Consider the following 57,671-nt stretch of genomic DNA (forward strand, 5'->3'; position numbering starts at 1 on the left):
GGATAATCTTTTTCAGATTCAATTAGTAATTGAACCGCTCTTTCTCTAATTTCGGGGGTATAGTTTGGTTTTTTCATCGGAATAGTCTCTCAGAATATTGACTCTCCGACAAACCCGGTACGGTTCAATTTGAGAAATCCTATTCGTAAGGAAAAAGAAGTAACTTTGAGTCTTTATCAACATGGTAATTTATCTATTTTCAGAGATGCAAAAAATACCGAAACTAAAGTTCAAAGAGGGGTTTTGAGGATTTGTTAGAAGTTATTACTTCACAATGGGAAGATAATAAAATTCCTTTATTTGTTGCCGAGGGTACGGGAACTAAAAAGCTTGAATCTATAAAAAGTAGTCCCTATTTGAGTACTATTTTCTATGAAGTTCTACCAGATTTAATAACTCAAAAAGCTAATTTAGTCATTTATGGCTGGAGCTTAGGCAAGCAGGAATCACATTTGGTAAAGCAGATATTTAAGAACAACCAATCAGGTAAGGTGGCTATTTCTATATTTCAAAATAATCAGGAAGAGTGCCATCGAATTTATAGGCTTATAAAAAATGAAAAAGTAGCTCCAAATATCGAAGTAGAATTTTTTGACAGCCAAAGTTCAGGTTGTTGGAATAATCCTTAAATAAAAAGCCCATCATCTGACGGGCTTTTCTTACTTATTTAGTTTCAGCAGCATCTGCTTTTTGAGTCCAGAACTCAGCCTGTTCTTCATCGCCATCTACGCCTAAACCATTGGCATAAATAAATGCAAGATCGCGCATTGCTTGAACTTCGCCAAGTTCCGCAGCCTGTTTGACCAAAGCAATCGATTTTTCCACGTCTTTTTCAATTACATCACCGCGACGGTAGAAACCGGCCAACTCTAAAGTCGCAGCAGGATGCTTCTCGATATTGGCCTTACTTAGCCAGTAATAGGCTAACTCAAAGTGAGCTTTAGATTCTTCTGGATCTTCTTCAGCCAGTTCTTTGGCATAAACGGTATAACCTTCACCTAACCAGTACATCGCATCAACCAGTCCGCCGTTGGCAGCTTTCAATGCCCATTCTTCAGCCAGAATAATGTCATCATCATGCTCGCTTTGCATATACAGTTCAGCCAATTCAAATTGCGCTTCAGCATTGCCTGCTAAGGCAAGATTGGTCAGGGCAGCAGAGGGAGAAACACGCTGGGTCATATCAACATCTCAAAAATATTATGCGTAGACTAAAGGTTTAAATTAAAAAAGCCAATCCGAAGATCAGCTTTTCAAGTATGAGGGGGTAAATTAGAATTTTAGACCAAGCAAATGATTGCTGAAATCACGGCGATTACCACACAGATTGAGGCGATTACTTTAATTTTACTTTCCAGATAGCTCAGGCTTAAACCAACGACCAATGCTGCAAAAGTTAAACTGCCCAGCCAATAACTGATCATGTTACTGATTGTACCTGCGAACAGGCACAGGATGAGCGCAATCGTTAATATCACCCAGCCAAGAATGCTGGCCATTCTGGTTTTGGAAGCATCTAGCTCTTTAGCAAAGATCTGTTTCTGATGTTTGGACATCGACGCGGCAAGTGCAAATAAACCGAGAGAAGTCAAAGCCCAAATCAATAAGAAGAACATCATGCCTGATTCTCCTTGAGCATCACTTTGGATTTTTTAGGCGGCAAGCCTTTATGGTTTTTTACTTTCTTGAATGTAAACCAGAACAGGATTGCAAGCGCCCACATCGCCAGATCAAAAGAAGCAATCATCCACTGACCATGCATGATGCTGTTCCAGATTGCCTGACCGCCGGTCAGGAAGTTTACAATTGGGAGTAGGGCAAATGCTGCTGTTGCAAGCAGGAGCAGCTCTAGCCAGGCCTGACGATTGCTACGAATCATGGCATAAACTAAGGTCAGCAACCACGCGATAAAGAAGCTGCGAATTTCCCAGTTCAAACGCATGTCCATGTCTGCAGGAATAAAACGGTTGGCATAAAAGTAGGCAGCACAGGCAATCGGTAAACCGATAATTGCCGCGATATTAGTCACTTCCACAAGACGATAACCAAAAGATTTATAGCCTTGCTTTTGTTGTTGTGGTGCGCGTTTGACACACCACAGAATCAAACCAGTCGCAATCATGAATGTGCCGACCACACCAGACATGAACAATAACCAGCGTAGAGCCAAGTCCACGCCACGTGCTTCATGCAATGTGGTAAATACGTTATAAATACCGTTTGCAACTGAAGGTGTTTTCAGTGTGGTTTGATCCGGCTTTAATTCACCCGTCACGCCATTGAAAGCCAGACTCGGATAAACATTGCGATAGGCTACGCTGACCCCATTTAAGGCACGAAGTTCAATTTCAGCTTTGGCGGTATTTGGCTGGATGATGTTAATTGTAGCAACCGGATTGTTTTTCCATTGCTTTTCTGCTGCTGCAAGAATGGGCGCTAAGTCTGCCAATGGCGCAGGGCGTGCAGGTGGTGCATCACCACGCGAACGGCGAGCTTCACTCCGTGCAGACATATCACCACGTTCACTACGACTCTCTCCCTCGCCACGCAGTCGACGCTGGTCACTATCACCGGATTCAGCCTGAACGCTATTGTCCTGAATCAAGCTCTTACGTTGATCTTGCAGAAATGCGCCTCGATTTTCATAAATCTGGCTGACACCCCAAGGCATCAGGGTAAACAGCAGCAGTAACAAACCGCTAAAGGTAATCATGATATGAAACGGCAGGGCAAATACCGCCGTTGCATTATGGGCATCCAGCCAGGAGCGCTGACCTTTGCCAGGACGGAAAGTAAAGAAATCCTTAAAAATTTTCTTATGGGTAATCACACCGCTGATAATCGCCACCAGCATGAGCAAGGTTGCAATGCCGACAATCCAGCGCGCCCAGATTCGGGGCAGTCCGTACAGTTCAAAATGAAAACGGTATAAGAATGAACCACCGCGTGTTTCACGGGCTTGCAGCACTTCACCGGTTGCACTGTCAATGGTTAGGCGGGTACCGCCACGACGGGCACGCGGATCTTCACCGGCACCGCGAATATTCAGTATGGTGGTATTCTGGCGTGAGTTAGGCAGCTGAATCGCCCAGCTGCCGGCATCCGGATGATGCTGTTGCAGATAAGCCAATGCGACACGGGTCTGTTCGATTTGGGACTTTTGTGGGACTGACTGATGAAATTCCGGTTTCATCCAGATGCTGATTTCATTCTGGAAAAAACTTAAAGTTCCAGTTAAAAAAATCGCATATAAAAGCCAGCCTAAAATCAGACTGGCCCAGGTATGCAACCATGACATCGACTGGCGTGGCCCTTCCTGTTTTGCATCTACTCTCATCTTAATTTCCTAGGAATTTATAGCTGATATAGAGCAAAACACTGGGAATTACGATTCCGAGCGTTGCCTTGATAGTTTTGTTGACCATAAATACCCAAATAAAGGCTGCGGTATTCAGGCTAAAACCAATCAGGGTGGCTGACATGGCAGCACTGCTTCCTGCATCCATAAACATCTGGGCAATCACGATGGCAGCCAGCGAGGCAAGCATATAACCGCCGACACCAGCCAAAAGAAAGCGATATAAAATCATCCCACGATAAACCAGCAGATTTGCTTTAACTTTATTTTTGCTCGATGGACTCGGTGCAGTAACTGTTTCAGTCGCTATTGCATGCATATTCGGACTACTCATCATCGAAAATTCTATCTATTAAACTTGTTAAGCTATTTCGATGCGAATGATAACAATTATTGTTTATATTTTAAATACGAAACATCAAACTATTTATATGAAAAATAAAAAGAACTATTGGACAGGCTAAAAGGGGGGTATTAAAAAATATAAGCTTTAAAAATAAAAACAGCGGCTCGAAAGCCGCTGTCTAAATATTATCTGTTCAGAATTAGTCTTGCTGAATACCTGCAACCACCCAGTCCTGATTTGAACCTGCTGGTTTAGTGAAATGCCAGATTTCTGCAAACGGTTGTGGCAAGCTGTTCAAGTCTTCGCTTACCGTACCGGTAAAGCGTACGCTGACAATATACTGACCATTGTCAGTCGATGAATCTACCACCATGGCATTCAGATTTGAAAACTCGGCAACATCCTGATCCTGATTGCTCATGATGTCATTACGCATTGACTGATAAAGATCAGGAGTTAGGTAACGCTGAATTTCCGAAATATTGCTTGCCGTATTCATAGACTGAATGTGGTTAAAACGCTGACGTGCGACACGCAAGAACGCGGCAGGTTCAGTACCATCCGGTAACTGGCTGCCGCTTTGGGTATAAGCCGTGCCGAAAGGCGCCGTATTTACCGGCGCAGAACCAAACGGTGCATTAGTGCTTGGCGTTTGACCGCCAACATTCTGACCAAAGATATTGCTATTGTCACCACCGCGAGGTGCAGTCGGTGCTTGACCAAAAGGTGCTGTATTACCTGCACCGCTATTTGGTGCAAATGGATTAGAAGCTACTTTTTTTTTTGCGCCCATCTTACGGAAAATGAAGAAGGCAACAGCAGCAGCAAGCAGGATCCAGATCCAGCCTGGAATACCACCTTTTTCCTCTTCTGCTGGAGCCGCCTGAGCTTCAGACGCTGCCACACTTTGATCATCGGCCAATGCATTGGCAGCTACGGCACCAATCGCAGCACCCGCTACACCGGCAGCAACCATACCACCCACACCTGGGCCAGATTTTTGCTGGGTTGCAGCACCGGCAGCTGGCGCTTGTTGAGCAGGCGCAGCTTGACGAGGTTGTTGATAAGATTGGGTAGGCTGTGCAGAACGTTGCATACCGTGACTTTTACCGCCACCGGCACGTTTTGCTTCAGCAGCAAAAGGCGCAACCAATAATACTGCTGTCAAGATACCTGTAATCAAACCGCGCTGTCGAACTTGCATTCATTTTTCCTATGAGAATAAAACCTATTTGTACAGTCTATTTATATAGGCTTTGTGTGGAATTTCAATCAAAAATCTGTATTTTTTTGCGCTTTACTGCAAATTCACTGCCTGATGCTTAATTTAGCTCATCACTTAAAGACATGGCTTCACTCAGGGCTTCATGCAAACGGGCAACAGCAATAATTTGCACGCCTGCAATGGTTTTTTGCGGTGCATTGCCACGCGGCACAATAATGTATTTAAAACCATGCTTGATCGCTTCTTTCAGACGTTCCTGTCCATTTGGCACGGGACGAATTTCACCAGACAGCCCGACTTCCCCAAAAACAGCCAGTTGTTGTGGTAAGGCCTTGCCACGAATACTGGAAGCGCAGGCGAGAAGTACCGCCAGATCCGAACCGGTTTCGGTGATTTTCAAACCACCGACGATATTGACATACACATCCTGGCCGGAGGTTTGCACACCACCATGCCGATGCATGACGGCCAAGAGCATATTCAGGCGGTTCTGATCCAGGCCAAGTGCTACACGTCTTGGTTGGCCATGCGCATCATCGACCAAAGCCTGTACTTCGACCAGGAGTGGACGCGTGCCTTCACGACTGATCATGACAATCGAGCCCGGAATCGCTTCATCATAACGGCTTAAAAATATTGCAGATGGATTGGACACTTCGCGCAGCCCTTTGTCGGTCATGCCAAACACCCCGAGTTCATTCACCGCGCCAAAACGGTTTTTGACGGCACGGATCATCCGGTAACGTGAATCGGACTGACCTTCAAAATACAGTACACAATCGACCATATGCTCAAGTACGCGTGGGCCTGCCAAGGCGCCTTCTTTGGTGACATGACCGACCAGAAATAAAGAGGTACCGCTGTTTTTGGCAAAACGGGTCAGCAGGGCAGCGGATTCACGAATCTGCGAGACTCCACCTGGAGCCGATTGTAAGGTCTCGGTATACAGGGTTTGAATTGAGTCCAAAATTGCGACGGCAGGACGTTGCTGGGTCAATACTTCACAAATGCGTTCGACACAGGTTTCTGCCATGACCTTGAGCTGATCGGTTGGCAGATCCAGACGCTGGGCACGTAATGCGACCTGAGACAGGGATTCTTCGCCGGTGACATATAAGGCCGGATTTTTGGCAGAGGCCATATGCGTGGCTGTTTGCAGCAAAATGGTTGATTTACCAATGCCGGGATCACCGCCGATCAGAACCACTGAACCCGTCACCAGTCCGCCACCCAGAACCCGGTCAAACTCACTGATACCGGTCGGTAAGCGTGTTTCATGAGAGACTGAGACCTGATTTAAGGTGGTGATTGTGGATGCCTGACCTGCATATCCACCCGCGATTTTTGGCTGAGCCCGATGTGTAACCGCAGGTGCAATGCTGACCTCAGTCAGGCTGTTCCATTCCCCACATTCCGAACATTGTCCCGACCATTTCGGATGATCTGCACCACATTGTTCACAACGATAGACACTTTTTGCTTTAGCCATATTTTAAGATGAGGCGATTGAAATTGACTGACAGCATAGCGGTGAATGTGATCTAAAACCAAGCCTTTCACCTGAGAAATCATGGTTTTTACGACAAGGCTTGTCGTTTTTATTTGTGCTTATTCGGATGTTGTGTATCAACGCCGTCTATAATGCCCGTCTTGTTATGCTGAAAATGGAACAGATCTTGTCACAATTGCTGAAACATATTGATGCGATCGCACGTGAAAAAAACCGTGATGTGCTGTTTGTGCATTTTGAACAGTATGTATACCCAGATCAGGACGCTCACTCGGTTCGGCAAATGTTTATCGGCTGGTTAGAGCAGCAGGGTATCCGTTATATACCGTGTTTGGGCATTGAGCCCACAGTCCGCAGTGACGTGTATTCGGGCAGTCTATATCTGGATGTACCTTTTGACCTGCAGCATAAAACCTATCAGAAACTGAGCGAGTATTTGGAAGATGATCAGGGCAATATGAAAATTGAAGGCATTCAGTTTTTTGTTTTATCTTTAGGGCTGGCACTTGAACTCGAATCTGACGGCAAATTACCAGAATGGGGCGGTTTATGCTCATAGAACATGAATATTGGATTTGAATTTCGAATAATTAATAATAAAAAGCCACAATTGATGTGGCTTTTTATTCTCTTGGTTCGGGATTTAGGCAATAAGGTGGTTAATAAAGTTCACCAGATTTACGCCTTGCGATGAAGTCTTTCGATTCCTTGGCAATCACGCCAGACAATAACAGCAATGCAATCAGGTTGGGAACCGCCATCAGACCATTAAAGGTATCGGCAAATAACCAGACCAGATCCAGTGTCGCGATACAGCCGACAAAAACCGATGCAATATAAATAATACGATAGGGTAGAACGAACTTTTCGCCGAGCAAGTAAGTGGCACATTTTTCGCCGTAGTAGCTCCAGCCTAAAATCGTGGAATAAGCAAAGAAAATAATTCCGAAGGTGACCACCCAGCCACCGACACCGGGCAGGAGTTTGTCGAACACGCCAATCGTCAGTACTGCACCGGTCTGATCACCAAATGAATTACCGGCCATGATGTAGCCCATCACCAGAACAATACCAGTAATTGAACAGACAATAATGGTATCAATAAAAGTACCGGTCATAGAGACCAGACCTTGACGGGCAGGATGGTCGGTTTTTGCTGCTGCGGCTGCAATCGGCGCAGAGCCCATGCCGGCTTCATTCGAGAATACCCCACGTGCTACACCATAACGAATCGCCGCACCAATCGCACCGCCTACTGCAGCTTCACCAGTAAAAGCATAGGTGAAGATCATTTTTAGTGCAGGTGCTACCAGTTCTAAATTGTTGAGAATAATGATCAGACCGCCAGCCACATAGCCTACCGCCATGATTGGAACAATCACCGAAGATGCCTTGGAAATCGATTTAATCCCGCCCAGAATCACCAGTGCTGAAAAGGCAGTAATGATAATACCGGTCATCCAGGTTTCGATCCCCAAACTGTTTTCAACTGCCAGTGCAACAGTATTGGACTGCACTGAACTGCCGATCCCAAAAGAGGCCAGTGTCCCGAACAAGGCAAAAATCAGCGCCAGCCATTTCCATTTCAGGCCACGTTCGATGTAGTACATCGGACCACCCGACATTTCACCTTTTTCATTTTTAATTCGGTATTTGACTGCAAGGACACCTTCGCCGTATTTAGTCGCCATACCAAACAGTGCAGTCATCCACATCCAGAACACCGCACCCGGACCACCCAGCACACAGGCGGTGGCTACGCCGGCAATATTACCGGTACCAATCGTGGCAGACAGTGCGGTCATCAGTGAAGCGAACTGGGAAATATCACCTGAGTGCTCGGGATGCTTGCCAAAAACCTGTTTGAAGGCCAGTGGCAGCATACGGAATTGCCAGAACAATAAGCGGAAAGTGAGGAATATCCCGGTGCCGACAATCAGTACCAGCATATAAGGGCCCCAGACCCAGCCGCTTAAAGTCTCCATTAAACTTTGTAAATTTTGCATAAAATTCTTCTTATTGATCCATGTCTATGTAATTCGAGATATTGATTAAAAAGCAATTATTGTGCCATCGGTATTCATCCTGAATACTTAAAATGGCGGAATTGTGTTCTAGTTTTTACATGGTTTTGCTGCTTTGACAAGAAGTTTCTTGAATCTCGGGCGTCGAAAAAATAAGCGTTAAGCTGGCGCGAGTGAGATATAAGAAAAATAAATGAACTTTACAGTTTAGGCAGAAAATACAAATGATGTGATTTTTCTTTTTGTATTCAGGCTTTTTTACGTTAATTTGTCGCGAGTAAAACTCGAAGTTGAAATCAATAATGTCAGAAAAATATAACAGTTCATCGGCAGAGCACGGTGAGTTACAGCGAAGTTTATCCAATCGGCATCTACAGCTTATTGCCATTGGTGGCGCCATCGGAACCGGCCTGTTTATGGGTTCGGGCAAGACCATCAGTCTCGCAGGTCCTTCTATTCTGGTGATCTATATGATCATCGGTTTTATGGTATTTCTGGTAATGCGTGCACTCGGTGAGTTGTTGCTCTCGAATTTGCAATATAAATCATTCATTGATTTTGCCACGGATCTGATCGGGCCTTGGGCCGGATACTTTGTTGGCTGGACCTACTGGCTGTGCTGGATCACTATCGGGATCGCAGATCTATCCGCGATTATTTATTACCTGCAATTCTTCAATAATGGCTTGCCCTTTAGTCCTGAAGAAGGAGTGATGATCAGCGTTGCCGCGATTGTGTTTATCATGGGTTTGAACCTGGTCACGGTCAAACTGTTTGGTGAAATGGAATTCTGGTTTGCTCTGGTCAAGATTATCGCGATTGTGGTGCTGATTGCCGTTGGCCTGTGGATGGTCTTTACCGGGTTTACCTCGGATGCCGGCACAGTTGCGTCATTTAGTCATATCTGGTCACATGGCGGTATCTTCCCGACTGGAGCGATGGGCTTCCTGGCCGGGTTCCAGATTGCGATTTTTGCCTTCGTGGGTGTAGAGCTGGTGGGTACGACCGCAGCTGAAACCAAAGATCCGGAAAAGAACCTGCCGAAAGCAGTGAACTCGATTCCGATCCGTATCATTATTTTCTATGTACTGGCACTTTTGATTGTGATGTCGGTAACGCCATGGAATCAGATTGATCCAAATATCTCGCCCTTTGTGAACCTGTTTAGTCAGGCTGGTATTGCCGCAGCTGCGATCATCATGAACCTGGTGGTGTTGTCCTCGGTGATGTCATCGATGAACAGTGGGGTATTCTCGACCAGTCGTATGCTGTTCGGTCTGTCGCGTGAAGAGCAGGCACCACTTGCCTTTGGTCGCTTAAACCGTCGTGCAGTTCCGGCAAATGCCTTGTATTTCTCTGCGGTGTGTTTGTTACTGGGTGCAGCACTACAGTATTTCGTTCCAGATACCGTCCGCGCTTTCACTTTAGCAACGACTTTATCCACGATTCTGTTTATCTGTGTCTGGATCATCATTATCTGGAGCTATATCGTGTACTACAAAACACGTCCAGAATTGCATGCCAAATCGACCTTTAAGTTGCCGGGCGGTCTGGTGACCTGCTGGATTGTGATCGTATTCTTCCTGAGCATGATCGTGGTGTTGGCGCTGGAAGACGATACCCGTCAAGCACTGATGGTCAGCCCGATCTGGTTTATCCTTCTGGTTATTGGCTATTTCGGTTTCTATAAACAGAAACATAAATAAACCTTATCAATAAAAACGTCAGCGATCTGCTGGCGTTTTTTTATCGCTAAAGATAATCTCTAGGCTTTAGCGCTTTGGTCATGGTGATCATCGCGTTATACTTCATCGAAACACTATTCAATTAGGTGGTCAGATGCATCAAGTCATTTGCTACATCAGTATCTTGGCGACAAGTCTTGTTCTTGCAGCTTGTGGGCAGTCAGGTGCGTTGCACTTGCCGAATGATCCAGATTACGACAAGCGTGCCAAGTATTTGTTATATAAAAATACCGAAGCTGAATCCAAAGCCTCCGATGAAGAACGAGATGCCCCTGTGCAACAACAGTTTGCTGCGCCTGAAGCATCAGATTCAACGACTACACCTTAACGCTTTCAAAGAAAGGATACCTTCATGAGTTTCACCCGCATTAATGGGGTATTGCACGCTGAGCAATGTTCATTACAACAGCTCGCAGAGCAATTTGGCACACCTCTCTATGTTTATTCCAAAGCCACCTTGGAAAAGCATTTTTTAGATATGGACCGTGCTTTTAACTTTATCGATCATCAAATCTGTTTCGCGGTAAAGTCCAACTCCAATCTTGCGGTATTGAATGTATTGGCCAAACAGGGGGCCGGTTTTGATATTGTGACCGGCGGTGAATTGGCACGTGTACTGAAAGCCGGTGGTGATGCCGCAAAAATTGTATTTTCGGGTCTGGGTAAAACTGAAGCAGATATTAAAAAAGCCTTAGAAGTGGGCATTGCCTGCTTTAATGTGGAATCTCATGCCGAGCTGGATCGTATTCAAAAGGTTGCGGCTGAATTGAATGTTAAAGCGCCGATTTCATTGCGCGTGAATCCGGACGTCGATGCCAAAACCCATCCTTATATTTCAACCGGTCTAAAAGAAAATAAATTCGGTATTCCATCTGATAGTGTATTTGCAACCTATCAATATGCGGCGTCACTGGCCAATCTGGATGTGGTCGGGATTGACTGTCATATCGGTTCACAGCTCACCGAAACCCAGCCTTTTGTTGATGCGCTGGATCGTGTCATTGTCATGATTGACCAGCTCAAAGAAATGGGTATCCACCTCAAACACATCGATATTGGTGGTGGTCTGGGGGTGACTTATAAAGATGAAACCCCGCCATCGGTTGAAGAATATGCCAATGCGCTACGTCCAGCATTAGAAAAATTGGGCCTGAAAGTGTATATGGAGCCGGGGCGTAGTATTTCTGCCAATGCGGGTGTATTGCTGACCAAAGTCGATCTGCTCAAACCGACCAATCATCGTAATTTTGCCATCATTGATGCGGCGATGAACGACCTGATTCGTCCGGCTTTATATGAAGCATGGATGGACATTCAGCCAGTGACGCCGCGTAATGATGCTGAAACTAAAGAATGGGATGTGGTAGGTGCGATCTGTGAAACCGGTGATTTCCTCGGTAAAGAGCGTGAATTGGCAATCAAAGAAAATGATGTACTGGCAGTCTTGGGCGCAGGTGCCTACGGTTTTGTGATGAGCTCAAACTACAACAGTCGCGGCCGAGCGGCTGAAGTGATGGTTGATGCAGATCAGGCACATCTGATTCGTGAACGTGAGACGATTGAATCACTCTGGGAACGTGAGCGTTTATTGCCTTAAGGACTAAATCGAGATGTTATTAGAATTTACCAAGATGCATGGTCTGGGCAATGACTTTATGGTGGTTGATCTGATCAGCCAGCGCGCTTATTTGGATCCGGTCACCATTCAGCGCTTGGCCAATCGTAACTTTGGTATTGGTTTTGATCAGCTGCTGGTGGTTGAACCACCAGACGTACCGAGTGCAGATTTTAAATATCGGATTTTTAATGCCGATGGTTCGGAAGTAGAACAATGTGGCAATGGCGTGCGCTGTTTTGCCAAGTTTGTACATGACCGTCAGCTGACCAGCAAAACCAAAATCAAGGTACAGACGAAGTCTGGTATTGTTGAACCGGAATTGGGTGCCAATGGCTGGGTGCGGGTCAATATGGGCTATCCGAAATTCCTGCCACAGGACATTCCATTTTTGGCCGATGCACCGGAAAGCCTGTATGACATTGAGCTTGCTAGCGGTGAAAAGCTGAGCATTGATGTGGTGAATATGGGTAATCCACATGCGGTGACGATTGTACCGGATGTGATTGCTGCCGATGTGGCACGTATTGGCCCACAAGTTGAAGCGCATGCGCGTTTCCCGGCACGGGTCAATGTTGGCTTTATGCAGATCATTGATGAAAAACATGCGCGTTTGCGTGTGTATGAACGTGGGGTCGGCGAGACTTTGGCCTGTGGTACAGGTGCCTGTGCCGCAGCCATTTCCGGTATGCGCCGTGGTCTGCTGTCGAGCAAGGTTGAAATCGAGCTGGCAGGTGGCAAGTTGCAGATCGAGTGGAAAGAAGGCGATGTGGTCTGGATGACCGGACCAACGGCGACCGTGTATGAAGGGCGTCTGGATTTGCGTTATTTTCAGGGTTAATCGGCATTAAGTTTTAAAAAAGCACCGTGCTCAGAACGGTGCTTTTTTTATGTTAGGATGAAACTGAAATTTAATATGCATGATTATGCCTTCATGAATCAGCTTGTATTTTTACCGGGTGCATCTGGCAGCCAAGGTTTTTGGCAGCCGTTAAGGGCAGCATTAACCGAATATCCAGATCAGCAGGTCATTGCCTATCCAGGATTTGATGGGGTGACGCCAAATGTAGCCATTCAAAACCTGTATGATTTGCAAGAACTAGTAAATAGGCAGATTCAGGATGACTCCATTCTGATTGCCCAGTCGATGGGCGGTGTACTGGCAGTTGGGTTAGCGCTTAAGCATCCGCAAAAAGTCAAAGGGCTGGTATTGTTGGCGACATCAGGCGGTTTAAATTTGAAGAGATTTCACTGTGCCGACTGGCGAACAGATTATCGTGAACAGTTTAAAGCAGTACCGAACTGGTTTGTACAAGATCACACTGAATTTAATCCTGATCAGCTCGCCGGTCTTGAAATTCCCATTTTGCTAATTTGGGCAGATCATGATCCTCTAAGCACCATTCAAGTAGGACAATACTTAGAAAAAATATTTAAACATGCAAAACTGCATATCATCCAAGGCGGAAATCATTTCTTTGCCAACACTCATGCAGAGCAGGTGGCAGCACTGATTCAAGATTATCTGGAGCAATTTTAAATGGAGCATGCAGTGACTGTGCCCCCTCAACTTTTGCTCAATATGTGGCTGAAAGAACGTGAAATCCAGAACCAGTCTAAACATACCTTGCAGGCCTATGCTCGTGATGTCTCGGATTTTTTAGAGTTTTGCCAGCGTGAGCAGCTCAATTTAAATGATGTAGAAGCCACAGACCTGCGCCAGTTTCTGGCTGAAAAAGTCGAACAGCATCAGCTGAGTCCCAGCAGTCTTCAGCGCATGCTGTCGTCCATTCGCCAGTTTATGAAATGGGCAGAGCAGGCCCAGCATCTCGCTTTTAATCCGGCTGATGATTTTCAGTTAAAGCGCCAATCGCGTCCTTTGCCGGGCATGGTAGACATTGAAACCGTGAATCAGATCATCGATCAGCCTGCGCCTGAAAATGAAATCCAGCAGCAAATGTGGCTCCGGGACAAAGCGATTCTGGAGTTGCTGTATTCCAGTGGGTTGCGTCTGGCCGAATTACAAAACATCAGAATCAAAGATATCGACTTTAACCGGCAGTTGTTACGTATTACTGGTAAAGGTAATAAAACCCGGATTGTGCCTTTCGGCTCCAAGGCCAAAGCAAGTGTCATGGCCTGGTTACAGCTTTATCCACGCTGGAATGGCGACTTTGTGCCAGAGGCGAATGTATTTATTACCCAGAAGGGCAATCCACTGGGTGCACGCCAAATTGAAAATCGGGTCAAGTTTCAGGCGCAGCGCGCAGGTGTCAATGTGGATTTACATCCGCATTTGTTACGTCACTGCTTTGCCAGTCATATGCTGTCGAATAGCCGCGACTTACGTGCGGTTCAGGAAATGCTGGGCCACAGTAATTTAAGCACCACCCAGATTTATACTCACGTCGATTTTGATCATCTGGCACAAATTTATGATCAGGCGCATCCGCGTGCACAGCATAAAAAGGATTGATCATGCGCCAAGTGGTAGAAAGTAAGAATCATGAATATATTTTTTTGGCATAAAACTTTCATATTTAAATTTTAAAATGGAATTGAACTGAAAGCTGGCGTTCTGTTGGGCATTTCACTATTGTCTTATTCGTTAAATGCGCCATTTCAGGTATAACAAGAACGAGTAATTAATATTTAAAATGAAGTATGACTGAGCAAAGTCTCAGCATTTGGCGGATGGGAATTGATATGGACACAATAGTGATTGCAGATATAGAACAAAAATATGCACAGTTAAGCGCAGCTCAAAAAGAAATGTTTGCAGGTTATGGTTTGCGACAAATCAAGCATTTTGTGGACATTAGCTTACCGAGTCTTGCAGCGACTTTACCTGAAGGTGCCATCATTCAAGGGATTAATGCCGATGGTAAAGTTCAGGCATTTAATGCAATGACAGGACAATACTATTTATGGATTTCTGATTTACAGTGGCAAGTGTCGAATCGTGCGACCCAAGCGGTCGATTTAAAAGAAGATGCGATTGCGATTTGGACAGTTTTTGAATTATCAGACTATGAATTGGTGGATTTAAGCCATATTCATCGTGATTTTTTAGCACAGGTAACTGCCTAAACTCCCTAGTATCTCGGCTTTACTCAAGAAAAAGGTTGTCTTTAAACAAGGCAACCTGATATTTTTCTTATCGTCAAACTTGCGATCTATCTATCTGCAACATAGCGGGTGCTTTAAGCTGGCTATGATTATTTAGCGCTGGAATTAAAAATACGCCGTCGCCATTCTTAATCCATTCGTTTATAAATCTTCTAAAGGCAATTGGAAACTCTGTTTAATAATCTGACTAGGTAAATCGGTTTTAACACTGGTAATACCATTTTTTTTAGTCAGATGGGTCGACTGGAATTTACGGTAACTTTCCAGATCAGGCACCACAACCTTCAGCATGGCATCACTCTCTCCCAAAATGATATAGCACTCCATCACCTGAGGCAGTTCTTTCATGGCCTCAATAAAGGTGTCAATGGTTTCAGCATCTTGACCGACCAGCCAAATCCGTGAAAACAAAATCAGCTGAAAGCCAATTTTCTGTTGATCGACAATGGTGGTGTAATTCTGAATCACACCCGCATCTTCCAGTAATTTGACCCGCCGCAAACAGGAGGAAGGTGAAAGTCCAATTTCCCGCGCCAGATCATTATTCTGAATACGGCCATTGGCTTGTAAGTGTCGAATGATATTTTTATCAATTCGATCAAGTTTTACTCGCACAGACTTGGTGGATATTTTCATAAATTAGAATAATATTCGAAAAATAAGACTTATTATAAAATAAATTGAAAGCCAATTTTGTAAAAAATCGCAGATACTTGTTTCACTTTCTGGAGTTTGAAAGGAAAAGGAAATGTCTGTATTTGTACTCTTTGCACTGACCGTGCTTCCCCTGATTTTTACGCCTGGACCCGATATGTTATTTATCCTGTCTCAAGTGATGGGTAAAGATGCAAAAGCAGGCATGATGGCGACTGTCGGTGTGTGTTGTGGTTATCTGGTGCATTCGATTCTGGTCGCACTCGGAATTGCCGCGATTATTGTGTCCTTTCCGGTGCTGTTTGAAACGATTCGCTGGCTCGGAATTACTTATCTGCTGTATCTGGCCTTTGGCCTGTTCAAGTCAGTATTCAGTAAAAATGTGCTGAACATTGAGAAAAAGACATCAGCCAATCCGATTCAAAAAGGTTTTTTTACTGCGTTATTAAACCCGAAAGGCATGCTGATTTATTTTGCGATTTTGCCGCAGTTTATTGATAAATCGGCCAATACTGTCAGTCAAGGTTTGATTCTGTCCTTTATTTTTATTGGTCTAATTTTTGTGGTGTATTGTGGCTTAAGTATTTTGTTCAGCAAAATCAGCCAGAAAACCCAGATTGATGAACGTAAACAAAAATGGGTAGACGGAACTTCTGGTGGTTTATTGGCGCTTGCAGCAAGCTGGCTCATCATCAATTAAGCCCGATTCAAAAAAGCATACTTTTCACAGTATGCTTTTTTTATAGTTAAAAGCACTTGAAAAAGAGATGACTTTTCCAGCATATCTATAAGTGAGCGGGTTGCTTATTCAGTCAATTGGTCTTTTTAGTGGGCCAAATCCGTTTCAAAGAAGATTTCTGTCTAAAATGACAAATATGATTGTGGGTTCATCCTGCCAGTTTTGCTGCCAACTACTTTCATTTTATTTTGCGTACAGCTTTTCAATCAGAACTATTGATGTGACTAATCAAATAAAAAAATAATATAAATCAATGCTTAAATTTTAAGTAAATGTTTATACATTTCATTGTAATAAATGGATAACAATTAATTGTGAACGCATCGTTCAGGTAAATTTACGCATTTTTACAGCTCTTTGTTGAATTGTGACTTGACCGAAATGCCGTACACATTGCAAGATAGGGCACCTAAAAAAATTTAAGTGAAGAGTTACACTAACTTTTCTCAACATTTACATTTGCTAAAACAGCCGAGGATTACATGAAGGCTCTTGTTGCTGTAAAACGTGTGGTTGATGCCAACGTTAAAGTTCGTGTTAAACCGGACAACAGTGGTGTTGACTTAACCAACGTTAAAATGTCAATTAACCCATTCTGTGAAATCGCAGTGGAAGAAGCGGTTCGTTTAAAAGAAAAAGGAACTGTTTCAGAAATCATTGTTGTTTCTATTGGTCCTAAAGAAGCGCAAGAACAGATCCGTTCTGCAATGGCGCTTGGTGCTGACCGCGGTATTCTGGTTGAAGCTGATGACAGCCAGCTCGGTGCGCTAGAAATTGCTAAAATCCTGAAAGGTGTTGTTGAAGCTGAACAACCACAATTAATCCTTCTAGGTAAGCAAGCCATTGATGACGACTCTAATCAGGTTGGTCAGATGCTTGGCGCTCTAATGGGTGCGGGCCAAGGTACATTTGCTTCTGAAGTGAAAGTAGATGGCGACAAAGTACAAGTAACACGTGAAGTAGACGGTGGTTTACAAACTGTTGAACTTGCACTTCCAGCCATTATTACCACTGACTTGCGTTTGAACGAGCCACGTTATGCAGCGCTTCCAAACATCATGAAAGCGCGTAAAAAACCGCTTGATAACAAGTCGCCTGCAGATTTTGGTGTAACGACCACAACTAAACTGAAAACAGTAAAAGTTGAATCACCTGCAGAGCGTAAAGCTGGCGTACAAGTGAAGTCTGTAGACGAGCTTGTAGAAAAATTGAAAAACGAAGCGAAAGTGATCTAATACAGAAGGATAAAAATCATGAGTATTTTAGTTATCGCTGAGCACGACAACAAAGCATTAAACGCTGCTACTTTAAACGTTGTTGCTGCGGCGCAAAAAATCGGTGGTGATATCACTGTATTGGTTGCTGGTTCTGGCGCTCAAGCAGTTGCTGATCAAGCAGCGAAAGTTGCGGGTGTAAGCAAAGTCGTACTTGCTGATGATGCTGCTTATGCAAACCAGCTGGCTGAAAACGTAGCGAAACTGGTTGCTGAATTAGGCAAAGGTTATAGCCATATTCTTGCTGCTTCGACTACCACTGGTAAAAACATTTTACCACGTGCAGCTGCGCTTCTTGATGTGAGCATGATTACCGACATCATCGCAGTCGATGGTCCTAAAACATTCAAGCGTCCGATCTATGCAGGCAACGCGATTGCAACTGTAGAGTCGGGCGAAAATGTCGTACTGGCAACTGTTCGTGGTACAGCATTTGATGCTGTTGCTGCTGAAGGCGGTTCTGCCTCTGTAGAAGCTGCGACTGTTGCTGGCGATGCAGGCATTTCCAAGTTTATCAACGAAGAAATCGTGAAGTCTGAGCGTCCTGAATTAACAGCTGCTCGCATTGTGGTGTCTGGTGGTCGTGGTGTGGGTTCAGGTGAGAACTATCACGCGATCCTTGATCCATTGGCGGACAAGCTTGGTGCTGCACAAGGTGCATCACGTGCTGCAGTAGATGCTGGCTTCGTTCCTAACGATATGCAGGTTGGTCAAACCGGTAAAATCGTTGCACCTGACCTGTACATCGCTGTCGGTATTTCTGGTGCAATTCAGCATTTGGCCGGTATGAAAGAATCTAAAGTGATCGTTGCGATCAACAAAGATGAAGAAGCGCCAATCAATGCAGTGGCTGACTACTGGTTAGTTGGTGACTTGAACACTGTTATTCCTGAATTGGTTTCTAAAATCTAATTCCTGAATACAGTTTAAAACGCCTCTTAGTCTCTGTACCAAGAGGCGTTTTTTATTGGAAAATTTTTAAAGATACTCGGCAGTCGAAACTAGAGTATGTGATTTGGATGAAAAGTGATAAAATCCTGCTTTGCTTTTTCTCCTGTTTTGATCATGTCCTTTTCCAGAACCGCTCATATCCTGTTTATTAGTTTCCTGCTGATTGCGCTCTATGTGAGTATTTGTGTGCATACTGCGTTGAATGCACCGCTGTCAGTAACCCAGTATTTATTCAGTGAGTCGGGCGCTTTTGAAGTGCTTAGTCCTTGGCTATGGTACTTGCTGGCCATGCTGTGTCTGCTAAATACTGAAATTAAACTGAATACCCGGATATTTACCGCTGCTGCTGCGATATTGTTGGGCTTCAGGGAAATGGACTTTCATAAGCGACTGTTTGACGACAGCTTTATTAAAACCAATTTCTATCGCAGTGCTGAAATTCCGCTCATGGACAAGCTGCTGGGCTTTATTTTATTGCTCGGCATTATTTTTGTCTTTCTGGTACTGGCAAAAAAATTGGTAAACACCATACGCAGCATGAAAGATTCTTTGAATATTGCGCATTTTTTTATCTTCCTGACCATTGCCTGTGGCGGACTGAGCAAGGTTCTGGATCGCACGACGTCAACCCTCAGGGAGGAATTCAATATTCAGCTCATACCACATACGCAGGTCATGATCATGACCATTGAGGAAGGGGTGGAGATGCTATTGCCGATTCTATTGATTGTGGCGGTGCTGACTTATCGCAAGGTACTGAATCAAGCGCATTAAAAGACAGATTAAATCTAAGGAAGATGCCTATTTGTGTGTGCATCTTTTTTTTGCACTGCTGTTTTTATGTATATTTTGGGTGCAAAAAAATATGGATGTGGTGCACTTGTTTTTGACGCTGAAATAACAGGAAAATGACCACTAAAATGAAGATAATTAACAAGGTTAAGCTGAATATTTCGACACAAAAATACAAGTGTTTATGCTATAATTTAGGGCTGTATTTTAGTTTTTAACTCAGTCGTTTGAGTTAATGATTTTGCTAGTTTTACGACATATAAATACAAGCCAAAACTGGCTTGTAGAATAAGGAGTATGCATGAGCGTATCGGAAATTAGACCGATTGCCATTGAGGATGAACTTAAAAGCTCATATCTCGATTATGCGATGAGCGTGATTGTGTCACGTGCATTGCCCGATGTACGAGATGGTTTAAAACCTGTTCATCGTCGTGTGCTTTTCGCAATGCACGAATTAGGCAATGACTATAACAAAGCTTATAAAAAGTCTGCACGTGTCGTCGGTGACGTGATCGGTAAATATCACCCGCATGGTGACTTTGCTGTATACGAAACCATTGTACGTATGGCACAAGATTTCAGTTTGCGTTACCAGTTGGTCGATGGTCAGGGTAACTTTGGTTCGGTCGATGGCGACAGCGCAGCAGCGATGCGTTATACCGAAGTGCGTATGCGTAAACTGACCCACGAACTCTTGGCGGATCTTGAAAAAGATACCGTCGAGTGGGAAGACAACTACGATGGCTCTGAGCGTATTCCTCAGGTGATGCCCACCCGTGTACCGAACTTACTGGTTAATGGTGTAACCGGTATTGCGGTGGGTATGGCGACCAATATGGCGCCGCATAACATGACTGAAGTTGTGAATGCGTGTCTGGCCTATGCCAATGATCCCCAGATCAGCATCGAAGGGTTGATGGAACACATTTCTGGTCCGGACTTCCCGACAGGTGGTATTATTTACGGTAAATCGGGCATCGTGGATGCCTACCGTACCGGTAAAGGCCGTTTACACATCCGTGGCAAGTATCACTTCGAAGAAGATCCAAAGAATGGCCGTACCACGATCGTGTTTACGGAAATTCCATATCAGGTCAATAAAGCAAAAACCATTGAGCGTATTGCTGAACTGGTTAAAGAGAAAAAACTGGAAGGTATTTCCGAGCTGCGTGACGAGTCGGACAAAGACGGTATGCGTATCGCGATTGACTTGAAACGTGGCGAAAACGCCGAAGTAATCGTGAACAACCTGTTCCAGAACACGCAACTTGAAAACTCTTTCAGCATCAACATGGTCTGCCTGGATAATGGCCAGCCTAAACTGATGAACCTGAAAGATATTATTGCAGCGTTTATCCGTCACCGTCAGGAAGTGGTAACGCGCCGTACCATGTTCGAATTACGCAAAGCGCGTGAACGTGGTCATATCTTGGAAGGTTTAACCGTTGCTCTGGCGAATATTGATGCCATCATCGAAACTATCAAGAGTTCTGCAAACCCGGCTGAAGCACGTGAGCGTTTGCAGGCAGGTGAGTGGACAGGTGGCGGTGTATTGGCATTGCTAGAAAAAGCTGGCTCAGTTTCTGTACGTCCGGATGAGATTGAAGGTGAAGACCCAAGTCGTCCGTTTGGTCTGGATGGCGATATTTATCGTCTGTCACCCACCCAAGTCAATGCGATTATGGAACTGCGTCTGCATCGTTTAACCGGTCTTGAACAAGACAAGTTACATGCTGAATATAGTGAAATTCTGGCGCAAATTGCTGAACTGACTGCAATTTTAAATGACTTTAATCTGTTGATGAACGTAATTCGTGAAGAATTGGCTTTGATTCTTCAGCAATATGGTGATGCACGTAAAACCTCGATTGTTGAATCACGTATCGATTTCTCTCGTGAAGATCTGATTCCTGAAGAGCAAATGGTGCTGACGGTTTCAAAAACAGGTTATGCGAAAACTCAACCATTGTCTGACTACGCCGCACAGCGTCGTGGTGGTCGTGGCAAGTCTGCAACCAGCATGAAAGAAGACGATTACATTCAACATCTGATTGTGACGTCAAGTCATGCGACGGTACTTTGCTTTACCAACGTTGGTAAAGTCTATCGTCTGAAAGTGTATGAAGTGCCACAAGCATCACGTGGTGCCAAAGGTCGCCCAATGGTGAACTTGTTGCCATTAGACGAAAACGAGACCATTACCGCAATTTTACCGGTGATTGATGCACCGAAGAAATTCAAAGAACGTCTGGCGGACTTCAAAGCCTTCGTAAAAGCCAATGCTGTACAACTGCAAAGCAATGAAGTGATTAATGGTCACTTTACGGCACTTGAAGCGGCACTTGCTGAATCTGAAGAGGGTGCGGATGATATTTCTGATGCACTTCGTGTTCAATTGAAAGAGCTAGGTTTAGAACTTTCAACGACCGATCTTGATGATGACATCATCAATGATTTTGCACAGCAGGCTGAAGCGGTTCGTAAAAACTTCTATGTGTTTATGGCGACTGAATACGGTACGATTAAACGTGTAGAACTTGAACAGTTCTCGAATGTGCGTTCAAACGGTTTACGTGCGATTGAACTGAATGGCGATGACACTTTAATTGGTGTTGCGATTACTGACGGCGAACAGCAAATCATGTTGTTCTCGAACGAAGGTAAAGCCATTCGCTTCGCAGAGACTGATGTACGTTCAATGGGTCGTTCAGCCAAAGGTGTGCGCGGTATGCGCGTGACCATCGGTGCAGCAGCCTTGCTGGAAGAAAGCGAAGAAACTGAGATTGAGTCTGATGATGAAGATGCTGCAGATTCAGCATTGATCAGCCGGATTGTGTCTTTAGTCGTTGTCCCTGAAACTGGTGAAGTATTGTGTGCTTCTGAAAATGGTTATGGTAAACGTACCCCGGTGGATGACTTCCCGACCAAGAAACGTGGCGGTAAGGGTGTGATTGCACTCAAGACCTCAGAACGTAATGGTCAGTTGGTCGGTGCAGTAGCGATTGATGCATCTAAAGAGCTGATGTTAATTTCCGATGGCGGTACTTTGGTTCGTACCCGTGCCTCTGAAGTGGCTCAAACCGGTCGTAATGCACAAGGTGTTCGTCTGATCCGTCTCGGTAATGAAGAGTTACTGGTTGGTGTGGTTTCAGTTGAAGCTGTTGAAGAAGATGAGTTTGTTGAAGCGATTGAAGGTGAAGAATCTTTAGTAGCAGAAACAGATGTAGCGACTGAAACAGATGCAGTAGCTGAACATGTTGAAAAAGATGGTGAAAACTCAGTAGAAGAATAAGTGTTCTATTGATAAAAAGGGCGCTTCGGCGTCCTTTTTTATAAATCTTGACTGAATGAAGGTAAGCGATGAAAACCCAATCAATGTTGTTAGCGGCAGCAGTTGCATTAAGTGGCTGTAACTCAATGGACAATATCCCAAACCCAAGTCCTGAGCAGGAACAGGCAGCACAGCTGGCCTATGAGGATTTGCGTGATGGGAAGTATGACGAGTTTCTGGATCAGCTAGAGCCGCAATTGCAAACACAGTTTAAGGACAACGAAAAGCTGATGAAACGCTTTTCACGTTCAATTCCGAAAGGTGAGTACAAGTCTAAAACTTTAATGACCAAGCAGATTGAAGAAGCAACCAACCAGCCTGGCCAATATAAGATCAGCTATGAAATTGCCTATCCAAATAATCTGGTGCAGTATGATGTCAGTTTCGACCAGCCGAATGGTAGCAACAAGATTCGTAATTTTAATATTCAGGTCTTTGGCGAATCTTAATCCATAAGTTGATGGCAGCATAAATCCAATGCTTTATCTGCTTTGACTCACTTGAATCAAACGTCGATAAGCCAAGAAAAAACATAAACTGCCTATCAGCCCCAGATATATCAGTTTAGGCAAAATCAGTGCGGTCGGTACACCCATCTGATTCAGTTGAATAAACATCTGCACCATTTGGGTAGAAGGCAGTATCTCAGCGATCACTTGCATCCAGATGGGCATAGCTGCATGTGGCCAGGCAGCACCGGATAAAAAAAATAGAGGGATAGAAGTAAAAACAATTACATGTCCAGCGCGTTCCGGCATATCCAGAAAACTGGCAAATAGACAGGTGATTCCAATCACAGTATAAACGAAAACCGGCACAGCCAGCAGCATGCCGAATAGGTTACCCCCTCGCGGATAATCAAATAACCAAAAGGTAAATCCAAATAAATAAAAACAACCCAGACAGCCAATGCTCAATATCGCTAAACATAGCCCAATCAACGCATTTGAGTTTAACTGCACTTTTCTTTCGCGGTACACCAGAATCAGCATATTCAAACCTAAAAAAATGGTCTGATGAATGATGAGAGGGGCGACCGCAGGAAAGACATAACTACCATAGCCGGAGAGCGGATTAAACAATGGAATCTGATGCACTGATAGGGCAGGAGAAAAATCTGAAACCTGGCCAAAACGTTCAGCATAGTCTGCCAAGGTCTGCTCAAGAGAGGTCGCTAAACCGATCCCCATCTGTTTGGTGACTAAAAAATTGGCAGCACTTAAGTACAGTCCTATTCCACCCGTTTCACCATGCCTTAACGTTTGCGATAAATTGTCCGGTAGCAGCAAAATCCCATCCGCTTGTTGCGATTCAACCCATGTTTTGGCTTCGGCGAAATTGCTGGTAATCGCCTTGATTTCAACATCCGGGCTTTGACGGACTTGGTCAATAATCCGCGCGCTCAAGTGACTTTGTTCTGCATCAACAATAATAATCGGTAAGGCTTCGGCTTGCTGTGCCTGATAAGCAAAGGGATAAAAGAAGCTATAAAACACCACTGATAAAATCAGCGTGGTAAAGATAGCGCCGTGGCTGACAATATCTTTAAAGCTGCGCAGATAATAAAACCAAAGGGATTTCATCAGGCCGCTCCTTTGGCTATTTTCTTGAGAAAAATATAGGCTAGCAGTGCGTACACCACCACATAGGCCAACAAGATCCATATAGCTTGCAGTGAAATCTGCACTGGACTGCCAATCATCCATTGTTCAGTTTGTAATTTGGCATAAGGAGTAAAGGGGATAATATTGGCCCAAAACTGGGTGAATAGGGGCGCATTATTTAAGGGTAAAGTCACCCCGGCAAAGCTTAACGATGACCCACCATATACAGCAATCAAGCCGAAAGATTTACTTAAATCTTGGGTGGCCAGCACCACCGCAGCGCTTAAAAATGCATAGGCGCTATACAGCAGCAATTGTGCCAATAAAATCAGACCAAGCGAACCGGCAACAAACCAGCCGCGAATTTCAATCATCCAAAACATCCACGCCCAAGTCCATAGACTAAAAATAGCCACATAGACCAGATTTTTAGACACTAAAGCCATCCAAATGGATGAGTTGCTAATCCAGCTTGTTAAGGTCTGCCGCTTCAGTTCCTGACCGACGGAAAATGCCACACAACAACACAGCAGTAAATGCAGAACTGCGAGAATGACATAAGGTTCTAGATATAACTCATAATTCAATTGCGGATTATACAAAGGTGAGATTTTGATCTGTGGTGTCGGTGCTTGGATATAGGGCAGTCGATTCACCAGATAGTGCTGTTCAGTAAACTCAGCCAGGGCTTGTAAGGTACTCACCAGCATGGCTGAAGAAATTGTATTGCCGATACTGAAATAACTCTGGTTAAAGGCAATGCTAATTTCTGCATCCTGAGCACGAACAAAACGTTGTTCGGCACCATTTGGAATATGGATATAACCCCAAATTTTATTTTTATTCAGTAGGCGTTCAACTTCAGCAGCTTGCTCGGATACTGTTTCAATTTTAAGGGTATGATTGAGCGAGACATGTCGATAGATGCTTTGGCTGAACGCACTTCGGTCTTGATCAATAATGGCAATCGGTAAATGAGTAGGCTTGCCCTGCGCAAACATGCTGCTGAATAAAATAATTACTAGAGCAGGTGCCAGCGTAACCAGGCACAGATCCCATTTTTCTCGGAGCAAATAGCGTAGTTCGCGCCATATACCCAGCCACATTAGGGTGTCTCTTTAAGTTTAAATAATACGCTCATACCGACTTTCAGTTCAGGCATGGTTTGTGTCGGTAGCAAATGCAGTTTAAAACTTCTCACATCATAGCCGCCGGTTTGGCGGGTGGTTTTAATGGTGGCAAACTCACCCTCAGCGCTAATACTTTTGATCTGAAAACTGGCTGTTTGATCCAAGGCTGGAATATAACCTTGAATGCTTTCTAATTTTTGAAATGGAGCATACTGGTCTTCGCGAATATTCAGGCTTACCCACATCTTCTCTTCAATCAGGCTGACCACGGGCACTGCGGTTGCGACCAGCTCAGATATTTTGCCATAAGTTTTAGACACCGTTCCATTGACGGGGGCCAGCAATTCGGTTTCTGCTTCTAGCGCATTGGCTTCGTTTAGAGCAGCCTGGGCAATGTCTACTTGTGCATCGGCTGAACTCTTTTGCTGCGGGGTGCTGCCACGCTTGGCACGTGCATATTGCTGATAGGCGGCCTCAGTCATTTCTAGCGCAGATTGACTGGCTGCATACAGTTCATCACGGCGCTGACGTGAAATCACACCTTCCTTAAATAGATTTTCCCCACGCTGATAAGATACTGTGGCGAGATTTTGCTGTGCTTTTAGCGATTGCCAGTTGGCATACAGACTCGCGACATTTTCTTCCTGCGAGCCACGTTCAGCTGTGGACTGTAAGGCCAAAGCCGATTGTAAGGCTGCTGTAGCTTGCTGTTTTTTGGCTGCAATTTCCGGGCTATTTAAGCGAACCAGAACATCGCCTTTTTTAACTCGCTGACCTTCTTCCACATAGATTTCTTCAATCCGGCTTGGCACTTTGGTGGCCACCTGAATCGTTTCAGCCTCGACACGACCTTGCAATTCAATCGGCGTTGGTTGATAGCTTTTCCATAATCCAAAAATAATCACGGCCAGCAGAATAGGAAGCAACGCCAGCAGTAGATATTTTTTCTTTTTGGAGATTTCAGGAGGCTGCTCATCGGTCGAGGCCGGCGCGTGATTTTTCTCTAGCGTTGCTGATTGGGTCTGTGGAGCGGGAGAGCTTTCTGTTTCGGTGGATGAAACCGCTTCATTCACAGGATCATTGGGTTTTTGATCGTCGTTCATGTTCGGCTCCATTAGCGAATATAGTGGGTATTGGTGTGTTGAATATAATTGGGAAATTCTGCAATCGAGCCATGGCTTTGTAACAGGGTGGCCAGTGACATCACATATTTATAGGCATTCAATGCAGTTTCGGCTCGTAGCCCGCTAAGCATGTTTTGGGCATCAATGACCTGTGTTGCTGTTCCGATATCCTCTTTAAAGGACAGCTCTTGAATGCGTAAATTTTCCTGCGCAGCTTTTAGATTTTGTTCCAACAAAGCATGACTTTGCTGTGCACTCAAGGCTTCGCTATAAGATTTATAAATCAGGTTTTCAATCTCTTGCTGGGTGCGTGAGGTGAGCAGTTCTGTGGCATAGCGTTTGAGCTCGGCCGCCTGAATATTTTTGTTTTTATCAATCCCTGAAAACAGGTTATAGCGTGCGGCAACACCGACAATCCAGTTTTGATTCTGATCCAGACTATATTCACCAAAAGCAAAGACATTGGGTTTTTTTGCTGCTTGCTGAGCTTTGACATTGGCTTGTGCTAATTGGGTATCTAGCTGCATTTTTTGAATCAGCGCAGAGTTTTGACTAAAGGTTTTCAGCAGATGATTTAAGGCCTGTGGCTCGGTTTTATTGACAAATAAAGGCGTCGAAAGTTCGGTGATGCCGCTTTCCTGAAGCAGATTATTCAGCTGGAACAGGGCAGCATTCAAATTGGCTTGCGTATTTTGCTGGCTGCGCTCGGCATTATTGCGTGCTACTTCAAACTGCATGCGTTGGCCTTTACTGATAAAACCTTGCTGTTCCATTTTTAAGGCATTGCGATAATGCTGTTGCATGGCATTCAGATTAAATACTGCTGCTGCATGGAGTTGCTTTTGCAGTTGCACATTAAAATAACTTTGAATCAGTTCGAAACGCTGCGTGTCTTGTTGCTGTTGATTACTGAGCTGACTACGACCGACCTGAATATTGGTAATTTCCTTGGCGCTATGAGTCAAACCACCGGTATAAAGCGGCATCATTATGGACACGGTAGGACGAATCACTTGATCTTCGAGTACGACCTTGGAGGTATCGGGAATTAAGCCTACACCGTCATGAATCGGTTGTTGTAAACCTTCTTTTAAAGGATTGGCAATATTCTCAGCTAAATTAAACTCATCAATTTTATTATTTAAGCCATTGGTGAGAGATTGCTCCAGGTTGTTTTTAAGAGCACCCAAAGGAATATCTAATTCATTACGAAAGGCATAAGCACGCACATTCAGATCGACACGTGGTAATCCCAAACCTTTTACCGCTTCAGCTTCAAGTTTCGAGGCTTGTTCCAAGCTTTGATAGGCCTGACTGCTGTAAGAAGACTGCAATAACTGTTTTTCGGCGTCTTGAAAACTCAAAGTCTGGGCGTATAGACTCTGGCTATTCAACCATAGGCCTGACAATAATCCACACCCCAAAAATAATTTACTTTTATAGTTCGTCATATTCATGCAAGCAGATGGCCAAAGTGAAGAATAAGTTGATTTGTGTACATTATAAATCAGTGGTTTGCAGCTCAGTAAGGGGCATGGTTGTAGTATTGTTTATTTTACATCTGTATTTCAACTACTGATGAAAGGACTATGAATCTTTTGAAATATACTTAGAGTTAAAATGGTTTGTGTGTAAAATATAAACACAAAAAATTATTGCTTAAATATAAAAATGGATAAAACAACTTTAGAAAATATAGCTGAATTTATTTGTGGAACTAATCCAGAAATTTATCCAATTTATAGATCTAGTAGTGAGCTGACATCATTCTTTCATCGTGTAGGAATTATGATCTACCATGATGGAACAACAAGATCTAAATGGGTATATGAGCAGCTAAATAATTTTAATAAAAATCAAATTGCTGATGTGCTTAAGAGGCTTGCTTCTCCTAAAGAATATGGAGGGAATCGTTCAAAAATTAGTGCTGCATTGAAATTGTTAAATGAAATTTTATATCCTGAAGGTTTTGAAATTATTTTGCAGGGGGTGGAGCCAAAATTCAGAAGAATTCAGATAGATTTTCAAGACAAGTCAGAGCCTGAATTAAAGCCCATTGCACGACCTAATTTTGTAGCATTAGGTTTAGAATCAGGGGTAGGAGAGATACTCGATTATCGTTGGGATGAAATTCAACGTTGTATTGGAGCTAATGCAAATCTTTCGGCAGTAATTCTTATGGGGAGCTTATTGGAAGGACTTTTATTAGGTGTTATCCATAAAAATATTAAACAAGCCAATCAGGCTACTTCTGCTCCAAAAAATCGCGAAGGAAAAGTAAAACCTTTTTCAGAGTGGAAATTAAGTGAAATGATTGACGTGGCTCATTCATTACAATGGATTGAGGTAGATGTTAAAAAATTTTCACATGCTTTAAGAGAGTTTAGAAATTTGATACATCCTTACGAACATATGCTATCAAACTTTAATCCGAATAAAGATACCACGGAAATTTCATGGTTAGTGGTGCAAGCAGCTATAAATGATCTAATGGAAACAATTAGAAATACATAAGTGTTAAACGTATCCTCATCATCTACATTGATTTTTTGACTGTAATTACAGTTCGAGATTGAAATAATTTTGTGCAAGACCTTGCCAGATATGGTTAAATGCCATCATTTTATTGTGTCTCACATAGATAAGGAAAACTCATGCGCGCGTACAACTTCTGTGCTGGTCCTGCTGCATTACCGACTACCGTACTTGAAAAAGCTCAAGCTGAAATGCTTGACTGGCATGGCAAAGGTCTTTCGATCATGGAAATGAGCCACCGTAGTTCCGACTATGTGGCCGTGGCTGAAAAAGCGGAAGCAGACCTACGCAAACTCATGAATATTCCCGAGAACTACAAAGTATTGTTCTTGCAGGGTGGCGCATCCTTACAATTTTCGGCAATTCCATTGAACTTGCTGGGTAAAAATAACAAAGCGGACTATATCCATACCGGAATCTGGTCTGAAAAGGCCTTGAAAGAAGCGCAACGCTATGGCGATATCAATGTCGTAGAAGCAGGTATCAAAATTGATGCTAAACATGCCATCAGCGCGCAAAACGAATGGAAGCTGTCTGCCGATGCCGCCTATGTGCACTATGCAGACAACGAAACCATTGGTGGTCTGCAGTTTGCTTCTATTCCTGAAACAGATAAGCCCCTTGTTTGTGACTATTCATCAAGCATTTTATCTGCGCCACTTGATGTATCAAAATTTGGTGTGATCTATGCAGGTGCGCAAAAGAATATCGGCCCAGCGGGTTTAACCCTGGTGATTATTCGTGAAGATTTACTGGATCAAGCCAAAGCTGAAATTCCAAGTATCTTAAAATACTCAGATCAAGCCAAAAATGGTTCTATGGTAAATACGCCGTCGACTTATGCATGGTACTTGTCTGGTCTGGTATTTGAATGGTTGCTGGAAAATGGCGGTGTAGAAGCCATGCATAAAGTGAACCTGGAAAAAGCCAATCTGCTTTATGGTTATATCGATCAAAGCGATTTTTATGCCAATCCAATCTTCAAAGAAAATCGTTCAATCATGAATGTGCCATTTACTTTGGCCAATGCAGATCTTGAAAAACAATTCCTGAAAGAAGCAGAAGCCCAGCATTTATTGAATCTTGCGGGTCACCGCTCTGTCGGTGGTATGCGTGCCAGTATTTATAATGCAGTGCCATTAGAGGGCGTACAAGCCTTGGTGAATTTTATGGATGACTTTGCAAAACGCAATGGTTAATCCCTGAAATGTAAAAACCCAGCATAGGCTGGGTTTTTTTATGCATTCGGTTATGTCAGGGAATTTAAAAAATAAAAGTATGCAGGGTAAAGCCGCAGATCAGCATTCCCAACATGAAAAAAAGGCATGACATCATATCAATATTATAGCGAGAGCTAAGATGATGCTCGACCTGGTCTAATGTTTCTTCTTGCACGATTTTCATAGATATTTATTGTCCGATCTATTTATCGTTAATACTATTTGTTGTGAGTATTTTTATCATAAAAAATTGATTAAATAAAGTACATTCTTGATTAAAGTTCATAAATTTTCATTTTATTTAAATATCAGCTTTGGATTTGTCTGAACTTATTCGTATGCGAAATCAAAGTCTTATTTTTACAAGATTTTTAGGATTCGATTGCATGTATAAAATGAATTCATGTGAATTTAACAATGTGGATAACTCGATTTTTTAAATGATTTAAATAGGTTATTAAGCTAGAAAAAATGGGTAAAAAATAATCAAAAAAATAAAATTAAAAACAGAAAATACGGATTAAACAAAGAAGATCCCCATCAAAAAGAAGACCTTCTTTGTTTATTTTAACTTAAGCCGATTTTCTATAAATATTGGCCTGAATCCACAGATTTCCACGAATATATTGACCAATCTGGAAATTTTTATGCTGCTCATTCCGCGTTGCAATCCGGATCAAGGTGGCTGGTTGACCTTCATCATGAATCAGCGTGACATCATACAGGGTATAGTCCTGATCCATAAACTGCATGGCAGTTTTACCGACAATATTGCCCTGAAACCAGGCTTCATCTTCCTGACCCATGGTTTCACCATAAAGATAAGCCACCATTTTAGAGAAATCTACAGTAACAGGTGCTTTATCTTCTTCTGACTGTGGCTGCCAGGCATCAATCTGTTCCTGCAAATTATCGGGTGCCACGCCCTGGTTGGCTGCCAGAATATCATTCAAGGCACGGTGATGCTTGATCGAAGCCGGATCATCCACCACCAGATGTTCATGGTCAGCCACTGCTTCAAGCTCATAGGCCCAACCATTCAGATTCACCACATAGGACTGGTCTTTTTCATAATGCGGATGATTGACGCTATACAGACTATCGAAAGCATAAATAATATTGTTGGCACCCAGATTCAGACGTAATACCGCCTGAGTATTGGATTTGCAGGAAATAATTCGGTCGATGGTCGCTTTGACCTGATAAGGACTGTCAAAGCAGGGGAATGCAGTTTTTACTGCTTGCGGCTTATTATTTTCTATGGCGATCACTTGGCTCAATTGCACCGCAGCTTTGCTCGGCCCCTGAATCAGCCAGGTATTTTCATCCATATCACATTCTTGTGTGCAAATGCCCATCGGCATAATAGGCGCATCAAGAGCTTTGCCTAACCACTGTGGCACATCTGTACCTGGATTCTCGGTGAGTAATGTCCAGTGTTCGACGTGACTACCGAAATTCTGATCATCAATGGTGATGATCTCTGGGCTATTCTGATTTTTCATATGCACAATTGATCTTGGATGACTTATTTATAGTTAATCGAGGGTCATTGCGATTTTTCAAGTCAATCGAATGAATTTTCAAATTAAATGCAGCCAATTTTTTTCTAGACTAAATCACAGTCGTTGCTCAAATCAAATAGATTCAAAAAAACATGAGCGACAGCAGCGATGAAAATGCAACGATTTAATCATCAACCTGATCCTCTCAATTTGCTAGAATACCCAGGATTTATACCTTAATGGGAAACCCTGTGTTGCCATTCAAACTTTGGGTCGATGCTGATGCATTACCCCGTATTTTAAGAGATGTGATTATCCGTGCGTCGGATCGCTATCAGTTGGAAGTGACTTTTGTGGCCAATCAGTCGGTGGGCATTACGCCTTCAGTCCGGATTAATTCAATTCAGGTGATGAGTGGCGCTGATGCTGCAGATAAAGAGATTATTCTGCGCATGAAAGAGCATGATATTGTCATGACCCAAGATATTCCCCTGGCGGCAGAAGTGATTGAAAAGGGCGGGATTGCCATTCATCCACGCGGTGAAGTGTATACCACGGCCAATGTCAAAGCACGTTTACATCTAAGAGACTTTATGGATAGTTTGCGTGGTGCCGGTGTACAAACGGGTGGGCCACCTCCGATTTCAGAGCGGGATAAGCGTGAATTTTCAAGCGCACTGGATCAAACCATTCAAAAACAAAAACGTAAAACATCTGCACTTTAAGAGCAATCGCGCATGCCAACACACACCAATATGGTTGTGACCTATCTTTTATTGGTTTTTATCTGGGCCACTACACCGCTAGCCATTGTCTGGAGTGTAAGCGATCTGCATCCGCTCTGGGCACTGGCACTGCGATTTTTTCTGGCATTGCCTTTTGCATTTATCTTGTTGTGGCTGTTTAAAACCCGTTTTCCTGTCGATTCTCTCTCGATGCACAGTTATCTGGCTGGAGCTTGCAGTTTTATTGGCTCGCAGATTTTTACCTATCTGGCCACGGATTATCTCAGCTCAGGCATTATTGCGCTGATGTTTGGTCTGGCACCTATTATTACCGGATTGATTGGCCGTTTCGTGTTTCAGCTCAAGCTCTATCCTTCACAGTGGTGCGGGATGGCGATTGCCCTGACTGGTTTGGCAGTGATTTGCCTCGGTGGCAAAGACCAGCACATTCAGCCAATCGGCATTGGTCTGATGCTACTGAGTGTGTTTATCTATTGTGTTTCGATGTTTTGGGTCAAAAAAGTCAATGCACCCTTACAACCGATGGCGCAAGCGGCCGGTTCCATTGCAGTTTCAGCAGTCATGGCCTGTGCCATGTTGCCATTTATCTGGCAATTTGCGCCAACCCAAATGCCTCAGGCAAAATCACTGATCGGGCTAGGATATGCCGTGGTGATGGCTTCGCTGATTGCCATGTTCTGTTATTTTAAACTGGTACAGAAAATCAGGGCGACCACCTTGTCTTTGACGACGGTATTGACTCCAATGCTTGCTTTATTCGTAGGTGTGCTTTTGAATGATGAGAGCTTGTCGGGTGAGGCCTTAATCGGTGTCGGTATTTTGTTGACGGGTTTATTGTTGTATTTTTCCAGAGAAATTAAAGCGAGCTATGCAGCTCGCCTTCCATCCAGTATTCACAATGACTAAATCAGTGATTTAAGCAAAGTTGGCTTTGACACATTCACCCAGTTTGACACGGTCTTGTGGGTGCATGGTAATGAAATAAGCACCGGTCCGGAATTTGCTATTTTCTTCTTCACGACTGTAGGCCACTTGGGCGGTTGCCGCAATATGGAAGAAATTTTCCGGGTGGCTTAAAGTCACGTGCAGATAGGTGCCTTCAGTGATGGGGCGGTCACTAAAGAAACTAAAACCGGTTTCCGAAAAGTTCACCTGCTCTGGTACAGGTAACATGCTTTGTACAATTGCGTCATACAAAGAACCGGTAATAAGGTTTAATTTTTGGTTGAATAAGGATAAGATTCGAGCAATTTGTTGATCTTTTTCAGATAATTGTTCTAATTCGTAGTTAACCGCATGATCAAATTGATCTAGCTCTGCAAGTAGTAGAAAATAGCGGGGCAAGACAAAGTTAGAGTCATAAGGATCATTTAAGGCAACATCATCGGAAATAATCTGATAATTAATTCGTAAGGCAGCATCGATGCGAGACATAACGCGTCTTTCCGTGTATCCGTTTGGATGCTGTACATTTTCCATAATTTATTACCTCGGACTAGATGGTTATGTTTAAACCAATCTCGCTGTATATAGGGTTGAAATATACTCGCGCACGGCGTAGTAACCACTTCATTTCTTTTATTGCATTGGTCTCAATGATCGGTCTCACGCTCGGTGTAGCAGTCCTCATTACAGTTTTGTCTGTGATGAATGGGTTTGACCGAGAGTTGAAAAATCGTGTCTTGGGAATGATACCTCAAGCTACTGTTTCTTCAACGCAAATTCTAACAAATTGGCCCGAACTTGCAAAGCAGATTGAGCAGCATGAGCATGTCCAGGGGGTCGCACCATTTACCCAATTACAGGGCATGCTGACGGCACAGGGACAGGTTGCCGGGATTATGGTGAGCGGGATTGAACCCGAGTATGAGAAAAAAGTATCCATTATACAAAACCATATGGTCGAGGGCAGTATTGATAGCCTGAAAAAAGGTGAATTTGGTATTGTTCTGGGCAAGCAGATGACCGATGCCATGGGGGTTGGTTTAAACGATAATATTACCCTGGTATTGCCAGAGGCAACCCCTTCACCAGCAGGTGTGGTGCCTCGTTTCAAACGCTTTAAAGTGGTAGGAATTTTCAGTATTGGTGCTGAAGTCGACTCGATGATGGGATATATCGCTTTAAATGATGCTTCAACTTTGTTGCGCCTACCAGATGGTGCACAAGGCGTGCGTTTAAAACTGGATGATATTTTTGTCGCACCGCAAGTGTCTCAGGAAATCGTGCGAGATTTACCAGCCAACTTCTACGCATCTGACTGGACCTATACCCATGGTAATCTGTTCAGCGCGATCCAGATGGAAAAAGCCATGGTCAGCTTGTTATTATTCCTGATTGTGCTGGTAGCGGCATTTAATATCGTTTCATCACTGGTGATGGTGGTGACGGATAAAAAATCGGACATTGCGATTTTACGGACTTTGGGTGCTTCGCCTGCCACTATTACCAAAATCTTTATGGTGCAAGGTACGGTGATTGGGGTGATTGGGACATGTGCCGGCGCAATCCTCGGGATTATTGCAGCGACCAGTATCAGTAGCTTTATCGGCTGGTTAAACAATACTTTGGGTCTGAATATGTTTGATGCCTATTTTATCAATTATCTACCTTCTTATTTGCGCTGGCAGGATGTCTTGGTCATTGTCGGCTTATCATTGGCCTTAAGTTTTGTCGCGACGATTTACCCCGCTTTACGTGCAGCAAAAATTCAACCGGCAGAGGCTTTGCGTTATGAGTAATCTGATTTTAGATGCCCAGAATATTCACAAATCCTTTACCGATGGCAAAGCCACCGTCGATGTGATTCGAGGCTTGTCGCTGCAGGTCAAAGCAGGTGAGTTTGTCTCGATTGTCGGTTCGAGTGGTTCTGGTAAAAGTACCTTATTGCATGTTTTGGGTGGACTGGATCGACCAACATCAGGGCAAGTGATGGTCAATGGTCGCCGTTTCGATACCTTGTCCGAAGCAGAGCGCGGCTATGTGCGCAATGAGCATTTGGGTTTTGTGTATCAGTTTCATCATCTGTTGCCAGAATTTACGGCACTGGAAAATGTAGCCATGCCCCTGATGCTCCGCGATAATGTGAAGTTTAAAGAAGCCAAACAGCAGGCTGAATACTTGCTGGAGCGGGTTGGTCTTTCGCATCGTCTGACACATAAGCCAGGTGAATTATCTGGAGGTGAGCGCCAGCGTGTGGCCTTAGCGCGTGCAGTGGTGGGCAAACCTAAACTGATGATGGCGGATGAACCGACCGGAAATCTGGATCGTAAGACTGCAGCAAAGATTTTTGAACTGCTCACCGAATTGCAACGTGAATTCAATATGGCGATGCTGATTGTGACGCATGATGAACAACTGGCACATGCAGCAGACCGAATTTTACATATGCAGGATGGTCTGTGGGTCACACCCTAAATCAAGAGAATATTCGCATTTGATTGAAGCTCACTCCGGTGGGCTTTATTATTGGGTGAAATAATAACCATAAAGAATAAGATCCAATGTTGCAGTGGCTGTGTATCGGCTGGATTTTAGGTCTGGCCTGTATGGGGAAAAGTTTTCTGTCTGTTCAACTGAGCAGCACGGTCGTTCTAATCGCGGTATTACTGTGGTATCTGGGTTGCCGTAAATTAAAGCACATTTTCAACACACCATTCAGTAATTTGGTCATGACTGGTTCAAGCCTGTTGTTAGGATTATTTCTAGGCCATGGCTATGCCAATCTGCAACTGTCTGAACGCTTGTCGACGCGTGAACATGAAGTCTCCGAAAAACAGATCGTGGTGCATATCAAAGACCTGAATAAGCTTGGTGAGCAGAATATCCAGCAAGCTCTGCATGTGCTCAGTCCTGATGGCAGTACAGTTAAATGGATGGGCTTTTTGCCTGTCCAAGAACCCGTGACTCAATCCAGTTTGATAAATGCGCAGATAAAGCAGCACCTCCTTGAACTTGGACGATATTACTTAATTCAAGGCCAAATCCGACCTCATCATAGTTATGCCACCCCCGGATCTTTTGACGCTGAAAAGTGGGCATTACAGCAAAATATCATGGCCGGTTTCCGAATCAAGAGCATTCAGGAGTTACAACCGCAACAACTTTATGCGCTTGGTCATGGCAAATATTTACGCCAGCAGCAAAATTTAAGTCCGCGAATTTTACTTTGGGTAGAGCGGCAGCGACTGGCATTAAGAGAATTCGTAGCCAGGCAACCCGTACAGCATAAAGGTTTGTTATTGGCCTTATTAAGCGGTGATGAAAGCCTGTTAGATCCAGCGACAGAGCGACAATTCCAGCGTTTTGGTATGAGCCATTTATTAGCCATTTCCGGGCCGCACGTTCTGATCTTTGCCTTGATGGTCTGTGGTACTTTGCAATATCTGATTTCAAGATTTATGCCGCATATTTATCTGAAATGGCCAAGGCAGTATTTTTTGAGCCTGCCTTTTTTACTATGTGTCTTGCTGTACTGCGCCTTTGTGGGCTTTGAAATTCCAGCGCTACGCACTTTATTGATCTGCGTGATTGTGACCTTTACCTTGTTGCTCAGGCAAAATGTGCAAGCTTTAAAATTACTGATTCTGAGTGCTGCCTTATTATTGCTCTTTGATCCTTTCAGTATTTTGTCGGCTGCATTCTGGCTGTCTTATGGGGCCTGTTTTGTTTTGCTGCGAATCTATCAGACCATTCAGCAGCAACCGCGTCAGATAGAACAAACCTTATTACAACGGCTATATTTTGCGTTGAAAGTGCTGCTGGAATCACAATGGAAAATCTTTCTGGCACTATTTCCCTTGATGATGCTGTTTTTTAAGCAGATCGCCTGGATTACCCCATTCAGTAACCTGGTCGCGATTCCATGGATTGGGCTGCTAATAGTTCCAGTCGATATTCTGGCGGCTTTGTTGTTTTTTATTTCAGAGCCACTTTCCAGTGTGGTATTTCAATTGAATAATGTTTTCATTCACATGCTGCTGGCATTTCTGGATCTGCTTGATCGGCTGTTTGCTCCACAACTGATTCCGGTGGCGATGAATGTCTGGATGATTGCGCTGTGTATTCTGGCCTTAATGATTGTATTTTTACCGCGTGGCCTATTGCCCAAAAGCTGGACGGCACTTGCCTGTGTGCCGCTGTGTATTCCTCAGCTCAATCAGCATGCATTTCAGCTCTCTATTCTGGATGTGGGGCAGGGACAAGCAATTTTTCTTCGGGATGGAGCGCGTAGCATGATGATCGATATGGGTGGCTATTATGATGAAGAAAAATTCAGTATCGGTCGACAGGTGATTCTGCCATTTCTGTCTGTGCAAGGTGTGGGTAAGCTGGATCAACTGATTTTAACCCATCTGGATCAGGATCATAGTGGCGCTTATCACAGTATTAAACATCAATTGAAAATTAAAGAAGTATCGTCCAATCAGATTCCTGAAATAGCGCACTCCTCCCGTTTTCAGTTCTGTCATCAAGGTCAGCAGTGGCAATGGTCTGAAGATATTCAGTTTAAAATTCTGGCACCTCGGCAGCATCAGTTAAATACAGCTCATTTCAATAAAAATGACCGGTCTTGCGTGGTATATCTGCAAGTTAAAAATGCCGGGCCTTATCAAAATTTTTTACTCATGGGCGATGCGGGTTGGGAGACTGAGTATCAGCTGCTCCAAGATTATCCTGAGCTTAAAGTTGATGTGCTGGTGCTTGGACATCATGGCAGTCAGCACAGCTCAGCCTATCAGTTTTTAGAAGTTTTACAGCCTAAACTGGCAATTGTTTCGGCAGGGAAATTTAACCGTTATGGCCATCCGAGCCAATTGACTCAGCAGCGGCTCAAAGCCCTCAATATTCCGTTAATGACTACAGCCGAACAGGGCAGTTTGCACTTTCAGCAACAAGGTTCCAAACTGATACTTTCTGCCGAACGGCATCAATGGCAATGGTTATATCGACAGCCTTTAAATCACTGATTCTAGAGCGGGCGAAGCTTCATGTAATTCCTGAGTTCTTAACGCATTTACTTTGCCCAAAGCCTGTTCATGCTCCAGTGTATAAAGATTGCCCAAGCCCTGATGTGCATTAAAGCGTTTATAGCTCCAGTGATAATGTTCAGGGTGGCGACGGATTAAATTTTCAATACTATTGATAATGACTTGCGTGCCCTGATTGGCATTGCCACTATAAATTTTTTCGTCGATCGCTTCGATAAAGATATCAAAACCATCTTCAGTATTACGCAGGGCATATAAAAACAGAGCGCGGGCTTTGGTCTTTTGAATCAGCTTAGCACTTAAATTACTGGTGGCCAAAGGCACGCCAAAATACGGAATATATTCACCACCCACATTGGGCGTATGATCTGGCAAAATCACGGTGGTGCCGCCTTGTTTCAGAGCCTTAAAGATCTGACGGACACCGGATTCATCGGTCGGTACCAGATGTGCCTGTTCACGGCTACGGGCAGCCCGTACAAATTGATCCGCAGTCTGATTTTTTACAGGTTTGTACATAATGGTCATGGCGGTAAACTGGGCAACATAGGCATTCATAATTTCCCAGGTACCAAAATGCGGCACAATTAACACCAGACCTTTATTCTGTGCCAGTGCATCATGAAGGAGATCTTCGCCAATAACGCGATGCACACGTTTGATATTTTTTTGATTGCTTGAGCCCCAAATGGTAAAGAACTCGAAATATGACATTAATTCATTGCGAACCGCGGCACGGTTAATACGTTCACGTTCATTATCAGACAGTTCAGAGAGACTGATTTCTAGGTTCAGGCGAATGACTTCCGAGGTTTTCGTGACTTTGAAACTGTTTACAATAAAGGCCAGGATGCGAGCCATCCATCGAGAAACTGGAAGCGGTTGGCGGCTAATGTATTTGAGTAAACCGTAAGCTGAATTCCGTGAGTCCTGTTTCGTCATTGATTTCGTCTAAGTACAATAAAAAGAGAACAAAATTTATTATAGGCGAAAACGTTTTGTTTAGACAGAATTACCCGATTCAGTGTATATAATGGGTTCAATATAAATCAATTTATTGGATTATTTATGTCCGATTGGCCACCAAAACCTGAAAATCAAATACAAAATACACAACAGCCAGTTCAACCGACTGGTCCGGAGTGGAAATTGCTAGAAAAAGCGGTTTTAGCTTCGGTTGAAGAGCAGCGTCGTGCGCGCCGTTGGGGAATTTTCTTTAAATTCCTGACTTTTGCTTATCTGCTTGTGGTGATTTTGGCACTCGGCAAGAGCTGTAGTTCAGTTTCCTCAGATGCCAGCGCTGGCGCAGGTGCTCATATTGCCGTCGTCGATATTATTGGTACGATTGCTGCCGACAAGCAGAGTGTCAACAGTAGCAATACGATTAAATCGCTGAAAAAAGCTTTTGAAAATAAACAGAGTAAAGCCGTAGTGCTGAATGTCAACTCGCCGGGTGGTTCACCGGTACAGTCCGATGAAATCTGGCAAGAAATTCAGTATTTGAAAAAGCAGTATCCCGAGAAAAAACTCTATGCAGTGATCGGTGATACCGGTGCTTCAGGTGCTTATTATATCGCTTCTGCTGCGGATGAGATCATTGTCAATCCATCGAGTTTAGTCGGTTCGATTGGTGTGATCATGCCAAATTATGGCGTGAGTAATTTGCTGCAAAAGCTTGGTGTTGAAGATCGCACCATGACTTCAGGTGACAATAAAGCCTTGCTGTCGATGACTCAACCAGTCGATCCTGCACAAAAAGCCCATGTACAAGGTGTCTTGGATAATGTGCATAGTCACTTTATTAATGCGGTAAAACAGGGGCGTGGTAATAAACTGAAATCAACCGATCCTGCGATTTTCTCTGGTTTGTTCTGGACCGGTGATCAGGCGGTGAAATTAGGAATTGCAGATCGGATTGGAAGTTTAAATACCTTGAAGCGCGAACTGAAAACTGAAAAAGCCTTGAATTATACGATTGAATATAGTCCATTTGAGTCCGTATTGGGTCGCATGGGCTCATCGATTGGTGACGGAATTGCCACTTCAGTTGCGCAGAAACTTCAGTCAGAAAACAGTACGACATTGCAATGAAACCATTGATTCATTTCGCGCACGCCAATGGCGTGCCATCGAAAGTCTATCAAAAGCTGTTTGATGGACTGCAAGATGATTACGATATTATCTATGTGCCGCTCTTAGGGCCTGATAAACGTTATCCAGTGGATAACCATTGGAAAAGCCTGACTCAGCAAGTGATTGACAGTATTGTGCGTCAGTCAAAAGGTCGACCGGTGATTGGTTTGGGACATTCTCTAGGATCAGTATTAACTTTCCAGGCTACCTTGCAGCGTCCCGAACTGTTTTCGCAGATGATCATGCTGGACCCGCCGATGATTATGGGTAAAGAAGCCTTTGCCTTGCATCTTGCGAAAACTTTGCGCTTAAAAGCTTTGGACAGAATGTCTCCGGCAGGCCTGTCCAAGCGCCGTCGTGATCATTGGGATTCACGTGAACAGGCAGCAGCGTTGTTGCGTCCTAAAGGTTTTTATCAAGACTTTGATGCAGATTGCTTCCAGGCCTATATTGAGCATGCCTTGCAAGATGATCCGATTCGGGGCGGAGTAGAACTCACCATTCCTAAAAAGGATGAAGTGGCCGTGTTTAGAACCAATCCGTCGCTATGGTGGTTGCCTCAGGCGAAACCGAAAGTTCCGGTACATTTGGTCGTGGCTGAGCAAGGTCCATTTCTGGCCCGCAAGTTCCCGCAGCAGGTCGAAAAGAAATTTGGTATTCCTTTTACCGTGGTAGAGGGAGGACATATGTTTCCCTTGGAACAACCCGATCAGGTAGCGGACTTGGTAAAGCAATTGATTCAGCAACAATCTGTTTGAATCATTAAAAAGAGAATATAAAAAACGCATCCGAGGATGCGTTTTTTATATTTAAATGATGTTAAAACTTGCAGAATTGAACAGGTTCTTGCATTTTCTCGTTTCGATATAGCACACCGTCTTCAGTGTATTGAATGGTACCGCTACAAATCCATTCTACGACTTGAGGATAGATTACATGTTCAAGGCTATGCACACGCATTGCCAAACTGTCTACCGTATCGTGGTGAGAAACCTTGAGCACACCTTGAGCAAGCGCTTGGCCTGCGTCAAGTTCAGCCGTGACATAATGCACCGTGCAGCCGTGCAGAACATCACCGGTATTGAGTACACGCTGATGGGTATGCATGCCTTTGTAATAAGGCAATAGAGAAGGGTGAATGTTCAACATTTTACCTTCCCAGGCTTTTACAAATTTTTCACTTAAAATTCGCATAAAGCCGGCAAGTACCACCAGATCCGCATCCCAGTCCAGCAGTTGCTGATGCATCACATCATCAAACGCTTCTCGGTTTGGATATTGCCTGTGTTCAATAACTGCAGTGTGAATTCCTGCTTGTTGCGCACGCGTTAAAGCAAAGGCTTCAGGTTTATTGGAAATCACGCCGACAATTTGCCCTGAAAGATTGGCATCAATCAAGGCTTGTAGATTTGATCCGCTACCTGAAACAAGTACAGCAATTTTAATCATGCGGAATTATGCGAAGATCACACGAATTTTTTCGTCTGCACCTGCAACCGATTCAGCATTGTCTTGAATCTGCCCCATTGTCCATGCTTTCTCACCAAGACCGTTGAGTAATTCAACAGTTTTGTCAGCTTCATTTGCATCAACCACAAGCACCATGCCGACGCCACAGTTAAAGGTACGATACATTTCAAACTGCTCTACACCGCCTTCACGTTGTAGAAGTTTGAATAGCTCAGGCCATTCCCAAGAAGATTCATTCACAAGCGCTTGAGCACCATTTGGAAGGACGCGAGGTAAGTTACCTGGCAAACCGCCACCGGTGATGTGTGCCATTGCGTGTACATCGACATGTTTAAGCAATTCAAGAATCGATTTGACATAAATACGGGTTGGTTCCATTGCAACATCTGCAAGTGGGCGACCATCAACGATTTGAGTTAAATCAACATTTTTCACGTCTAGAATTTTACGAAGCAGTGAGTAACCGTTTGAGTGTGCACCTGAAGAAGCAACACCAATTAAAACGTCACCGGCTTTGACTTTAGAGCCATCAATAATTTTGCTTTGCTCAACGACACCGACACAGAAACCTGCAAGATCGTAATCTTCGCCTTCATACATGCCTGGCATTTCAGCAGTTTCACCGCCGACCAGTGCACAGCCAGCAAGCTCACAACCAGTACCGATACCAGTGACAACATTTGCAGCAACATCCACATTCAAATGGCCAGTTGCATAATAGTCGAGGAAGAACAGTGGTTCAGCACCACACACGAGAAGGTCGTTAACACACATTGCCACCAGGTCTTGACCAATTGTGTCATGACGGTTCAAATTCAATGCTAAACGTAATTTTGTACCCACACCATCTGTGCCAGATACGAGAACAGGTTCTTCATAACCTTTAGGAATTTTACAAAGTGCACCAAAGCCACCTAGACCGCCCATAACTTCGGGACGTGAGGTACGCTTAGCGACAGATTTGATACGATCGACTAACGCGTCGCCCGCTTCAATGTCGACACCTGCATCTTTGTAGCTTAAACCAGTATTTGGGGTAGAAGTTGAGTTGCTCATAATGAAGTCTCCGCATTCGCGGTGGCGATTATAACCTGAATATATAAAACTCTTATGGTATTTCTGATCTAAAATGCTATCTTTATTGAAATATTTTAATTTTTAGAATGATTAATAGAGAAAAGGCGAAACTTTATGGTAGATCGCACATTGCGTCGCGTGTTTATCCTAGCTGGGATAGCTTTATTGTTATGGACTTTATACTTATTAAAACCCGTTGTAATTCCATTTGTTGCAGCACTTTTAGTGGCTTATCTATTTAGCCCGCTGGTGGATAAATTGCATGATGTGGGTCTGCCGCGTTGGCTTTCTATTAGTATCGTTTTTATCGGAATCGGAATTGTACTGACCTTGGCCATCTGGTATTTAGTGCCACTGATCTGGCAACAGTTGATGTATGCACGTGACAATATACCCGCGATCATTGGATGGATTAATTCGACCTTTTTACCATGGTTGTCCAATACCTTTAATGTCGTTGAAATGGAAATTGATACCAATCAGATTTCTGATGTGGTCATGAATTATGTACAAACCAATTATAGCGCAGACAGTATTCAGGCATTCTTGTTACGCCTTGCTCAATCCGGAATTAATTTTCTCCAGATTGGCGGTACGATTGTCTTAATTCCCATCATTGCCTTCTATTTCCTGCTGGATTGGGATCGTATGCTGGGGAGTTTGCGCCGCCTGATTCCACGTCCTTATGAAAAAAGTACACTAAAAATTGTGGGCGAATGTCATAGCGTGCTGGGTGCTTTTGTTAAAGGGCAGTTTCTGGTCATGATCTTGCTGGGAATTGTCTATGCGGTGGGCTTGCAACTGATTGGTCTTGAGGTTGGATTGATTATTGGTATGGTGGCAGGTCTGGCCAGTATTATTCCTTATCTGGGCTTTGCAGTCGGTATTATTGCAGCGGTGATTGCGACCTTATTGCAATTTGGGATTGACTGGTGGCAACTGGTATTGGTCGGCATTGTGTTTATGGTCGGACAGGCAGTTGAAGGTTATATTCTGCAACCATTCTTGCTGGGCGATAAAATTGGTCTTTCTCCTGTTGCCGTAGTATTTGCCGTATTGGCAGGTGCACAGCTGGCAGGCTTCCTGGGAATGCTGATTGCATTACCGGTGGCAGCCGTGATTGTGGTACTACTGCGGCATGTACGCGAGTACTATGAACACACAACATTTTATGGAGATCGGGCCATTGTGATGCAAGATGCCTCTACCGGTTCAATCAATATCGAAACAGCAGACTTAGATGTTGATATTGAAATGAAAAAGCCAGAGAAAAAACCGCTGCAAGCAGAGGAGAACTCAAGTAAAATTCATGACCCCCATGGTAAAGACTCATAAGGCCAAAAAATCATATGCGTCAATTGCAGTTAGATATAGAACCTCAGCTTGATGCCCGAATCAGTGATTTTTCAGGGCCAGGTTGGGGGCATGTGATTGATGCAGTGCGTCAATTGCATGCAGGCTTAATCAGCCGTTTTTATGTCTATGGTGGGGCGGGAACAGGCAAAAGTCATTTATTGTCAGCCATCTGTGACTCTTATCTTGAAGTAGGGAAATCTGCGATTCAGGTATCTTTACTTGAGCTTCTAGATGCCCCGACCGAGGCAATTACCTCGCTGGATCGTTTTGATCTGGTCGCACTCGATGATATTGAAGCGATTAGTGGTGTGCCGCATTGGCAGCGCGCAGTCTTTCATCTGATTAATTATAATAATGAAGGCGGCGGACAGCTGGTATTTTCTTCACGCTTTGCGCCGATTGAACTTAAGCTTGAGCTGCCAGATCTACAGTCACGCTTAACACAAGCGGTGAGTACCCGTGTGCCGAGTGGTAGCCTTTATGCTGATCGTTATGCGCTGGTTTCATCCGTACTGGATCGTCGGGGGATTCATTTAGATCCTCAAATTTTTGACTATTTACTGAGTCATGGGCCACATCAAACTTCGGTACTTCTTCAGAGATTAGAGCAAATTATTCAACTGCTTAAGGGAGAAAAACTGAAGGTCAGCAATGCCAATCTGCGACAGATTTATGCCTTGATTGACGAATATCGGTAAATCATAAAAATTCTTGAGTAATTGCTCAGTCTATGCCACAGTAAGGCAAAATAATTCACAGTTGCAAGGATTCTGCAACTTTAGAAGAAAAAGAAAGAAATAAAAATTAAGGAGAAGGTTATGCTCAAGAAGAGCATAGGCATGGCTTTGCTGTGTATGGCAGGGCAGGCGTATAGTGCAGATATTATTGTAACCACGACAGAAGATATTGAAAAAGATGACAAGGAATGTTCACTTCGAGAAGCCGTTGGATATATTAACCGGGGCTTAGCCAAAGAAGGTTTTATGGGATGTGGTGGAGAAAACTCATCCAGTACCATTATTTTAAAAGAAAAAAATACTTATGTGCTCAATAAGCATATAGCAATCAAAAAATCTCTAAGCATTCGGTCTGTAGCTGATAGCGATGAAGAATTCAGTACAACTGAAAAAACACTGGGTCTGCATAATGCCCATATTCAAATGCAAGGAACTGACAATCTATTTCGCCTTAACAGCACAGATACACTGGTTCAGCTTAACTTAAAAGAACTAGACCTCGAAGGCTGTGGCAAAGTCAGTTGTGCTGAACAAGGTGGTCTGATTCATAATAAAGGCCAAGTGGTGGTTGAATATAGCCGTTTATTTAATGGTGCAGCCAATTTGGGTGGGGCAATTTATAATACGGGTCAATTTGGTCAGAACTTTCTCAGTCGTGTTGAAATTAAAAATAGCCTGATTGAAAATAACAAAGCACAACGAGGTGGCATTTTATATAGCGAGTTGCCCGCTTTCCTTATCAGGCAAAGTGTCCTTAAAAATAACCAGACCTTAAATAACTCGGCGGCCAATATTTATAGCGCCGGGCAGTTTGCTGACACAGAGAATCTTCAAAATATTAGTGCCGAAGTATTAAGTAGTACCCTATTAAAAAATAAGGGGACACTCATTAATGTCATGGACGGGATGGGATTAAATAACCTAACGATCGTTGATAATGCTGATACTGCTTTACGTACGAATGCCCCGGCTGGCAGGGCTTATGTGGCAAATAGTATTATTTTAAGAAATGGTGCACAGGACTGCCAAATTGAAACCGGCGATAAAACCCTGATTCAAAACAATCTGCTGACTGTGTCCTGCGGTACAGGGGATGCTGTTGCTCCAAATGAGCTCTGGAATGGTACACAAATCTTAGCCGAAGCTTCAAATAAGAGTGAAGGTGTTTGTCAAACCTTGAGTGAAAATAGCACAGCCATACTTTGTCCATACAGCGTTGCTAAAGGGCAATTTCTTGGTTATATGCGTCCACGTATTTTATTAAGTCATAATCAGGTCAGCGACTCATCTATTGTAAATAGAGGTACAGCGCTTAATCTTGCAGCCCCGACAGTGGCATGTGAAGCTGCTGACCAGCGTGGTATCAACCGTTTAATAGATAATCTGTTCTGTGACCGTGGTGCGATTGAAATCACTGTGCCAACCTCAGGGAGTCTGGTTGGACAAGACCTGTTAAAAGGTGAAATTGCCAAATTTTCAATTGAATCCTTTTTGGGTGATAGTGATTTAATTCCAAAAGAACAATGCAATGTCATAGTTGGTCAACAGCCGACAGGTGAGCCTTGGCAAGATGGATGTTTGAAAGTTGTGCAAACTAAAACAGAGTCCAAAGGTAAAACACGTATCGATATTCATGGCAATGTGGTGTATACCCCAGATTCGACTTGGCATGGGGCAGATATCTTCGAGCTGCAAGTGGTAACCACATCCACGCGATTTAATAAAAGTAAACCTTATCTGACCATTACCACTCAAATCGTGCAGGAGCCAAAAAATGAAATGGAAGACAAATCAGTCAAAACTTCAGGTGGTGCATGGGGCTTTGGTGGGCTACTGATTTTAATTGGGTTAATGGGTTTGCGCCGTGAATTAAAAGATTAAGGAAAAATCATGAAAAATTATAAAAAAGGACTGCTTGCGGCCATGATTTTATCTGCCATGAGTTTGATGGCAGCCGAAGATAAAACCATCTATGTCACCACTTTGGTGGATGAAGACGGAGAGAACAGTAATGCCTGCTCTTTGCGAGAAGCGATTAAAACTGCAAAACTAGATAAATCCTATGGCGGATGTAACGTCGGCCGTACGCTTCGGCTGGATGGTTCAGCCCCAGACGTGATTCAGCTTGAAGCGGGTGAATACAAATTAGACAGCGAACTTGTCATTGAGTCCGCGCTCAAAATTTATGGAAAAACGCCCTTTAGTTATACCAGTCGTAGTCCGATTACGAATTTATACCCAACCCGTGATGCTTTAAAAACCACGATTTCAGGTCAGGGAAAAACCCGTCTCTTTAACAGTATGGCCAGTCAATCCAGTCTGGAAGTCTATCATCTCATCTTAAAAGATGGTTATGCGGCAAAAAATACACAGGATAAGGGCAATGGCGGTACCTTTTATGTCGCGGGCCCCTTAAGCATTAATAGCAGTGAAATCGTAAATTCTCGGGCAGATGCAGAAGGGGGGGCTATTTATACGGTGGCGATGAATACCGAAAGGAGTGTGATCATCCAGGATTCGCTGCTTCACCAAAATAAGGCAAGTTCATATGGTAGTGTGTTGGCTATGGATTGCCAGGGGAATTTAGGGACGACTCAAACCAATGTAAAAGTTAGTTCTAGTAGTATTGTTAAAAATGGGTCAGAAAATACGGCCAGCATTCTTGATTTTTGTGGTTATGCAACCGTAGAGTTGAATAATTCTACCATTGCCAAAAATACTGCGAGTCAGACAGGGCATATTTTGCGTATGACCAATCAAGCCAATCGCCCTCTCAGTGCCTTTTCCAGTTTAACTGCCTTAAGTAATACTATTGTTGAGAATGCAGCTCAATCTACTTTATTTTATGACAAAACAGGTTCTAAATATTTCTATTTTAATGTTTTAGCATTTAATCAGGGCTTATCTTGTGAATATGCCTTAAATCAGGGGAATCCGACTAAGGAGCAAAGCGTCGTATTTACTACTGTTAAAAATGCCATACAAACCACTGGACTATCACGTTGTGTATTGCCAGAGTTAGATGCGGATGAAACTTCAAACAATCTTGACGTTTCTAACAGCACGATAAACAACTTATTAACAGCTTATATTGAGCCTGCAATTGATAAACGTTTTCTAGGCATGTATTACCCACGTGATAATGGAACAGCTACAGATTTGGTAGATGTGGGGGTAAGTGGCTGTGCTGAACAGGATCAACGTGGCATTGATCGGGTGGCGGGATCTACTCTTACCTTAAATCCAGATGCAAAAAATAGCTGTGAAATCGGTTCAATCGAAATCCGACGTCTGACCGCAGCAGATATCACAGATCTGAAAAATAGCAGCTTGGTCGATTTGAATAATTTTTATCAGGACAATATAACTGACATCAAAAGCATTATTGCAAATAAGAATACGGCAGCAGAGGAAATACCTGGGTTAAAGCAAGAGTTAAAAGAATACGAAGATTTACTTAAATATACCAAGCAATATCAGCAATACCGTGCAATTTATGTCAATCCCTTTGTGCTGGCCATGCCTCAGGAAACCTTGATGGGTAATACGGTTCAAACCAAAGTCTTGAATGCACAAAATTATGATATTAGTGTTAAGTCTTTAGGAGTAGGTGAGTTAATTGGTACGGGTAGTTCGACCAGTGTGAAGGGTGATCCGAATGACCCCAATCTTAAGTGTGAATGGAAGCCTGATCTCAACCGGATCATGATGTATCGTACCGATGGGAAAATGACCAAGGCAACAGATATGGAATTCTGTAGCTATACTCTCAAAGATAAGGCCACGGGGATCAGCAGTGCTGGAATTTTAAAAGCAGCTTTTAACAATATTGCACCGATTGCCAAGAGTGATGAATATTGGATTAGCCCAGAGAATAATCTGACAGTGACTGTGAATCCACTTGAAAATGATAGTGATGATGGTGATGGGCCTCTACCTTCAGGAAAGTCGGCTTTTTATCAGGATAAAGAGGGAAAAGAGATTCCAATTCGTATTGTGAAGATTCCTGCCGGAGTTTCTCTTAATGCAGAGCGACAAGGCCCTTGTCCTGATACTTATCAGCGCGAGACCTGCTATGGTGGAAAGCTGACATTTAGTGTGAGAAATAACTTAAGTCAGGCAGATTACAGCATGCAGTATACGATTTTTGATGCAGATGAAAAAATGTCTGAAACAGCAACGATCCTGCTACGAAATACGGTAAAAAATGCCAATACGTCATCAAGTGGTGGTGGTTCATTCGGAATTTGGGGACTATTCGGATTATTTGGGCTGGTCGTTTATCGCCGTCTAAGAAAATAAAACCTAATTGGAAAATTCAAAAGCCTCCATTTGGAAGAATGCTGATCAGTTAAGGAGTTTAGAAATAGACGCTTTAACTTTTTAGTGGTTCACGATGGAGTCTTAAGGTTTTAAATCAAATATTTGTCCTATCATTTGTGACTTTGGTTTTGCCCAAATGAGAAGCGGAGTTTCACAAGGAAGGTATCTTGCGGAGCAATACACCTCATGCATCCAACAGTTGCGGATGACTTTTCTACCTGGCAAATATGATCATGAATTTAAAAAAGAAAATGCCAGTCAATTGCTTAACTGACTGGCATTATCCATTTAGAGGCTTTTTATATGGGTCGCTTAATGCGAGCTAGAGGGTGGTTGAGTCGTTTGCTGGTATTTGAGAATGTACTCTTCCCGAATGGCAAGTCGTTCTTCAGGTTTGGCATTTTGCATGCGTAAGCCAAGTTCTCGACGTTCCTGACTGCTCATCATTTGCCAAGTCTCACGCATTCTTTGTTTTTCAACCTCAGGAAGCTGGGTAAACCAGTCCATACGCTGCTGTAAGCTGACGCTCTGCTGTTCTGGAATTTCCTTGAGGGACTGATAGCGTTTAATAAGTGCCAACTGTTCGGAATCAGAAAGACTATCCCAGGTATCGGAAACCTGAGTATTTGCATCTTTAGAAAAGATCCAAAAACGTTCAAATCCTGCAAAACTGGTTTGCAGAAAACTGAATGCACAAAAAGCAATTGCCAATCTTTTAGCTGCCATGTGGAACTTTGTCCTCACCTAGAACCATTAGCATTTCTAAATCTTCAAGCATTTGTGGGGACAGTTTCGGTACTGACACCATTTGGGTTTGCGGCTCATTGTGGCTAGAAATATTGGGTAATACTACAACACCTGCAATTGCTGCTGCCAAGGCAAAACCTGACATTTTTAAAAATGCAAAACGTGAATGTTTAGAATCCTGAATTTCTTCAAGAACATGGTGCATGACAACAGGTTTGTGTTTATGTTGTTGTGCCAGTCCATCGAGTTTGGAAGTTACTTGTTTTAAGAAATCATCTTGATTCATTCGGATGACCCTCCCAGATATGGATTTAAATGTGCCAAAGAGGTACGTAAGCCTTGAATAGCACGGTGATAATGAGTTTTTACACTGCCTTCTGAGCAGTCCATAATTTGTGCGGTGGTATGCGTATCAAATCCTTCCCAAGCTCTCAGCATAAATGCCTGCTGCTGACGTACAGGTAGTTTGGCAATGGCTTCCTGGATTTCTTCAGCTGTCACTGCCTGATCCAGAAAGTCCAAAGGCGTCGGTGTAGCTTCGTCCACGATATCCTCAAGTTCAATTTCGTCATCATCCAGACTGACTTTCTTAAAAAATGAAAACATCTGACCACGCCGTGCTTCTTTACGACGCCAATCCTGTAATTTGTTGTTCAGAATTGTATAAAATAGGGGATACCATTCTTCAGTACTTTTTTCCGCATAGGATTTATGTAAGGAAATGAAAGCTTCCTGAACCAGATCCATGGCAATACCATGATGACCTTGAGTTGCACTTTCCATCATCACCAAGGCGCGTCCAGTCACATCTTGCATAAAATTCTTCAGACGTGCTTCAGCCGTACTCTTCAGAATACTTACATCGTGTGATTGCAACTGTTTTGGTGCTAAATCCATAGAGATGGAAAATCCTGTCATTGGACACCCACCATGATTCCCAAGTTCATAATCATATAACGTTGGGAATCATGGTTTGGTTGACAATTAAGTTTATTATTTTTGTAGTGTAATCTATTTTATAAACGGGCAGGGCCGAATTAAAACACTGTAACCTAAATCCCTAATTAGATACGTTGACGTACCATTTCAAAGAAACAGATCGATCCTGCAATCGCAACATTTAAGGATTCCTGACCACCCGGCTGCGGAATACTGACAGCTTCTGCGTGTTGCATTGCATAATCAGAAACGCCTTGACCTTCATTGCCCAAGATCCATACGCAAGGTTTACCTAAATCTTTTGAGTACAGACTTTCGGCACGATGTGAGCTGGTGACGTATACAGGAATTTGAAATTGCTCAAGAATTTGTTCAAGTGCAATATTTTCAAAAGTTTGCAGCGTGAAGTGCGCACCCATACCGGCACGTAATACTCGTGGTGACCAAAGTGAGGCAGAACCTTTGGTGCAGACAATCTGTTCAATACCGGCTGCTGCTGCAGAGCGAAGCAGGGTACCAACATTACCCGGATCCTGTACATTTTCCAGAATTAAAGTGTCGGCTTTAAAATCCAGTGCATAATTTGCTGTCGGTAAAGTGACCACAGCTAAACAGGCTAAAGACGTTCCTAAGGTGCTTAAATCTTTGTATAAAGATTCGCTTAGAACAAAGACCATCCCTGTGTATTTTGCGAGAATTTTCTCGAAATCAGGATGCGAAAGTGCATGTTCAGTGGTAAAAATCGAATCAATTTTACGGTTTTCATGCAGCCAGGCGAGAGACAGATGCGTGCCTTCCAGCACAGTTTGCCCCTGTTTTTTACGATAGGTGTTTTGTTCAATCAAACCACGTAAGTGTTTAATTTTTGGATTGTCTTTTGAATCAAGAAAAAAAGTTGGCATGGGAGATATAATCCACGGTAGCCGATTCAATATCGGCTACCGCTATAAAAAATTAGTTATGATAGCTGGTCACAAGATCAACTTCGTTTTTAGAACCGATAATCACTGGCACACGTTGATGTAGATCAGTTGGTTCGATCTCCAGAATACGGACACGGCCTGTGGTGGATGCGCCGCCAGCCTGCTCCATGAGCATACTCATTGGGTTGGCTTCATACATTAAACGCAGACGACCAGCTTTAGCCGGATCTTTAAAGTCGTATGGATACATGAAGATACCGCTACGACAAAGAATACGGTGAATATCGCCCACCATACAGGCAACCCAGCGCATATTGAAATCTTTTTCACGAGGACCGGTTTTGCCTGCCAATAATTCATCGATATAACGTTGTACTGGTGCTTCCCAGTGGCGTTGATTCGAGGCATTGATCGCATATTCTTTGGTATCTGCAGCGACTTGAATCGCTTCAGAAGTTAGCAGGAATTCTTGAGTTTCCGGGTCAAAGGTAAAGAACACTACGCCTGCACCGACAGTCAATGCCATCATGGTCGATGGACCATACAGTACATAACCTGCAGCCACTTGATTGACACCGGCTTGCATAAAGTCTTCGGCCTGAGTCACGGCATTTTTCGCAGGAAGAATCGAGAAAATCGTACCCACACACATATTGATGTCGATATTACTTGAACCATCGAGTGGATCGAACAAGACCAGAAATTGGCCATTTTCCTGTGCAGGCGTGAAGTCATCCAGTTCTTCTGAAGCCAAACCACCAACATGCGGATGTTGCTGTAAAGCATCAATCAGATAATCATTGGAAATGACATCCAGTTTCTTTTGCTCTTCGCCTTGAACATTTTCATGCTGTGCACTTCCCAATACACCCGCTAAAGCACCTTTTTGCAGCAACAGATCGATGTCCTTGCAAGTGTTTGCAATCGTTACAATAACTTGTGCAAGTTCAGGTGTGAGATTCCCGCTTTGTTGCTGTAAAAACTGGGATAAGGTGCGGTATGACATAAGGGAAAACTCCAAGACTTAAATCGGGAAAAAATGATCAAAACGATATGCGGCTATATTTTAGATGAGAACGTACTAAAAGAAAAATCAAACTGGATTATTTGTATCGATTTTGCCCTTGCAACTCCTGTGGAAAGTGCTATGTTGAATGCAAGGGAAAATTGAGAATAGGAGCACAGATATGACAACATTAAAGTTTGATGCGACTCCAACGCCAAGTGAAGGCATTACTTTAGATGATATCTCTGAAGACAAGATGAAAGAAGCCTGGCGGGATTATGAAGCAAAACCAGAGTACAAACAATTCAATAAACACGACCTGATTGAATCGATGCAAGCAGTTGAACCAGGCCAGACCGTAGAATAAACAGATTTGTTCATTCAACCCAATAAAAAGCACTCAATCATGAGTGCTTTTTATTTGATACGCCAGCATTGAAAATTATTTCAACAATGGTGGTACCGCTTCATAATTAATTTCAACACGGCGGTTTTCTTTCCAGGCATTTTCATCATGACCTGGATTGATTGGCATTTCCTTACCATAGCTGACGGCTTCTAATTGAGCAGCATTTACACCAGTAGTCACCAGGAAGCTTTCAACAGCTTTGGCACGACGCTCACCAAGCGCCATGTTGTATTCACGGGTACCACGTTCATCGGTGTGACCGGTGAGTGCGACACGTGAGTTGGCATTGGCCATCAGGAACTGTGCATGTGCTTGTAGGGTACGAAGATCTTCATTGCTGAGTTCAGTACTGTCATAGTCAAAATGTACGACACGTTTTGCCAAGAAAGCCTTGTTTTCCGCAGTGACACCCTTTGCCGATGCACCCGCCATGTTTTGTGCATTTAATGCAGCATCTTCACTCAGACCTTGCGTATCCACTGTGGTTGAGCTGGTTGTATCTAAACCGCCGGTTTGAACTTCAGCGGCAGGTTTACGGCTCGCACAACCTGTCATGACGACAGCTGCTGCTAAAAGTGGTAAGGCAAATAATTTTACTTTGTTCATCTTCATCTCCATGAAGTTTGATTATGGGGTAAAAGGTTTATACAGATACCAATGTTATTTTGGTGCCCAAGCCGGTTCACGGACTTCGCCCGTTTCACTTGGCAAGTTCATACGGAAACGACCATCTAGTGACATGATCGACAGAAGTCCGCGCGCGCCTTCACGTGTGGCATACACCACCATCTGGCCATTTGGCGAGAAACTTGGTGATTCGTCTAGAGTTGTTGGCGTCAGAATATTATTTACACCAGAGTTCATGTCTTGAACGGCAACCCGATAGTTACTGCCGCTTGGACGATGAACCAATGCAAGTTTTTTGCCATCTGCGCTCAGCGTACCACGTGCATTAAATGCACCACGGAAGGTCAGACGTTTATTGCTACTTGAAGCGAGATCATGGCGATAAATCTGTGGAGATCCACCACGATCAGAAGTAAAGATAAAGGATTTTCCATCTGGAGCATAACGTGCTTCGGTATCGATCGCACTGTCATTGGTCATACGTTGTAATTGACGTGTTTCCAGATTCATCTGATAGATTTCCGGATTGCCATGCATGGATGCAGTAAACAGCATGCTCTTGCCATCTGGAGAGAAACTTGGTGCGCCATTTAAGCCACGGAAACTGGCCAGTTTTTCGCGTTGTCCTGTAGCCAGATCCTGTACATAAATTGCCGGACGTTTGGTTTCAAACGAGACATAAGCAATTTTTTTGGCATCCGGTGTCCAGGCTGGAGAAAGAATCGGATCACGCGAAGTCAAAATGGTTTTTGGCTGTTCGCCATCGGTATCGGCAATTTGCAAGGTATAACGTTGTTCTGGTGTTGCTGGATTACGCAGTACATAAGCAATACGTCCAGTAAAATCACCTGGAATGCCAGTTAATGCCTGATAGATGGCATCACTGATCATATGCGCTGCCTGACGGGTACGTGAGGCTGGAACAGTTAGTAATTCATTTAATAGATATTGTTTTTTTTCGATATCGTATAACTGATACTGGATTTCAAAAGAACCATCCGCTGTGGTTTTTGATGAACCGGTCACGACATAGGGAACGCCAGCGGATGCCCAAGCTTCTGCATTCGGGTTATTTAATGTGGCAGTCGCAGGCAGGTTTTTTGAAACACTGGTAAATCTGCCTGAACGATTCAAGTCATTTTCAACAATAGGATAGATGCTCTGATCCTGACTGAATGGCACAATGGCGATTTTAGGTGCTGCCTCAGGTGCCTTGGTAATTTCCAGATGCAACTGGGCATAGGACTGAGTTGCCAATACAGGACTTAAAGCGCCAATGATTGCGAGGCAGAGTAGGTGTTTGCGAGTCTTTTCCATCATTCGTTATTTACTCAAATCAACGGATTTATTGTATAGGTAGCTTGGGCTACATCATCGCATGGATTTAATAGAATAAAACCAGGATTTTATGACCAAACTGTTATGACACTGTGAAAAATGAATATTATTTAATCATATTAAAGTGAAGTTTAGCTGAAAAAATCAAAGCCATCACCTCAATAATGTGTGATGGCTTGGTTTTTATTGTGCGGTAAAGGTTGATGTAAAACTTCGTGCTTCTCGGCGTGCATCTGGATCTGAAGGCATCGGATACGGCGCAGCAGCCCGCACCGCAGCTTCGACACTGGCTTTCATGTCTGCATCACTTGAGTTCACGATGACAGAAACCACACCGCCATTGTCATTCAAGGTCACACGAGCAGTAGCGCGCTGACCTGACGATCCCACTGGGGTATCCCAAGCACGTTTAATTTTATTTTCGAAATCACGTTTTGCAGTAGACGCAATCCGTTTTGATTCCGCTTTTTTCTGAGCAGCTTCTTCAGCGGCCTGTTTGGCTGCTGAAGCCTTGGCATCTGCCTCTGCTTTGGCTTTTGCATCGGCATCTGCCTTACGTTTTGCATCCGCGTCTGCTTTTGCCTTTGCAGCAGCATCGTTTTTGGCTTTTGCATCGGCATCCGCCTTACGTTTTGCATCCGCCTCAGCTTTTGCTTTAGCTGTCGCCTCTGCTTTGGCCTTTGCAGCAGCATCGTTTTTGGCTTTTGCATCGGCATCCGCCTTACGTTTTGCATCCGCCTCAGCTTTTGCTTTAGCTGTCGCCTCTGCTTTGGCTTTTGCATCCGCATCAGCTTTACGTTTCGCCTCCGCATCTGCCTTACGTTTTGCATCTGCGTCAGTTTTTGCTTTAGCTGCCGCCTCAGCTTTGGCTTTTGCATCGGTATCAGCTTTACGTTTCGCATCTGCCTCTGCTTTGGCTTTCGCAGCGTCATCGGCTTTTTGTTTGGCGGCCAAATCCGCTTTTTTCTGAGCATCTAATTTGGCTTTCTGTGCAGCATCCGCTTTACGCTGTGCATTTGCTTCAGCCTGACGAGCAGCTTCGGCATTTGCCTTGGATTTTTGTGCTGCCTCCGCTTTTGCTCTGGCTGCTGCGTATTTCGCCTGTTCGGCAGCTTCGGCACGTTTCGCTGCTTCAGCAGCTTGTTGTACAGCCTTGGCTTGCGCTACCTCTTTGAGTTCCTGCTGGGCTTTTTGTGTATCCACTTTCGGTGCAGGCGGAGCAGCAGGTGTGGCAGGCGCCGCTGTCGGAATGACTGGCGCAGGCTCAGGACTAGGTTCAGCTGTTTGAGTAATTTCTTCTGCGACATTTTCATGTGCAGTTTCCTCAAACGGCGTTTCTTCTCGGGTGACCGGTTTGAGGTCCTCAGGTTTGATCAGGACCGTTTTAATCTGCTTCGGCGGTTCAGGTGGTTTACTCATGCCAAGATAAAGTAAACCCACCAAAGCCACGGCATGGATTCCTAAGGTGAATCCAATCGCGATGGCTTTTTTCTGAAATGGTGGCTTTTTATAATCTTTCATACATTATTCTAATGGCTGGGTCAGTAAACCGACCTGAGATAAACCGGCATCCTGCAGGCTGGACATCAAGGCCATGACATCGCCATAAGGACGGGTATTGTGGCCATTGATCACGACATTCAGCACTTTATTGTCATTTTGTGCCTGTGTTTGCGCTTCAACAAGGGCAGCAGTCAATTCATCCAGCGTGACTGGGCCAGTGGCCTGATTTTTATGTTCTAAATAATATGAACCATCTTCTTTCAGGGTGACAATGGTCGGTGCATCTTTAGATTCAATCGGTAGCCCATTGGCCTGAGGTAGGTCGACCTTGATGCCACTGGTGATCATGGGTGCAGTGACCATAAAGATCACCAGAAGCACCAGCATCACATCAATATAAGGTACGACATTCATGTCACTTTTCAGTGGCTTTTTAATACGCTGAAAGCGTCCTGAACCTTGAATCGCCATTAGTCTTTGTCCTGAGTTATGCCCACGGACTGACGTTGTAGCAGTGCCACCATTTCTTCGGC

Annotated in this window: 56 protein-coding genes (1 of these 56 running past the window's edge); 29 read left to right on the forward strand and 27 right to left on the reverse strand. The window is 43.8% G+C overall.

The window, feature by feature from the left end; all coding sequences use genetic code 11:
• Nucleotides 1-251 precede the first annotated feature (251 nt).
• The gene (locus tag FTU95_RS04285; RefSeq protein WP_180077676.1) at nt 252-629 is read left to right on the forward strand and encodes a DUF4917 family protein; all 378 of its coding nucleotides are present in this window, start codon (nt 252-254) and stop codon (nt 627-629) included.
• Nucleotides 630-663: 34 nt separating this feature from the next.
• Here the strand turns inward: FTU95_RS04285 and FTU95_RS04290 are convergent, their stop codons facing one another.
• The 6 genes from FTU95_RS04290 to radA form a co-directional block, all read right to left on the reverse strand.
• Nucleotides 664-1,182, reverse strand: a complete 519-nt coding sequence (locus tag FTU95_RS04290; RefSeq protein ID WP_005097675.1) for a tetratricopeptide repeat protein — start codon at nt 1,180-1,182, stop codon at nt 664-666.
• A 98-nt stretch (nt 1,183-1,280) separates the two neighbouring features.
• The gene (locus FTU95_RS04295; RefSeq protein ID WP_100329080.1) at nt 1,281-1,619 is read right to left on the reverse strand and encodes a DUF3325 domain-containing protein; all 339 of its coding nucleotides are present in this window, start codon (nt 1,617-1,619) and stop codon (nt 1,281-1,283) included.
• Nucleotides 1,616-3,337 carry a PepSY domain-containing protein gene (locus FTU95_RS04300; RefSeq protein WP_180077678.1) on the reverse strand — a complete coding sequence of 574 codons (1,722 nt, stop codon included), beginning with the start codon at nt 3,335-3,337 and terminating at the stop codon, nt 1,616-1,618. Before FTU95_RS04300 ends, FTU95_RS04295 begins: the two co-directional genes overlap by 4 nt.
• Before the next feature lies 1 nt (nt 3,338).
• Nucleotides 3,339-3,695 carry a hypothetical protein gene (locus FTU95_RS04305; RefSeq protein ID WP_034608454.1) on the reverse strand — a complete coding sequence of 119 codons (357 nt, stop codon included), beginning with the start codon at nt 3,693-3,695 and terminating at the stop codon, nt 3,339-3,341.
• 208 nt (nt 3,696-3,903) lie between these two features.
• The gene (locus FTU95_RS04310; RefSeq protein ID WP_005169956.1) at nt 3,904-4,908 is read right to left on the reverse strand and encodes a Tim44 domain-containing protein; all 1,005 of its coding nucleotides are present in this window, start codon (nt 4,906-4,908) and stop codon (nt 3,904-3,906) included.
• Nucleotides 4,909-5,026: 118 nt separating this feature from the next.
• The gene (gene radA / locus FTU95_RS04315) at nt 5,027-6,418 is read right to left on the reverse strand and encodes a DNA repair protein RadA (protein WP_180077680.1); all 1,392 of its coding nucleotides are present in this window, start codon (nt 6,416-6,418) and stop codon (nt 5,027-5,029) included.
• Between the two features lie 175 nt (nt 6,419-6,593).
• On the opposite strand from radA, the gene FTU95_RS04320 reads away from it, so the two are divergent.
• Nucleotides 6,594-6,998 carry a hypothetical protein gene (locus tag FTU95_RS04320; protein WP_180077781.1) on the forward strand — a complete coding sequence of 135 codons (405 nt, stop codon included), beginning with the start codon at nt 6,594-6,596 and terminating at the stop codon, nt 6,996-6,998.
• Nucleotides 6,999-7,098: 100 nt separating this feature from the next.
• On the opposite strand, the gene FTU95_RS04325 is transcribed toward FTU95_RS04320, so the two are convergent.
• On the reverse strand, nt 7,099-8,445 hold the full coding sequence (locus FTU95_RS04325; RefSeq protein WP_005169960.1) for a sodium:alanine symporter family protein: 1,347 nt from the start codon (nt 8,443-8,445) through the stop codon (nt 7,099-7,101).
• A gap of 320 nt (nt 8,446-8,765) precedes the next feature.
• Here FTU95_RS04325 and FTU95_RS04330 point away from each other — a divergent pair, with 320 nt between their 5' ends.
• The 7 genes from FTU95_RS04330 (at nt 8,766) to FTU95_RS04360 (ending at nt 14,913) form a co-directional block, all read left to right on the forward strand.
• A complete protein-coding gene (locus FTU95_RS04330) occupies nt 8,766-10,169 on the forward strand; it encodes an amino acid permease (protein WP_005097664.1) in 1,404 nt (467 codons plus the stop codon).
• A gap of 133 nt (nt 10,170-10,302) precedes the next feature.
• On the forward strand, nt 10,303-10,536 hold the full coding sequence (locus FTU95_RS04335; RefSeq protein ID WP_005097662.1) for a lipoprotein: 234 nt from the start codon (nt 10,303-10,305) through the stop codon (nt 10,534-10,536).
• A 24-nt stretch (nt 10,537-10,560) separates the two neighbouring features.
• Nucleotides 10,561-11,805 (forward strand): diaminopimelate decarboxylase, encoded by a 1,245-nt coding sequence (lysA, locus tag FTU95_RS04340; protein WP_005097661.1) that lies wholly within the window; start codon nt 10,561-10,563, stop codon nt 11,803-11,805.
• Nucleotides 11,806-11,818: 13 nt separating this feature from the next.
• Nucleotides 11,819-12,664: a diaminopimelate epimerase gene (dapF, locus tag FTU95_RS04345; RefSeq protein WP_180077682.1), complete on the forward strand. Its 846-nt coding sequence runs from the start codon at nt 11,819-11,821 to the stop codon at nt 12,662-12,664.
• A gap of 93 nt (nt 12,665-12,757) precedes the next feature.
• The gene (locus FTU95_RS04350; protein ID WP_257220102.1) at nt 12,758-13,363 is read left to right on the forward strand and encodes an alpha/beta fold hydrolase; all 606 of its coding nucleotides are present in this window, start codon (nt 12,758-12,760) and stop codon (nt 13,361-13,363) included.
• Entirely contained in the window at nt 13,364-14,299 is a 936-nt protein-coding gene (gene xerA, locus FTU95_RS04355; protein ID WP_180077686.1) for a site-specific tyrosine recombinase/integron integrase, read from the forward strand.
• Between the two features lie 230 nt (nt 14,300-14,529).
• A complete protein-coding gene (locus FTU95_RS04360) occupies nt 14,530-14,913 on the forward strand; it encodes a hypothetical protein (protein ID WP_034608955.1) in 384 nt (127 codons plus the stop codon).
• A gap of 180 nt (nt 14,914-15,093) precedes the next feature.
• On the opposite strand, the gene FTU95_RS04365 is transcribed toward FTU95_RS04360, so the two are convergent.
• Nucleotides 15,094-15,588, reverse strand: a complete 495-nt coding sequence (locus FTU95_RS04365; protein ID WP_004645712.1) for an Lrp/AsnC family transcriptional regulator — start codon at nt 15,586-15,588, stop codon at nt 15,094-15,096.
• A gap of 112 nt (nt 15,589-15,700) precedes the next feature.
• Here FTU95_RS04365 and FTU95_RS04370 point away from each other — a divergent pair, with 112 nt between their 5' ends.
• The 6 genes from FTU95_RS04370 (at nt 15,701) to FTU95_RS04395 (ending at nt 23,145) form a co-directional block, all read left to right on the forward strand.
• Nucleotides 15,701-16,306, forward strand: a complete 606-nt coding sequence (locus FTU95_RS04370; RefSeq protein WP_180077688.1) for a LysE family translocator — start codon at nt 15,701-15,703, stop codon at nt 16,304-16,306.
• 521 nt (nt 16,307-16,827) lie between these two features.
• The gene (locus FTU95_RS04375; RefSeq protein WP_005097655.1) at nt 16,828-17,580 is read left to right on the forward strand and encodes an electron transfer flavoprotein subunit beta/FixA family protein; all 753 of its coding nucleotides are present in this window, start codon (nt 16,828-16,830) and stop codon (nt 17,578-17,580) included.
• Nucleotides 17,581-17,598: 18 nt separating this feature from the next.
• Entirely contained in the window at nt 17,599-18,531 is a 933-nt protein-coding gene (locus tag FTU95_RS04380) for an FAD-binding protein (protein ID WP_074383378.1), read from the forward strand.
• 153 nt (nt 18,532-18,684) lie between these two features.
• A complete protein-coding gene (locus FTU95_RS04385; RefSeq protein WP_074383377.1) occupies nt 18,685-19,344 on the forward strand; it encodes a hypothetical protein in 660 nt (219 codons plus the stop codon).
• A gap of 319 nt (nt 19,345-19,663) precedes the next feature.
• On the forward strand, nt 19,664-22,657 hold the full coding sequence (gyrA, locus tag FTU95_RS04390; protein ID WP_180077690.1) for a DNA gyrase subunit A: 2,994 nt from the start codon (nt 19,664-19,666) through the stop codon (nt 22,655-22,657).
• A gap of 68 nt (nt 22,658-22,725) precedes the next feature.
• A complete protein-coding gene (locus FTU95_RS04395) occupies nt 22,726-23,145 on the forward strand; it encodes a hypothetical protein (protein WP_005169984.1) in 420 nt (139 codons plus the stop codon).
• A 33-nt stretch (nt 23,146-23,178) separates the two neighbouring features.
• Here FTU95_RS04395 and FTU95_RS04400 read toward each other — a convergent pair whose 3' ends face one another.
• The 4 genes from FTU95_RS04400 to FTU95_RS04415 are packed head-to-tail and all read right to left on the reverse strand — an operon-like array spanning nt 23,179 to nt 28,011.
• A complete protein-coding gene (locus FTU95_RS04400; RefSeq protein ID WP_180077692.1) occupies nt 23,179-24,279 on the reverse strand; it encodes an ABC transporter permease in 1,101 nt (366 codons plus the stop codon).
• Nucleotides 24,279-25,406, reverse strand: coding sequence for an ABC transporter permease (locus FTU95_RS04405; RefSeq protein WP_180077694.1), 1,128 nt, complete (start codon nt 25,404-25,406; stop codon nt 24,279-24,281). The genes FTU95_RS04400 and FTU95_RS04405 overlap by 1 nt, the downstream gene beginning before the upstream one ends.
• Nucleotides 25,406-26,533, reverse strand: coding sequence for an HlyD family secretion protein (locus tag FTU95_RS04410; RefSeq protein ID WP_180077696.1), 1,128 nt, complete (start codon nt 26,531-26,533; stop codon nt 25,406-25,408). The genes FTU95_RS04405 and FTU95_RS04410 overlap by 1 nt, the downstream gene beginning before the upstream one ends.
• An 11-nt stretch (nt 26,534-26,544) precedes the next feature.
• Nucleotides 26,545-28,011 (reverse strand): TolC family protein, encoded by a 1,467-nt coding sequence (locus FTU95_RS04415; protein ID WP_180077698.1) that lies wholly within the window; start codon nt 28,009-28,011, stop codon nt 26,545-26,547.
• Nucleotides 28,012-28,225: 214 nt separating this feature from the next.
• Between FTU95_RS04415 and FTU95_RS04420 the strand changes: the two genes are divergently transcribed.
• Both FTU95_RS04420 and serC read left to right on the forward strand, forming a co-directional pair.
• The gene (locus FTU95_RS04420; protein ID WP_180077700.1) at nt 28,226-29,068 is read left to right on the forward strand and encodes a hypothetical protein; all 843 of its coding nucleotides are present in this window, start codon (nt 28,226-28,228) and stop codon (nt 29,066-29,068) included.
• Between the two features lie 140 nt (nt 29,069-29,208).
• Nucleotides 29,209-30,288, forward strand: coding sequence for a 3-phosphoserine/phosphohydroxythreonine transaminase (gene serC, locus FTU95_RS04425; protein WP_005170010.1), 1,080 nt, complete (start codon nt 29,209-29,211; stop codon nt 30,286-30,288).
• 593 nt (nt 30,289-30,881) lie between these two features.
• On the opposite strand, the gene FTU95_RS04430 is transcribed toward serC, so the two are convergent.
• Nucleotides 30,882-31,814 (reverse strand): hypothetical protein, encoded by a 933-nt coding sequence (locus FTU95_RS04430; RefSeq protein WP_180000983.1) that lies wholly within the window; start codon nt 31,812-31,814, stop codon nt 30,882-30,884.
• Nucleotides 31,815-32,053: 239 nt separating this feature from the next.
• Between FTU95_RS04430 and FTU95_RS04435 the strand changes: the two genes are divergently transcribed.
• Together FTU95_RS04435 and FTU95_RS04440 are read left to right on the forward strand one after the other, a co-directional pair.
• Nucleotides 32,054-32,539: a YaiI/YqxD family protein gene (locus tag FTU95_RS04435; protein WP_005097638.1), complete on the forward strand. Its 486-nt coding sequence runs from the start codon at nt 32,054-32,056 to the stop codon at nt 32,537-32,539.
• A 12-nt stretch (nt 32,540-32,551) separates the two neighbouring features.
• A complete protein-coding gene (locus tag FTU95_RS04440) occupies nt 32,552-33,466 on the forward strand; it encodes a DMT family transporter (RefSeq protein WP_074383367.1) in 915 nt (304 codons plus the stop codon).
• A gap of 9 nt (nt 33,467-33,475) precedes the next feature.
• On the opposite strand, the gene FTU95_RS04445 is transcribed toward FTU95_RS04440, so the two are convergent.
• The gene (locus FTU95_RS04445; protein ID WP_005097634.1) at nt 33,476-34,039 is read right to left on the reverse strand and encodes a PilZ domain-containing protein; all 564 of its coding nucleotides are present in this window, start codon (nt 34,037-34,039) and stop codon (nt 33,476-33,478) included.
• Between the two features lie 26 nt (nt 34,040-34,065).
• On the opposite strand from FTU95_RS04445, the gene FTU95_RS04450 reads away from it, so the two are divergent.
• The 3 genes from FTU95_RS04450 (at nt 34,066) to FTU95_RS04460 (ending at nt 38,529) form a co-directional block, all read left to right on the forward strand.
• Nucleotides 34,066-35,301, forward strand: coding sequence for a lipoprotein-releasing ABC transporter permease subunit (locus FTU95_RS04450; RefSeq protein WP_005097633.1), 1,236 nt, complete (start codon nt 34,066-34,068; stop codon nt 35,299-35,301).
• Nucleotides 35,294-35,977, forward strand: coding sequence for a lipoprotein-releasing ABC transporter ATP-binding protein LolD (lolD, locus tag FTU95_RS04455; protein ID WP_005097632.1), 684 nt, complete (start codon nt 35,294-35,296; stop codon nt 35,975-35,977). Before FTU95_RS04450 ends, lolD begins: the two co-directional genes overlap by 8 nt.
• Before the next feature lie 86 nt (nt 35,978-36,063).
• Nucleotides 36,064-38,529 carry a DNA internalization-related competence protein ComEC/Rec2 gene (locus FTU95_RS04460; protein ID WP_180077702.1) on the forward strand — a complete coding sequence of 822 codons (2,466 nt, stop codon included), beginning with the start codon at nt 36,064-36,066 and terminating at the stop codon, nt 38,527-38,529.
• Here FTU95_RS04460 and FTU95_RS04465 read toward each other — a convergent pair.
• Nucleotides 38,518-39,492 (reverse strand): lysophospholipid acyltransferase family protein, encoded by a 975-nt coding sequence (locus FTU95_RS04465; RefSeq protein WP_180077704.1) that lies wholly within the window; start codon nt 39,490-39,492, stop codon nt 38,518-38,520. The genes FTU95_RS04460 and FTU95_RS04465 overlap by 12 nt on opposite strands.
• Nucleotides 39,493-39,618: 126 nt before the next feature.
• Between FTU95_RS04465 and sppA the strand changes: the two genes are divergently transcribed.
• The gene (gene sppA / locus FTU95_RS04470) at nt 39,619-40,641 is read left to right on the forward strand and encodes a signal peptide peptidase SppA (RefSeq protein WP_180077706.1); all 1,023 of its coding nucleotides are present in this window, start codon (nt 39,619-39,621) and stop codon (nt 40,639-40,641) included.
• A complete protein-coding gene (locus FTU95_RS04475) occupies nt 40,638-41,441 on the forward strand; it encodes an alpha/beta fold hydrolase (RefSeq protein WP_005170030.1) in 804 nt (267 codons plus the stop codon). Before sppA ends, FTU95_RS04475 begins: the two co-directional genes overlap by 4 nt.
• 61 nt (nt 41,442-41,502) lie before the next feature.
• Here the strand turns inward: FTU95_RS04475 and purN are convergent, their stop codons facing one another.
• Nucleotides 41,503-42,132 carry a phosphoribosylglycinamide formyltransferase gene (gene purN, locus FTU95_RS04480; protein ID WP_180077709.1) on the reverse strand — a complete coding sequence of 210 codons (630 nt, stop codon included), beginning with the start codon at nt 42,130-42,132 and terminating at the stop codon, nt 41,503-41,505.
• Between the two features lie 6 nt (nt 42,133-42,138).
• Nucleotides 42,139-43,209 (reverse strand): phosphoribosylformylglycinamidine cyclo-ligase, encoded by a 1,071-nt coding sequence (purM, locus tag FTU95_RS04485; protein ID WP_100357838.1) that lies wholly within the window; start codon nt 43,207-43,209, stop codon nt 42,139-42,141.
• A gap of 135 nt (nt 43,210-43,344) precedes the next feature.
• Between purM and cxpE the strand changes: the two genes are divergently transcribed.
• The 4 genes from cxpE to FTU95_RS04505 all read left to right on the forward strand — a co-directional run bounded on the left by cxpE (nt 43,345) and on the right by FTU95_RS04505 (nt 49,625).
• On the forward strand, nt 43,345-44,565 hold the full coding sequence (gene cxpE, locus FTU95_RS04490; RefSeq protein ID WP_074383363.1) for a chloramphenicol efflux transporter CxpE: 1,221 nt from the start codon (nt 43,345-43,347) through the stop codon (nt 44,563-44,565).
• Nucleotides 44,566-44,579: 14 nt separating this feature from the next.
• Entirely contained in the window at nt 44,580-45,284 is a 705-nt protein-coding gene (hda, locus tag FTU95_RS04495) for a DnaA regulatory inactivator Hda (protein WP_005097624.1), read from the forward strand.
• 120 nt (nt 45,285-45,404) lie between these two features.
• On the forward strand, nt 45,405-47,204 hold the full coding sequence (gene rbtA / locus FTU95_RS04500; RefSeq protein WP_180077711.1) for a rhombotarget A: 1,800 nt from the start codon (nt 45,405-45,407) through the stop codon (nt 47,202-47,204).
• A gap of 9 nt (nt 47,205-47,213) precedes the next feature.
• Nucleotides 47,214-49,625 carry a CSLREA domain-containing protein gene (locus tag FTU95_RS04505; RefSeq protein WP_180077713.1) on the forward strand — a complete coding sequence of 804 codons (2,412 nt, stop codon included), beginning with the start codon at nt 47,214-47,216 and terminating at the stop codon, nt 49,623-49,625.
• 333 nt (nt 49,626-49,958) lie between these two features.
• Here the strand turns inward: FTU95_RS04505 and FTU95_RS04510 are convergent, their stop codons facing one another.
• The 5 genes from FTU95_RS04510 to FTU95_RS04530 all read right to left on the reverse strand — a co-directional run bounded on the left by FTU95_RS04510 (nt 49,959) and on the right by FTU95_RS04530 (nt 53,261).
• Complete coding sequence (locus tag FTU95_RS04510; protein ID WP_005097618.1) at nt 49,959-50,372, reverse strand: DUF3106 domain-containing protein; 414 nt, start codon at nt 50,370-50,372, stop codon at nt 49,959-49,961.
• Nucleotides 50,362-50,679 (reverse strand): hypothetical protein, encoded by a 318-nt coding sequence (locus FTU95_RS04515; protein WP_005097616.1) that lies wholly within the window; start codon nt 50,677-50,679, stop codon nt 50,362-50,364. The genes FTU95_RS04510 and FTU95_RS04515 overlap by 11 nt, the downstream gene beginning before the upstream one ends.
• Nucleotides 50,676-51,290 carry an RNA polymerase sigma factor gene (locus FTU95_RS04520; RefSeq protein ID WP_005097615.1) on the reverse strand — a complete coding sequence of 205 codons (615 nt, stop codon included), beginning with the start codon at nt 51,288-51,290 and terminating at the stop codon, nt 50,676-50,678. The genes FTU95_RS04515 and FTU95_RS04520 overlap by 4 nt, the downstream gene beginning before the upstream one ends.
• Before the next feature lie 167 nt (nt 51,291-51,457).
• On the reverse strand, nt 51,458-52,234 hold the full coding sequence (locus FTU95_RS04525) for an RNA methyltransferase (RefSeq protein WP_005097613.1): 777 nt from the start codon (nt 52,232-52,234) through the stop codon (nt 51,458-51,460).
• 52 nt (nt 52,235-52,286) lie between these two features.
• Nucleotides 52,287-53,261, reverse strand: coding sequence for a class 1 fructose-bisphosphatase (locus FTU95_RS04530; RefSeq protein ID WP_180077715.1), 975 nt, complete (start codon nt 53,259-53,261; stop codon nt 52,287-52,289).
• A gap of 181 nt (nt 53,262-53,442) precedes the next feature.
• Here FTU95_RS04530 and FTU95_RS04535 point away from each other — a divergent pair, with 181 nt between their 5' ends.
• Nucleotides 53,443-53,628: an NF038105 family protein gene (locus tag FTU95_RS04535; protein WP_005097610.1), complete on the forward strand. Its 186-nt coding sequence runs from the start codon at nt 53,443-53,445 to the stop codon at nt 53,626-53,628.
• Nucleotides 53,629-53,703: 75 nt separating this feature from the next.
• On the opposite strand, the gene pal is transcribed toward FTU95_RS04535, so the two are convergent.
• From pal to tolQ, 5 genes are all read right to left on the reverse strand, one after another.
• The gene (gene pal, locus FTU95_RS04540; protein ID WP_005097609.1) at nt 53,704-54,276 is read right to left on the reverse strand and encodes a peptidoglycan-associated lipoprotein Pal; all 573 of its coding nucleotides are present in this window, start codon (nt 54,274-54,276) and stop codon (nt 53,704-53,706) included.
• Nucleotides 54,277-54,330: 54 nt separating this feature from the next.
• Nucleotides 54,331-55,614, reverse strand: a complete 1,284-nt coding sequence (tolB, locus tag FTU95_RS04545; protein WP_171063343.1) for a Tol-Pal system beta propeller repeat protein TolB — start codon at nt 55,612-55,614, stop codon at nt 54,331-54,333.
• A gap of 204 nt (nt 55,615-55,818) precedes the next feature.
• Nucleotides 55,819-57,156 carry a cell envelope integrity protein TolA gene (tolA, locus tag FTU95_RS04550; protein WP_180077718.1) on the reverse strand — a complete coding sequence of 446 codons (1,338 nt, stop codon included), beginning with the start codon at nt 57,154-57,156 and terminating at the stop codon, nt 55,819-55,821.
• A 3-nt stretch (nt 57,157-57,159) separates the two neighbouring features.
• Nucleotides 57,160-57,609, reverse strand: coding sequence for a protein TolR (tolR, locus tag FTU95_RS04555; RefSeq protein ID WP_005170046.1), 450 nt, complete (start codon nt 57,607-57,609; stop codon nt 57,160-57,162).
• Nucleotides 57,609-57,671, reverse strand: the final stretch of a protein-coding gene (gene tolQ, locus FTU95_RS04560; protein ID WP_004279111.1) for a protein TolQ. Its footprint extends 636 nt past the window's final position; the window shows 63 of its 699 coding nt (coding positions 637-699); its start codon lies off the right edge, out of view — the gene reads right to left on this strand; its stop codon occupies nt 57,609-57,611. The genes tolR and tolQ overlap by 1 nt, the downstream gene beginning before the upstream one ends.

The organism is Acinetobacter sp. YH12208 (assembly GCF_013418055.1).
GTDB lineage: Bacteria > Pseudomonadota > Gammaproteobacteria > Pseudomonadales > Moraxellaceae > Acinetobacter > Acinetobacter pseudolwoffii.

Excerpts from the sequence above, each read along its gene's own strand:
- FTU95_RS04290 (WP_005097675.1), bottom strand. The coding sequence starts at position 1,182 with ATGACCCAGCGTGTTTCTCCCTCTGCTGCCCTGACCAATCTTGCCTTA.
- FTU95_RS04295 (WP_100329080.1), bottom strand. The coding sequence starts at position 1,619 with ATGATGTTCTTCTTATTGATTTGGGCTTTGACTTCTCTCGGTTTATTT.
- FTU95_RS04300 (WP_180077678.1), bottom strand. The coding sequence starts at position 3,337 with ATGAGAGTAGATGCAAAACAGGAAGGGCCACGCCAGTCGATGTCATGG.
- FTU95_RS04305 (WP_034608454.1), bottom strand. The coding sequence starts at position 3,695 with ATGATGAGTAGTCCGAATATGCATGCAATAGCGACTGAAACAGTTACT.
- FTU95_RS04310 (WP_005169956.1), bottom strand. The coding sequence starts at position 4,908 with ATGCAAGTTCGACAGCGCGGTTTGATTACAGGTATCTTGACAGCAGTA.
- radA (WP_180077680.1), bottom strand. The coding sequence starts at position 6,418 with ATGGCTAAAGCAAAAAGTGTCTATCGTTGTGAACAATGTGGTGCAGAT.
- FTU95_RS04320 (WP_180077781.1), top strand. The coding sequence starts at position 6,594 with ATGGAACAGATCTTGTCACAATTGCTGAAACATATTGATGCGATCGCA.
- FTU95_RS04325 (WP_005169960.1), bottom strand. The coding sequence starts at position 8,445 with ATGCAAAATTTACAAAGTTTAATGGAGACTTTAAGCGGCTGGGTCTGG.
- FTU95_RS04330 (WP_005097664.1), top strand. The coding sequence starts at position 8,766 with ATGTCAGAAAAATATAACAGTTCATCGGCAGAGCACGGTGAGTTACAG.
- FTU95_RS04335 (WP_005097662.1), top strand. The coding sequence starts at position 10,303 with ATGCATCAAGTCATTTGCTACATCAGTATCTTGGCGACAAGTCTTGTT.
- lysA (WP_005097661.1), top strand. The coding sequence starts at position 10,561 with ATGAGTTTCACCCGCATTAATGGGGTATTGCACGCTGAGCAATGTTCA.
- dapF (WP_180077682.1), top strand. The coding sequence starts at position 11,819 with ATGTTATTAGAATTTACCAAGATGCATGGTCTGGGCAATGACTTTATG.
- FTU95_RS04350 (WP_257220102.1), top strand. The coding sequence starts at position 12,758 with ATGAATCAGCTTGTATTTTTACCGGGTGCATCTGGCAGCCAAGGTTTT.
- xerA (WP_180077686.1), top strand. The coding sequence starts at position 13,364 with ATGGAGCATGCAGTGACTGTGCCCCCTCAACTTTTGCTCAATATGTGG.
- FTU95_RS04360 (WP_034608955.1), top strand. The coding sequence starts at position 14,530 with ATGGACACAATAGTGATTGCAGATATAGAACAAAAATATGCACAGTTA.
- FTU95_RS04365 (WP_004645712.1), bottom strand. The coding sequence starts at position 15,588 with ATGAAAATATCCACCAAGTCTGTGCGAGTAAAACTTGATCGAATTGAT.
- FTU95_RS04370 (WP_180077688.1), top strand. The coding sequence starts at position 15,701 with ATGTCTGTATTTGTACTCTTTGCACTGACCGTGCTTCCCCTGATTTTT.
- FTU95_RS04375 (WP_005097655.1), top strand. The coding sequence starts at position 16,828 with ATGAAGGCTCTTGTTGCTGTAAAACGTGTGGTTGATGCCAACGTTAAA.
- FTU95_RS04380 (WP_074383378.1), top strand. The coding sequence starts at position 17,599 with ATGAGTATTTTAGTTATCGCTGAGCACGACAACAAAGCATTAAACGCT.
- FTU95_RS04385 (WP_074383377.1), top strand. The coding sequence starts at position 18,685 with ATGTCCTTTTCCAGAACCGCTCATATCCTGTTTATTAGTTTCCTGCTG.
- gyrA (WP_180077690.1), top strand. The coding sequence starts at position 19,664 with ATGAGCGTATCGGAAATTAGACCGATTGCCATTGAGGATGAACTTAAA.
- FTU95_RS04395 (WP_005169984.1), top strand. The coding sequence starts at position 22,726 with ATGAAAACCCAATCAATGTTGTTAGCGGCAGCAGTTGCATTAAGTGGC.
- FTU95_RS04400 (WP_180077692.1), bottom strand. The coding sequence starts at position 24,279 with ATGAAATCCCTTTGGTTTTATTATCTGCGCAGCTTTAAAGATATTGTC.
- FTU95_RS04405 (WP_180077694.1), bottom strand. The coding sequence starts at position 25,406 with ATGTGGCTGGGTATATGGCGCGAACTACGCTATTTGCTCCGAGAAAAA.
- FTU95_RS04410 (WP_180077696.1), bottom strand. The coding sequence starts at position 26,533 with ATGAACGACGATCAAAAACCCAATGATCCTGTGAATGAAGCGGTTTCA.
- FTU95_RS04415 (WP_180077698.1), bottom strand. The coding sequence starts at position 28,011 with ATGAATATGACGAACTATAAAAGTAAATTATTTTTGGGGTGTGGATTA.
- FTU95_RS04420 (WP_180077700.1), top strand. The coding sequence starts at position 28,226 with ATGGATAAAACAACTTTAGAAAATATAGCTGAATTTATTTGTGGAACT.
- serC (WP_005170010.1), top strand. The coding sequence starts at position 29,209 with ATGCGCGCGTACAACTTCTGTGCTGGTCCTGCTGCATTACCGACTACC.
- FTU95_RS04430 (WP_180000983.1), bottom strand. The coding sequence starts at position 31,814 with ATGAAAAATCAGAATAGCCCAGAGATCATCACCATTGATGATCAGAAT.
- FTU95_RS04435 (WP_005097638.1), top strand. The coding sequence starts at position 32,054 with ATGGGAAACCCTGTGTTGCCATTCAAACTTTGGGTCGATGCTGATGCA.
- FTU95_RS04440 (WP_074383367.1), top strand. The coding sequence starts at position 32,552 with ATGCCAACACACACCAATATGGTTGTGACCTATCTTTTATTGGTTTTT.
- FTU95_RS04445 (WP_005097634.1), bottom strand. The coding sequence starts at position 34,039 with ATGGAAAATGTACAGCATCCAAACGGATACACGGAAAGACGCGTTATG.
- FTU95_RS04450 (WP_005097633.1), top strand. The coding sequence starts at position 34,066 with ATGTTTAAACCAATCTCGCTGTATATAGGGTTGAAATATACTCGCGCA.
- lolD (WP_005097632.1), top strand. The coding sequence starts at position 35,294 with ATGAGTAATCTGATTTTAGATGCCCAGAATATTCACAAATCCTTTACC.
- FTU95_RS04460 (WP_180077702.1), top strand. The coding sequence starts at position 36,064 with ATGTTGCAGTGGCTGTGTATCGGCTGGATTTTAGGTCTGGCCTGTATG.
- FTU95_RS04465 (WP_180077704.1), bottom strand. The coding sequence starts at position 39,492 with ATGACGAAACAGGACTCACGGAATTCAGCTTACGGTTTACTCAAATAC.
- sppA (WP_180077706.1), top strand. The coding sequence starts at position 39,619 with ATGTCCGATTGGCCACCAAAACCTGAAAATCAAATACAAAATACACAA.
- FTU95_RS04475 (WP_005170030.1), top strand. The coding sequence starts at position 40,638 with ATGAAACCATTGATTCATTTCGCGCACGCCAATGGCGTGCCATCGAAA.
- purN (WP_180077709.1), bottom strand. The coding sequence starts at position 42,132 with ATGATTAAAATTGCTGTACTTGTTTCAGGTAGCGGATCAAATCTACAA.
- purM (WP_100357838.1), bottom strand. The coding sequence starts at position 43,209 with ATGAGCAACTCAACTTCTACCCCAAATACTGGTTTAAGCTACAAAGAT.
- cxpE (WP_074383363.1), top strand. The coding sequence starts at position 43,345 with ATGGTAGATCGCACATTGCGTCGCGTGTTTATCCTAGCTGGGATAGCT.
- hda (WP_005097624.1), top strand. The coding sequence starts at position 44,580 with ATGCGTCAATTGCAGTTAGATATAGAACCTCAGCTTGATGCCCGAATC.
- rbtA (WP_180077711.1), top strand. The coding sequence starts at position 45,405 with ATGCTCAAGAAGAGCATAGGCATGGCTTTGCTGTGTATGGCAGGGCAG.
- FTU95_RS04505 (WP_180077713.1), top strand. The coding sequence starts at position 47,214 with ATGAAAAATTATAAAAAAGGACTGCTTGCGGCCATGATTTTATCTGCC.
- FTU95_RS04510 (WP_005097618.1), bottom strand. The coding sequence starts at position 50,372 with ATGGCAGCTAAAAGATTGGCAATTGCTTTTTGTGCATTCAGTTTTCTG.
- FTU95_RS04515 (WP_005097616.1), bottom strand. The coding sequence starts at position 50,679 with ATGAATCAAGATGATTTCTTAAAACAAGTAACTTCCAAACTCGATGGA.
- FTU95_RS04520 (WP_005097615.1), bottom strand. The coding sequence starts at position 51,290 with ATGGATTTAGCACCAAAACAGTTGCAATCACACGATGTAAGTATTCTG.
- FTU95_RS04525 (WP_005097613.1), bottom strand. The coding sequence starts at position 52,234 with ATGCCAACTTTTTTTCTTGATTCAAAAGACAATCCAAAAATTAAACAC.
- FTU95_RS04530 (WP_180077715.1), bottom strand. The coding sequence starts at position 53,261 with ATGTCATACCGCACCTTATCCCAGTTTTTACAGCAACAAAGCGGGAAT.
- FTU95_RS04535 (WP_005097610.1), top strand. The coding sequence starts at position 53,443 with ATGACAACATTAAAGTTTGATGCGACTCCAACGCCAAGTGAAGGCATT.
- pal (WP_005097609.1), bottom strand. The coding sequence starts at position 54,276 with ATGAACAAAGTAAAATTATTTGCCTTACCACTTTTAGCAGCAGCTGTC.
- tolB (WP_171063343.1), bottom strand. The coding sequence starts at position 55,614 with ATGGAAAAGACTCGCAAACACCTACTCTGCCTCGCAATCATTGGCGCT.
- tolA (WP_180077718.1), bottom strand. The coding sequence starts at position 57,156 with ATGAAAGATTATAAAAAGCCACCATTTCAGAAAAAAGCCATCGCGATT.
- tolR (WP_005170046.1), bottom strand. The coding sequence starts at position 57,609 with ATGGCGATTCAAGGTTCAGGACGCTTTCAGCGTATTAAAAAGCCACTG.